Annotated in this window: 33 protein-coding genes (1 of these 33 running past the window's edge); 12 read left to right on the forward strand and 21 right to left on the reverse strand. The window is 35.9% G+C overall.

Annotated features, from left to right (window positions below):
- The first annotated feature begins 620 nt into the window (after window positions 1–620).
- Window positions 621–986: a hypothetical protein gene (locus tag ES724_RS13140; protein ID WP_146933635.1), complete on the forward strand. Its 366-nt coding sequence runs from the start codon at window positions 621–623 to the stop codon at window positions 984–986.
- Between the two features lie 124 nt (window positions 987–1,110).
- Here ES724_RS13140 and ES724_RS13145 read toward each other — a convergent pair whose 3' ends face one another.
- The 10 genes from ES724_RS13145 to tamL form a co-directional block, all read right to left on the reverse strand.
- Window positions 1,111–2,136, reverse strand: coding sequence for a YpdA family putative bacillithiol disulfide reductase (locus ES724_RS13145; RefSeq protein WP_146933637.1), 1,026 nt, complete (start codon window positions 2,134–2,136; stop codon window positions 1,111–1,113).
- Window positions 2,123–2,785 carry a ribulose-phosphate 3-epimerase gene (rpe, locus tag ES724_RS13150; RefSeq protein WP_146933639.1) on the reverse strand — a complete coding sequence of 221 codons (663 nt, stop codon included), beginning with the start codon at window positions 2,783–2,785 and terminating at the stop codon, window positions 2,123–2,125. The genes ES724_RS13145 and rpe overlap by 14 nt, the downstream gene beginning before the upstream one ends.
- A gap of 59 nt (window positions 2,786–2,844) precedes the next feature.
- Entirely contained in the window at window positions 2,845–3,249 is a 405-nt protein-coding gene (locus ES724_RS13155; protein ID WP_146933641.1) for a BLUF domain-containing protein, read from the reverse strand.
- 440 nt (window positions 3,250–3,689) lie between these two features.
- Window positions 3,690–4,100: a BLUF domain-containing protein gene (locus ES724_RS13160; RefSeq protein WP_146933643.1), complete on the reverse strand. Its 411-nt coding sequence runs from the start codon at window positions 4,098–4,100 to the stop codon at window positions 3,690–3,692.
- 219 nt (window positions 4,101–4,319) lie between these two features.
- The gene (locus ES724_RS13165) at window positions 4,320–5,183 is read right to left on the reverse strand and encodes a sigma-70 family RNA polymerase sigma factor (protein WP_010230640.1); all 864 of its coding nucleotides are present in this window, start codon (window positions 5,181–5,183) and stop codon (window positions 4,320–4,322) included.
- Window positions 5,184–5,466: 283 nt separating this feature from the next.
- Window positions 5,467–7,707 (reverse strand): polyribonucleotide nucleotidyltransferase, encoded by a 2,241-nt coding sequence (locus ES724_RS13170; protein WP_146933645.1) that lies wholly within the window; start codon window positions 7,705–7,707, stop codon window positions 5,467–5,469.
- A 223-nt stretch (window positions 7,708–7,930) separates the two neighbouring features.
- Window positions 7,931–8,200: a 30S ribosomal protein S15 gene (gene rpsO / locus ES724_RS13175; protein ID WP_146933647.1), complete on the reverse strand. Its 270-nt coding sequence runs from the start codon at window positions 8,198–8,200 to the stop codon at window positions 7,931–7,933.
- 136 nt (window positions 8,201–8,336) lie between these two features.
- Window positions 8,337–9,194, reverse strand: a complete 858-nt coding sequence (gene accD, locus ES724_RS13180) for an acetyl-CoA carboxylase, carboxyltransferase subunit beta (protein WP_146933649.1) — start codon at window positions 9,192–9,194, stop codon at window positions 8,337–8,339.
- Between the two features lie 58 nt (window positions 9,195–9,252).
- Window positions 9,253–10,320: a class II fructose-bisphosphate aldolase gene (gene fbaA / locus ES724_RS13185; RefSeq protein ID WP_146933651.1), complete on the reverse strand. Its 1,068-nt coding sequence runs from the start codon at window positions 10,318–10,320 to the stop codon at window positions 9,253–9,255.
- A 48-nt stretch (window positions 10,321–10,368) separates the two neighbouring features.
- Complete coding sequence (gene tamL, locus ES724_RS13190) at window positions 10,369–12,933, reverse strand: translocation and assembly module lipoprotein TamL (RefSeq protein ID WP_146933653.1); 2,565 nt, start codon at window positions 12,931–12,933, stop codon at window positions 10,369–10,371.
- A 37-nt stretch (window positions 12,934–12,970) separates the two neighbouring features.
- Between tamL and ES724_RS13195 the strand changes: the two genes are divergently transcribed.
- Window positions 12,971–13,705: a TrmH family RNA methyltransferase gene (locus tag ES724_RS13195; protein WP_146933655.1), complete on the forward strand. Its 735-nt coding sequence runs from the start codon at window positions 12,971–12,973 to the stop codon at window positions 13,703–13,705.
- On the opposite strand, the gene porT is transcribed toward ES724_RS13195, so the two are convergent.
- The gene (porT, locus tag ES724_RS13200) at window positions 13,699–14,406 is read right to left on the reverse strand and encodes a type IX secretion/gliding motility protein PorT/SprT (RefSeq protein ID WP_146933657.1); all 708 of its coding nucleotides are present in this window, start codon (window positions 14,404–14,406) and stop codon (window positions 13,699–13,701) included. The genes ES724_RS13195 and porT overlap by 7 nt on opposite strands.
- Window positions 14,407–14,410: 4 nt before the next feature.
- On the reverse strand, window positions 14,411–15,139 hold the full coding sequence (gene ubiE / locus ES724_RS13205; RefSeq protein ID WP_146933658.1) for a bifunctional demethylmenaquinone methyltransferase/2-methoxy-6-polyprenyl-1,4-benzoquinol methylase UbiE: 729 nt from the start codon (window positions 15,137–15,139) through the stop codon (window positions 14,411–14,413).
- Between the two features lie 134 nt (window positions 15,140–15,273).
- On the opposite strand from ubiE, the gene trkA reads away from it, so the two are divergent.
- Both trkA and ES724_RS13215 read left to right on the forward strand, forming a co-directional pair.
- Window positions 15,274–16,623, forward strand: coding sequence for a Trk system potassium transporter TrkA (gene trkA, locus ES724_RS13210; RefSeq protein ID WP_146933660.1), 1,350 nt, complete (start codon window positions 15,274–15,276; stop codon window positions 16,621–16,623).
- Entirely contained in the window at window positions 16,623–18,119 is a 1,497-nt protein-coding gene (locus ES724_RS13215; RefSeq protein WP_146933662.1) for a TrkH family potassium uptake protein, read from the forward strand. Before trkA ends, ES724_RS13215 begins: the two co-directional genes overlap by 1 nt.
- Window positions 18,120–18,192: 73 nt before the next feature.
- On the opposite strand, the gene ES724_RS13220 is transcribed toward ES724_RS13215, so the two are convergent.
- Both ES724_RS13220 and ES724_RS13225 read right to left on the reverse strand, forming a co-directional pair.
- On the reverse strand, window positions 18,193–19,380 hold the full coding sequence (locus tag ES724_RS13220; RefSeq protein ID WP_146933664.1) for a pyridoxal phosphate-dependent aminotransferase: 1,188 nt from the start codon (window positions 19,378–19,380) through the stop codon (window positions 18,193–18,195).
- A gap of 21 nt (window positions 19,381–19,401) precedes the next feature.
- On the reverse strand, window positions 19,402–20,505 hold the full coding sequence (locus ES724_RS13225; protein ID WP_146933721.1) for a fatty acid desaturase family protein: 1,104 nt from the start codon (window positions 20,503–20,505) through the stop codon (window positions 19,402–19,404).
- Window positions 20,506–20,614: 109 nt separating this feature from the next.
- On the opposite strand from ES724_RS13225, the gene rsmG reads away from it, so the two are divergent.
- On the forward strand, window positions 20,615–21,241 hold the full coding sequence (gene rsmG / locus ES724_RS13230; protein ID WP_146933665.1) for a 16S rRNA (guanine(527)-N(7))-methyltransferase RsmG: 627 nt from the start codon (window positions 20,615–20,617) through the stop codon (window positions 21,239–21,241).
- An 85-nt stretch (window positions 21,242–21,326) separates the two neighbouring features.
- Here rsmG and ES724_RS13235 read toward each other — a convergent pair whose 3' ends face one another.
- The 4 genes from ES724_RS13235 to pruA all read right to left on the reverse strand — a co-directional run bounded on the left by ES724_RS13235 (window position 21,327) and on the right by pruA (window position 48,397).
- On the reverse strand, window positions 21,327–28,286 hold the full coding sequence (locus ES724_RS13235; protein WP_146933667.1) for a LamG-like jellyroll fold domain-containing protein: 6,960 nt from the start codon (window positions 28,284–28,286) through the stop codon (window positions 21,327–21,329).
- 148 nt (window positions 28,287–28,434) lie between these two features.
- Window positions 28,435–35,439 (reverse strand): LamG-like jellyroll fold domain-containing protein, encoded by a 7,005-nt coding sequence (locus tag ES724_RS13240; RefSeq protein ID WP_146933669.1) that lies wholly within the window; start codon window positions 35,437–35,439, stop codon window positions 28,435–28,437.
- 679 nt (window positions 35,440–36,118) lie between these two features.
- Window positions 36,119–46,435 (reverse strand): Ig-like domain-containing protein, encoded by a 10,317-nt coding sequence (locus ES724_RS13245; protein WP_146933671.1) that lies wholly within the window; start codon window positions 46,433–46,435, stop codon window positions 36,119–36,121.
- 333 nt (window positions 46,436–46,768) lie between these two features.
- On the reverse strand, window positions 46,769–48,397 hold the full coding sequence (pruA, locus tag ES724_RS13250) for an L-glutamate gamma-semialdehyde dehydrogenase (RefSeq protein WP_146933673.1): 1,629 nt from the start codon (window positions 48,395–48,397) through the stop codon (window positions 46,769–46,771).
- A 141-nt stretch (window positions 48,398–48,538) separates the two neighbouring features.
- On the opposite strand from pruA, the gene ES724_RS13255 reads away from it, so the two are divergent.
- Window positions 48,539–49,246: an NRDE family protein gene (locus tag ES724_RS13255; RefSeq protein ID WP_146933675.1), complete on the forward strand. Its 708-nt coding sequence runs from the start codon at window positions 48,539–48,541 to the stop codon at window positions 49,244–49,246.
- Window positions 49,247–49,354: 108 nt separating this feature from the next.
- On the opposite strand, the gene apaG is transcribed toward ES724_RS13255, so the two are convergent.
- The 3 genes from apaG to ES724_RS13270 all read right to left on the reverse strand — a co-directional run bounded on the left by apaG (window position 49,355) and on the right by ES724_RS13270 (window position 52,109).
- Window positions 49,355–49,741: a Co2+/Mg2+ efflux protein ApaG gene (gene apaG / locus ES724_RS13260; protein ID WP_146933677.1), complete on the reverse strand. Its 387-nt coding sequence runs from the start codon at window positions 49,739–49,741 to the stop codon at window positions 49,355–49,357.
- A gap of 2 nt (window positions 49,742–49,743) precedes the next feature.
- Window positions 49,744–50,658: a DUF3667 domain-containing protein gene (locus ES724_RS13265; protein WP_246136878.1), complete on the reverse strand. Its 915-nt coding sequence runs from the start codon at window positions 50,656–50,658 to the stop codon at window positions 49,744–49,746.
- Window positions 50,659–50,861: 203 nt separating this feature from the next.
- The gene (locus tag ES724_RS13270) at window positions 50,862–52,109 is read right to left on the reverse strand and encodes a type IX secretion system plug protein (RefSeq protein ID WP_146933681.1); all 1,248 of its coding nucleotides are present in this window, start codon (window positions 52,107–52,109) and stop codon (window positions 50,862–50,864) included.
- Between the two features lie 168 nt (window positions 52,110–52,277).
- On the opposite strand from ES724_RS13270, the gene ES724_RS13275 reads away from it, so the two are divergent.
- The 6 genes in view from ES724_RS13275 to nqrF are tightly spaced (at most 20 nt apart) and all read left to right on the forward strand, a layout consistent with a single transcriptional unit that may run on beyond the window.
- The gene (locus ES724_RS13275; protein WP_146933683.1) at window positions 52,278–53,621 is read left to right on the forward strand and encodes a Na(+)-translocating NADH-quinone reductase subunit A; all 1,344 of its coding nucleotides are present in this window, start codon (window positions 52,278–52,280) and stop codon (window positions 53,619–53,621) included.
- A 10-nt stretch (window positions 53,622–53,631) separates the two neighbouring features.
- Window positions 53,632–54,834, forward strand: a complete 1,203-nt coding sequence (locus ES724_RS13280) for an NADH:ubiquinone reductase (Na(+)-transporting) subunit B (RefSeq protein WP_146933685.1) — start codon at window positions 53,632–53,634, stop codon at window positions 54,832–54,834.
- Between the two features lie 2 nt (window positions 54,835–54,836).
- The gene (locus ES724_RS13285; protein ID WP_146933687.1) at window positions 54,837–55,580 is read left to right on the forward strand and encodes a Na(+)-translocating NADH-quinone reductase subunit C; all 744 of its coding nucleotides are present in this window, start codon (window positions 54,837–54,839) and stop codon (window positions 55,578–55,580) included.
- 2 nt (window positions 55,581–55,582) lie between these two features.
- The gene (locus ES724_RS13290; protein ID WP_146933689.1) at window positions 55,583–56,329 is read left to right on the forward strand and encodes an NADH:ubiquinone reductase (Na(+)-transporting) subunit D; all 747 of its coding nucleotides are present in this window, start codon (window positions 55,583–55,585) and stop codon (window positions 56,327–56,329) included.
- 20 nt (window positions 56,330–56,349) lie between these two features.
- The gene (gene nqrE / locus ES724_RS13295) at window positions 56,350–56,964 is read left to right on the forward strand and encodes an NADH:ubiquinone reductase (Na(+)-transporting) subunit E (RefSeq protein ID WP_146933691.1); all 615 of its coding nucleotides are present in this window, start codon (window positions 56,350–56,352) and stop codon (window positions 56,962–56,964) included.
- Between the two features lie 15 nt (window positions 56,965–56,979).
- A protein-coding gene (gene nqrF / locus ES724_RS13300) for an NADH:ubiquinone reductase (Na(+)-transporting) subunit F (protein WP_146933693.1) crosses the window boundary here: on the forward strand, window positions 56,980–57,671 show its 5' portion. 598 nt of this gene lie beyond the right edge of the window; 692 of the gene's 1,290 nt are visible here — the first part of the coding sequence; it begins with the start codon at window positions 56,980–56,982; its stop codon lies off the right edge, out of view.

Here is a 57,671-nt window from a genome sequence, read left to right on the forward strand (position 1 = left end):
ATCAAAATGATCCACTAAGAATTGTGGCAATACAAGCTTAATTAAATCTAGGTAGTTATCCAAACCTCTTTTTTTGGCAAATATCGAACTACATTTTCAATTCACACACAACTTTTGAGATTGATCCCTTTTTATTAACATTAGTATTGAATTAATTGCCAACCTACTACTGGCATTTTAATGATTACTATCAATTTAAGCTAGCCAAGTTTATGAAGAACTAGTCAAAATGCTAGTAGTTTAATTCACAGCTAAATTAATTGCTCTGCTATTTTTCAATTATCATTTTATTTGCAAATATTATCCATGTGTTGTTAGAACTGCATTTTACATTGTCGGCCATATAGATGAAGGCTTTTGGAAATTATAAAGAAAACCCTGAGAAGAAATTTATTGATAGTTTAATACCTTGAAAACATCAATAGAAAAGGGATCATTTGCTTACTAAGCGAATCATTGTGAAATAACTAAATAACCAACCTGTTTTTCAAATGCTTCAGCCTAAAACTGAGGCATTCGATTTTTGATAATATTAGTAACTTGCGTTAAACCTTCTATAAAATGAATTGATGTTTAAGGGATTAAAGTAAATTTATCTTCTAAATCAAAATTTATAATCTATGACAACCTACTACAACAAGTTCGAAATTGAAGATGCTATGAAAGTAATTGTTGAAGATTATTTGAAAGATTGCATTGAATGTGAAGAATTACCTGAAGACTTTATAGATCTAATTAAGTATAATTTTCTAGCAAAGTATGTGTCTTTTAATAAGGAAGAGAAAGCAATAGAAATTGGGGTGGAAGATACAACTGTAACCGATTCTCATTATCCAGTAATAGAGATTTTCTCTTTTCCAATTGAAAAATCGAATAAATGGTTAGATAATTCTTTTAAATATGAAAATGATGATTTTGCTTTTTATGGAAAATTATTGAATAAAAGAAAATATAACCATAGTGATGTTGAAGTTGTGGTATTGTAAATAACAAAATAAAAACAATTAAAAAAGAGAGAAACTTAAATTTGAGTTTCTCTCTTTTTTAATCCCTTATTGAGGGTTAAATTCCCCGTACTGATAGTTGTCGGGATTCATTGAAATTTTGAAGTTATTTCACTCCCGAACCATCGGAATATACCTCATTGCCCCGAGGTTCTTGATTTGTTTTCGCAATGTCGTCAAGGATCATTTTTGCATGAATTCTGGAATTCTCTATAAACCACTTATGAGTTTCCATTCCTCCACAAATTACTCCCGCCAGATAAATCCCGGGAATATTGGTTTCCATCGTGTTTTCATTATAGGTTGGAATTCTTTTTTCGTCTGGAGAGAGGGATATCCCCATTGATTTTAAAAACTCAAAGTTTGGACGATATCCTGTGAGCAACACGACAAAATCATTTTCTATTCTTATTTGTCCGTCTGGGGTATTAATAAGAACATCTTTTTCGGTAATTTCTTTTATTGCCGAAGAGAAATATGCCTTTACACTACCTTCTTCTACACGATTTATTATATCTGGTCTCACCCAATATTTTACTCGCTCCCCTATAGTTTTTTCTCGTACTACCATAGTAACATCTCCTCCTTTACGGTAGATCTCCAAGGCGGCATCTACTGCAGAATTACTAGCACCCACTACAATGGTTTTTTGAGTTGCATAGTAATGAGGGTCGTTGTAATAATGACTCACTTTTGGGAGATCTTCTCCGAGAATATTTAAATAATTTGGAATGTCATAAAAGCCTGTGGCAACAATTATATTTTTGGATGTATAAGAAGCTTTTGTGGTTGTTACTTTGTGAAGCTTATTTTCCAAGGTTTCTACAGAATTCACTTTTTCAAATAAATGAATATTCAATTCATTGGAAGTCGTGATCCTTCGATAGTATTCTAGAGCTTCAGCTTTATGCGGCTTTGGATTGGTGCTTATAAAAGGTATATTGTCTAATTCTAATTTTTCAGAAGTAGAAAAGAATGTCATATTAGTAGGGTAGTGATAAATGGAATTTACCAAGCATCCTTTTTCTAAAATAACATAGCTTAGTCCATGTTTTTTAGCTTCCAGTGCACAAGCAATTCCAATTGGACCTCCTCCAATGATAATTATGTCTAATGTTTTATGAATTTGCAATTTCCTTAAGTCCTTTAATTGTTTCTATTTGGTTAGAAGCTTTAAACACATAGCTTCCAGCAACCAGAACATCTGCTCCAGCTTTGGTAAGTTTTGCTGCATTTTTATCAGTCACTCCACCATCAACTTCAATAAGTGTTTTGGCACCGGCATTTTCAATGATCGTTTTTAATTGTTTCACTTTATTATAAGTGTTTTCAATAAAACTCTGACCACCAAATCCCGGGTTAACGCTCATTATAAGAACTAGGTCGATATCTTTAATGGTATCTTTCAATAAATCTACATTAGTATGAGGATTTAGAGCAACACCCGCTTTCATTCCTTCAGCTTTAATAGCCTGAATTGTTCTATGAAGATGCGTGCATGCTTCATAATGTACCGTTAGGATATCAGATCCAAGCTCAGCAAATTCTTTGATGTATCTGTCAGGATCTACTATCATTAAGTGAACATCTATAGTTTTCTTTGCGTGTTTTGTGATAGCCTTTAAGATGGGCATCCCGTAAGAAATATTTGGAACAAAAACACCATCCATAATATCAATATGAAACCAGTCAGCTTCACTTTTATTGATCATTTCAAGGTCTCTTTGTAAATTTCCAAAGTCGGCTGCTAATACAGAAGGGGCAATTAATTTTGAGCTCATAAGTATTGGTTGTCGTTATAGTGCGCACAAAAATAGCAAGAAAAATAGGTTCCCTCTTTCTAAATAGGTAAAAAAACCTTCAATATATTTTCTACTGCTATTTGAGCACTCTTCTCCAAAACCTTTGTCTGATTTAAATAATGTTGAAATTTCTCTTGGTCATAATCAGCAGAATCTAAAACAAAATCAGAAGCGTATCCATCATAGGCCTCTTTATGAATATCTTTTCCAAATATCTGTATGATATCATGATGGCGCTTATCTTTTTTTATATCCTCAAATAGTTCAGAAATTTTCTTTTTTTCACCTTCTATAATTTGAAAAAAATTACCCTCAGAAAAAAGCAAAAGACCGGTTACGTCATTTTCGTTATTCCAAGTTTTACTTGAATTCAAAATTCTTTCAATTTCTTTTTTCTCCAAGTCTTTAGAGGCTGTACTTACATAGACTATAGCGTATCTCATCTGTTTATTATTTAGTGAGAGTATAATTTAAGAAAAATAAAAGCGGTAGATTGAGGTTTAGATATTAAAGAATTCTTAAAAAAATAACTCTCATTCAATACTCTGGGTTAATTCATCAATCAAAAACCGTTATTCTGATAGAGATATAGATTATCCTGTTATCATCTCAATGGGAGATTATTCCAGTTAAGTTTTAAAATTTCACTTCTAGAAGTGTGTGCTTGAACCTTCTGTTTTCTGCTAATACTTGATGTCAGAAAAAATGAGAAGAACCAGCTTATCTATGCTATCCATGTGAAACCAAGAAACTTCAGTCTTATTTATCATTTCTCAATCTTGATGGAATTTGGCAAAATCGGCTTCTGGAACTGAAGGAATTAAAAATGTATTTTTCATAAGTATAGTTTGGAATTAATTTCCAAACTAAAACAGTATTATAATTACTTGATACCCTCGGCAAAATTGTTTAAAATATAACGCACAGAACTCTGAATTTTGGGATTCAGTTTTTCAATTTGAGATAAATACATTTCTATATTTTCAGACTGAAAGCGAGTATCTAAGGAAATGAAATCTGATTGATAGTCGTCAAATTTAGTTTCGGATCCTTCTTTTTCGAAAATCACCATAACATTAGTATGTCTTTTATCCTTAATGATCCGTGATAACAGAGATTTTAGAATTTCTTTTTCACCTTCGAGTACCTGGAAAAAATTTCCATCAGAATATAGAAGTATTCCGGTGATACCATGCTCGTTGTTCCAGTTCCTCGTGTATTTAAGTACTTTCAGAATATCATCTTCAGTAAGATTGGAATTTACAGAACTTACATAGCTAATTGCATAACGCATAATTTGAGCATATAGGTTGGGAAAAGAAAATTAATAAAAAAAGCAATCTAATTAATTAAATACAACCTATTTGAAAGCTAAGCTTATAATTTATATAATATTATTAGAAATCATAAAATGAAAAAACCCCGGTCATCACTCCGAGGTTATTCATCAATCAAAAAACGAACAGTTATCCCGATAAGAATCGGGTATACTGTTGTCATCGTTATGGGAAATTTATCCCAAGTATGTTTTTAAGATTTTGCTTCTAGAAGTATGTTTTAATCTTCTAATAGCTTTCTCTTTAATTTGTCTAACTCTCTCACGAGTAAGATCAAATGTTTCTCCTATTTCTTCTAATGTCATTGGGTGTTGATCACCAAGACCAAAATACAATCTAATAACATCGGCCTCACGAGGAGTAAGCGTTTCTAAAGCGCGTTCTATTTCTGTTCTAAGAGATTCATGTAATAATTCTCTATCCGGATTAGGAGACTCCCCAGAACGTAAAACGTCATACAGGTTAGAGTCTTCACCTTCTACCAAAGGAGCGTCCATAGATACGTGACGGCCAGAATTTTTCATAGATTCCTTCACGTCATTAATAGTCATATCCAATTCCTTTGCAATTTCTTCAGCACTTGGTGGGCGCTCATGAGATTGTTCAAGAAAAGCAAATGTTTTATTGATCTTGTTTATAGAACCAATTTTATTCAATGGCAAACGTACAATACGAGATTGCTCTGCCAATGCTTGCAGGATAGATTGTCTAATCCACCATACTGCGTAGGATATAAATTTAAAACCACGAGTTTCATCAAAACGTTTCGCAGCTTTAATTAATCCTAAATTTCCTTCGTTAATAAGATCGGGAAGAGTTAATCCCTGATTTTGATATTGCTTTGCTACCGAAACCACAAAACGCAAGTTAGCTTTTGTTAATTTCTCTAGTGCACGGTCATCACCCGCTTTAATTTTTTGTGCTAATTCTACCTCTTCTTCAGCAGTAATTAAGTCTACTTTACCAATTTCTTGCAAATACTTATCTAGCGAAGCGGTTTCTCTGTTAGTTACCTGCTTCGTAATTTTAAGTTGTCTCATCTATCTTCTCCCTGGATTTTTAATTGTGAATAGCTCTTGTATTAGTTTATACGTAAGAATTCATTAAAATGTTACAAAAGTCCTACTAATTCTTTTTGGGCGCTCCCCCTCAATCCATAAAAAATGGATTTCGCGGTCGGGCTTTTCGCTCCAAGGCCTCACTCCCTTTGGTCGCTGCGGGCTTTTCGCTGCAATCCCTAACGCAAATACATTTATTTAAAAATTTGCACAAAAAAAGAGGCCGATTTTTCAATCGACCTCTTTAAACTAGTATTCAAACAGCTTAATCTCTATTTTCTCTAGGCTTGCGATCTCTATCATCGCGTCCTCTGGAATCTCTAGATCCTCTGTTATCACGACCTCTGTCGTTATTTTCTCTTGGCTTAGGTGCAACATAACCTTCTGGCTTGTCCATCAGGGCCTTACGAGAAACTTTATCTTTACGCGTACGTTTGTCTAGGCCAAAGTATTTTACATCAAACTTATCACCCATGTTTACAACATCACTTACGTTTTCTGTACGTTCCCAAGCTAACTCAGATACGTGTAATAATACCTCGTTTCCTGGTGCATCCAAATATTCAACAACAGCACCAAAATCTAACATCTTGATTACTTTTACTTCATATACAGATCCCACTTCTGGCTTAAAGGTTATAGAATCAATCTTCGCTAAGACTTTATCGATTCCTTCTCGTCCTGTTCCCAAAATTTCAACAATACCTTCTTCGGTTACTGGATCTTCGTTAATAACGATGGTACATCCAGTTTCTTTTTGAAGTTCTTGAATAACTTTTCCTCCTGGCCCAATTAATGCACCAATAAATTCATTTTTAATACGAACGGAAACCATTTTTGGAGCATATTCTTTCACATCTTCTCTAGGCTTAGCGATAGTGTCAGTCAATTTCTCAAGAATGTGTAAACGACCTTCTCTTGCTTGCTTTAATGCACTCACAAGAATCTCGTAACCTAATCCTTTAACTTTAATATCCATCTGGCAAGCGGTAATTCCATCTGCCGTTCCAGTTACTTTAAAGTCCATATCTCCCAAGTGATCTTCATCACCAAGAATATCAGATAATACAGCATATTTTCCAGATTTAGCATCAGAAATTAATCCCATTGCAATCCCAGAAACTGGTTTCTTCATCTGTATCCCTGCATCCATCATTGCCATTGTTCCAGCGCAAACAGTTGCCATAGAAGAAGAACCGTTGGATTCTAGAACTTCAGAAACTATACGTACTGTGTAAGGACAATCATCTGGTACCATTCCTTTTAATCCGCGTTGAGCCAAGTTACCGTGACCAACTTCTCTACGAGATGTTCCACGAATAGGTCGTGCTTCACCTGTACAGAAAGGAGGGAAGTTATAGTGAAGATAGAAACTCTCTTCTCCCTCATAAGATGGCATATCAATTTTATTTGCCTCTCTAGAAGTCCCTAAAGTTACTGTAGCCAACGCCTGAGTTTCTCCACGTGTGAAGATTGCAGATCCGTGAACAGAAGGTAAATAATCAATCTCACACCAGATATCACGTACTTCGTCAGTCTTACGACCGTCTAAACGTAAGCCTTCGTTAAGTGTAAGGTCACGAACTGCAGCTTTTTCAGCTTTGCGATAGTAGTCAGAGACTAAGCCACCATATTCTTCTAATTCCTCTTCAGAGAATGATGCTTTTACTTCGTCTTTAATGTTAGCGAATGCGGTTGTACGTTCTTGCTTAGAAGAACCAGCTTTTGCAACAGCATAGACTTTATCATAAGCCATGTCATGAACTTTCTTCGCTAAACTTTCATTTTCAACAGCGCGGTCATACTCACGTACTTCTTTTCTTCCGAATGCATCAGCTAAACGGTGTTGTGCCTCAATCTGAAGTTTTATAGCTTCATGGGCGAACTTAATGGCTTCTGTCATTTCCTCTTCAGAAATTTCGTCCATTTCACCTTCCACCATCATCACAGAATCAGCCGAAGCTCCAATCATCATATCAATGTCAGATTCTGCTAACTGTGCTCTAGTTGGGTTGATTACAAACTCACCATTTACACGTCCTACTCTTGCTTCAGAGATAGCACATTCAAAAGGGAAATCTGATAATTGGATTGCTGCAGAAGCGGCAAGACCTGCCATAGCATCTGGCATCACGTCTTCATCATGAGACATTAACTGAATCATTACTTGTGTTTCAGCGCTGTAATCTTTCGGGAATAATGGACGTAGTACACGATCCACTAAACGCATTGTTAAAACTTCACCATCACTAGGGCGTGCTTCTCTTTTAAAGAAACCACCTGGGTAACGTCCTGCTGCTGCAAATTTTTCACGGTAATCTACCGTTAATGGTAAGAATGGCAAATCCTTTTGCTCGTAGTTAGAAACTACAGTGCAAAGCATCATACATTTTCCAGACTGAACCACTACGGATCCGTGTGCCTGTTTTGCTAATTTTCCGGTTTCGATAGAAATTTCTCTACCATCCCCAAGATCGATAACCTCTTTAAAAACTTTTGGTATCATATTGTTTTTTTTCAATTCCAATTTGCATGAATGCAAATCGTGTGTTATACAATGGTCTTCGTCTTTCTGGACGAACAAGTTGTGTTGTTGTGTGGTTGTTGTGTGACCAATGAAAAACTACTCTTCGACTTTGCTAAGAGTAAAATTTTAAAATAATTCTAAAGACAGTGAGAAGTTATGTTAATACGAATAAAAAAAAGGGAGCATAAAGCTCCCTTGAAAATTATTTTCTTAATCCTAATTCTTTTACGATAGCACGGTATCTTAAGATATCTTTCTTCATTAAATAATCAAGTAGATTTCTTCTTTTCCCTACCAATCTTACAAGAGATCGCTCAGTATTATAATCTTTACGATTTGTTTTTAAATGTCCAGAAAGGTGTGAAATACGTTGTGTGAATAATGCGATTTGACCTTCTGCGGATCCAGTGTTTTTGGCACTATTTCCATGCTTTTTAAAAAGCTCTTGCTTTTCTTCCTTAGTTAAATACATTCCAATATTAATTTTAATGATTTTTATGTACAGACAGTATTTCTGTCAAGCCGCAAATATACTATATTTTTATTAAAAGTTATAGAAGTGAAATCATTTATTAATCAAGCAATTGGAATTACTAAAACATCCTAATTTAACTTCTAACTGGCTGATTTAAAATTAAGTCCAAATATAAATTCACTCTATCTTTTAATTCAGATCTTGGGGTAATGAAGTCCAAAAACCCATGATCTTTTAGATACTCTGCAGTCTGAAAATCCTTTGGTAGATCTTGCCCTGTGGTATCTTTTACAATTCTTGGTCCTGCAAATCCAATAAGCGCTCCGGGTTCAGAAATATTAATATCTCCTAACATTGCGAAAGAGGCTGTAGTTCCTCCTGTAGTTGGATCTGTACATAAAGAAATATAAGGAATATTAGCATCTGCCAATTGAGCTAATTTCACAGATGTTTTTGCCATTTGCATTAAAGATAAAGCAGCTTCCATCATTCTTGCACCTCCAGATTTCGAGATGATCATGAATGGAATATTATTTATTAAGGCGTGATTTGCTGCTCGGGCAATTTTTTCACCTACTACAGAACCCATAGATCCCCCTATAAAACTAAAGTCCATACAGGCAACTACTAGTTCATTACCTTTAGACTTTCCAACTGCGGTTCTTACAGCATCTGTAAGTCCAGTTTTTTCTTGCGCAGCTTTTAATCTCTCGGTATATTTTTTAGTGTCCGTAAATTTTAATGGATCTTTAGATTCTATATTTTTATCAAGCTCTTTGAATTTGTTGTCGTCAAAAAGAATTTTGAAATATTCTTTGCTTCCAATTCTAACATGATATCCATCTTCTGGGCTTACATAGAAATTTTTCTCTAATTGGTCCGCATCTACTATCTTCCCTGTAGGTGATTTATACCATAAACCTTTTGGTACATCTTTCTTGTCTTCAGTGGCAGTTTGAATTCCTTTTTGTGTTCTTTTAAACCAAGCCATAATTTATGTTCTAATTAAAAAACTGAAATAATTATTAATTATTTCAGTTTTCGTTTTATTAAAGTGTATTTACGTTATTAAGGTCTTCAAATGCTTGTTTAAGTCTATTCTTAAAAGTGACTTCTCCGGAACGTAACCAAACTCTTGGGTCGTAATATTTCTTATTAGGCACTTCTGCTCCGTCAGGATTTCCGATTTGGGCTTTCAAATATTCTTTTTTGTCTCCCATATAATCACGAATTCCTTCAGCATACGCATATTGAAGATCGGTGTCAATATTCATTTTTATAACTCCATAACCAATAGCTTCTCTAATTTCTTCTACGGAAGATCCACTTCCACCGTGAAAAACAAAATCTATATGATTATCTCCTAATCCATGCTTCTTACTTAGATATTCTTGAGAATTCTTAAGAATTTTTGGAGTTAGTTTTACATTCCCTGGTTTGTAAACTCCATGCACATTTCCAAAGGCTGCAGCAATAGTAAATTGATCACTCACTTTGCTCAGCTCTTCAAAAGCATAAGCTACTTCTTCGGGTTGTGTGTATAATTTAGAATCATCTACATCGGTGTTGTCCACTCCATCTTCTTCACCTCCTGTGATCCCTAATTCAATTTCAAGGGTCATTCCCATCTTACTCATTCTCTCTAAGTACGTTTTGCAGATCTCGATGTTCTCTTCTAAAGATTCTTCAGAAAGATCAATCATATGAGAACTGTACAATGGTTTTCCATGCTCCTTGAAAAATTTCTCTCCTGCATCCAAAAGTCCATCTATCCAAGGCAATAATTTTTTAGCGCAATGATCTGTATGTAAGATCACGGTTGCTCCATAGGCCTTTGCAAGCTCGTGGATGTGTAAAGCTCCTGCAACCCCACCAGCAATAGCTGCTTTTTGATTTTCATTAGAAAGTCCTTTCCCTGCATTAAACTGTGAACCTCCATTTGAGAACTGAATAATAACCGGAGAGTTTAGATCTGCTGCAGTTTCCATAACGGCATTTATGGTGCTAGAACCAACCACATTTACTGCGGGAAGAGCAAATCCTTTTTCTTTTGCATACTTAAAAATTTCCTGCACTTCCTTTCCAGTAGCAACCCCTGGTTTTATATTATGACTCATATCAAATAGTTTAAATTAAGATTTACAAAAATAAGAAAATTAGTTTGTTTAGAACGGATAATTGATGCCTACGTTATAAACAGCATGGGATAGATTGTAATCTTTAAACCATCTAGCACCCAGAGCTCTTGACGGATCATAAGTTTTAAGACCAACATCGAATCGCAAAACGAAAAAATTGAAATCGTATCTCAAGCCAGCTCCAGAACCAATCGCAATATCTTTAAGATCTGATAAAGAAGTGAAAGTGGCGGCAGGATCTTCCACGATATCCAGCACATTCCAGATGTTTCCAACATCTATAAAAAATGCACTATTTAAGGCTCCAAAAAGATTATATCTATACTCTGCATTAAACGCCAATTTTAAATTAGCTTCATTAAATTCGTTTTTTCCTCCAGTACTACCTGGGCCCAGGTCATAGGCTTGCCAAGCTCTGTTATCATTAGGTCCTCCTGCGAAAAAACTTCTAATAAATGGTATACTATTCGCGTTTCCATAAGGAATGGCAATACCTGAAAATGCTCTTATTGCAAAAATATTTTTGTTTCCCCAATCCCAATGTTTTATATAGTCTATTTCAGTTTTAACGTATTGTGAATAATTTACTCCCAAGACATCGTATCTACCCTGATCATCTTTTTTTGCCCCTGTTAGACTTGAAAAAGCAGCTAGAAAATTTCCTGCAGTTTCAATCTTAAACCGAAATCGCGAAAAATCATCGTCATACAAATTCTCTTTGTTGTTACTTACATAAGTGAAATTTGATCCAAAAATCAAATTATTTTCTGTTAGTCTATTTTTGCGCTCGCTTATATTATTAACTAATTGTCTTTGATCTGTTGAAACCCCAGAGGTATTAGGATCGTTTTGGATTACATCACTAATAAAATTTTCTGCACCAGTAGGAATAATTAATCTCCCGTTTTCATTAATATAGCTCGGGTTTGTAACTACATCTCCTGATTGAACAATTTCATTTAGGTTATTATAGGAATTCTGATATACATTAAAATAATTGTCTGTATTTAAATTTCGAACATATTGAATGTTCAAAAGATCTAGTTTATGTGAAAGTATCTTCGAAGGATTCCATTTGTAATTTAGAATACCGTTTAAGTTACGTTTGTCTAATCCTATATTATTCTGCGTGCTAATTCCTAAACTTAATGTTGTAAACGGAGACATGTACTTTGGAATAAATTTCTCTGTATTAAAAGGCATGAAAATCCGGGGAAAAATAAGCTTGATATCTGCACCAATTTCAGAAATATTGAAGAACTGATCCTGCGAGCTTCCTCTAGCAGCATCTGAAGAAGATCCAACACTTCCTCTAGCTGAAATTTCAAAATTTTCGGCACCCTTAAAAACATTTCGTATTAAAAGCGAACCTCCAAAGCCGACTCCAAAATCTTGGATATTACTTTGAGAAATATCAAAATCGAATCCTAAGGAATATTTAGGCTGCGGACTCAAAAAGATATTTGCTATCAAATCGGTGTTTGTGGTATCAGTAGGATCTAATGAGTATTCAATATTAGGATATTTAAATACTCGTAATGAACTCATTCTGTTATAAGTTCGGGTTCTGTCTGTATCTTTAAAAATCTCTCCAGGTTTTATAAAAATGGCATCTGTAATAGCACGAGGTTTATATTCAAGCTCATCAAAACTATAAATATTATAGCCTTTATAGTTAGCGCTATCGGTTACAGGTTTATAACGGTTATTAAAAGTGTAATCTGTAAATACATTTACTTTACTTATGGTGTGTATTTTAAAAGGGACCCTTGCTGTGGTATCCCCTTGAGTAACTTGTCTGTTATTAATTATAACTGTGGCATTTACCTTATGTTTAGTTCCTACAGTATCAGCCTCAAAACTTATATATTCTTGATCGAAATAGTAAACACCATTATTTCTGAATAATCTGGACAATCGATCCCTTTCCGCATTAAAATCCAAGGTTTTATATTGTACGCCCGAAGTGATTAAGGAACTGGCTGAATATGCATTGTAAATGGAATCTATTACTACAGAACCGATTCTTTGATTGATGGAATCTACAATATAGGGCTCATAGGAAGTGACAAAATAATCTATTTCTCCTCTTTTGTTTTCTTGAGGTTTTATCTCATAATCTATTTCAGCATCAAACCATCCATTATTAAAATACCAAGCTTGAAGTCTGTTTTTAGATTTTTTGGTTAATTCTTCTTCTATAATTACAGGTGCTTCTCCTGTTTTTTTGATCCAATTATTTAGGCCTACGTATGATTCTTCAATGTTATTCACCTGTTTTTGAGAATAAATATTCTCTAATCGCTTAATTCTATTTGGTTTTTTCTGAAGCCAATTTTGGAAAACTGAATCTGGATTTTTTTTAGCAAGATTATAAAAATGAAGCTTTATTGGTGAGCCTAATAGCTTTGCATTAGGCTCCTGGTATACTTGGTTGTAAATTCTAGATTCCTTGATTTTTTCACCATTAAGAAAAATGGTGTTTTCCGTAAGTAGTAATTCGTCGTTTTTAACTCTTTTTACAGCATCACAAGAAATGAAAAATGCCAAGGTTAAAAATAATAACGATATTTTTGCAGGATAGCGTTTCAATAAAGCTGAATTAAGGATTCAAAAATACATTAATTGCATGGTTAGCAAAAGCCAAATTAAGTTAATAACAAGTCTTGAGCAAAAAAAACATCGAACCAAAATGGGTCTGTTTGTTGTTGAAGGAAAAAAAGGAATTGAGGAGGTTTTAGGATCAAATTTCGAATTGCATTCTCTCTTTACTACACAAGATATTTTTAACGCCCCTCAAGACAAAACGCATCTAATATCTGAAGCTGAATTAAAGAAAATAAGCCGATTAAAAACCGCGCAAATAGGTTTGGCTGTTTTTGAAATTCCAGTTCAAACTGAAATAAAATTAGACGGATTGGTTATTGCTTTAGACGGGGTAAGGGATCCAGGAAATTTGGGAACTATAATTAGACTTTGTGATTGGTTCGGGGTGCAAACCTTGTTGTGTTCTTTAGATACAGTAGATTGTTACAATTCTAAAGTGGTTCAAGCTAGCATGGGAAGTATTACACGAGTAAAGATTGATTATGTAGACTTGCCATTATTTTTGAAGGAAAATAATTCCCATCTTAAAGCAGGAACTTTTCTTGAAGGTGAGAATTTATTTGTTTCAGAAATACCTAAAGACTCTATTCTTATTTTAGGAAATGAGGCCAAGGGGATTTCAGAAGGCATTGAGAAGTTAGTGGAAAAGAAAATTAATATTCCTCAATTCAGCAATGTAAAAAACACAGAGAGTTTAAATGTTGCAACAGCAACTGCTATTTTATTAAGTGAATTTAGACGGAAGGAAAATTATTGAAAAGTAAAATTTAAAAATATACCTCTCGTTCTCATTTGTTCCACATTACCTGTATATATACTATTTGGATCTGCATCTCTAACCAATTCATCATTTATAGCAAACACTCCTCTTAGCGAAGGTGAAAATTTGAAATATGGCAAATATAGATCTAACCCAACACCAAATTCATAATAAAATGTATTGGTTTTCATTCTAAACTGGCCAACACTATTATCATCTGGATTATTTTCGTTACTAGATAAATTTAATGAAGTAGAAGCCCCTGCTAATACAAATGGCCTAAAATTGTTGAGTCTGTCCGCAGAAAATTTAATCAATAAAGGGATATGTACATAGGTTGAATTGATCTCCCGGATAGTATTTTGATCGGCTTTTGTAACTTGAAAATTTCGGGTATTAAAGGTGACACCAGGTTCTAAACGAAGATCGAAATTATGGTTTAGTTTTAAGCTTCCAACTAAACCCACATTAAACCCAATTGTTTGTTCAATATCAAAATCTTTTCCTAAAACAGGACTCGGATTATATTTTTTATAATCAAAATCAAAATCGTAGGTATTAAAGCCCAAGTAGTATCCCCAAGACCATCTCTTGTTGTCTATGTTTTCTTGATTAATAATGCTTTCTCCTGAAAAGAACTGGGCATTCGCTTGAGCACAGAACAAACAAAGCCCTAAAATGGCAACAATTTTTTTCATATAATTATTTAGAAGCAGTGTATATAGTTGCGACACCAAATGTTTGAGGTTTATCATCTATATCTATAAACCCAATTTTACTTAAAATATTGTTGAACTTTGCTCCATATGGAAAAACTGCTGCACTTTCACTTAAATAAGAGTAGGCTGCTTTGTCCTTCGAAAATAATTTTCCAATCACTGGTAACAATTTCGAGGAATAAAATTTATAACCTTGTTTGTAGGGGAATTTGGTAGGTACAGAGGTTTCCAAAACTACAAAAATTCCATTAGGTTTTAAAACCCGATAAATCTCTGAAAGTCCTTTTTCTAAATTTTCAAAATTTCTAACCCCAAATGCTACAGTAATAGCATCAAAAGTTCCGTCTTCGAAAGGAAGGGCTTCAGAATCTGCTTGAACCATTTTTATTTTTTCAGAAAGATGCTTAGCTCCAATCTTTTTTCTTCCTACTTCCAGCATTCCTTCAGAAATATCTAATCCAATTATATCTTTAGCGCCCGTTTCTACTAAGTTAATAGCCAAATCTCCAGTTCCAGTAGCAATGTCAAGAATATTTTCTGGATTTCTTTCCTTTATTAAGTCAACAACTTTTTTGCGCCATTTAATATCTATACCAAAAGAAATAACACGATTAAGTCCGTCGTAATTTTCAGAAATATTATCAAACATTTGAGTTACCTGCTCTTTTTTGTTAAGCGAAGAATCTTTGTAGGGCGTTACTTTTTTATCCATCAGAAAAATTTGATTCAAAGATAGGGGATATCCAATAAAAGAGTTGATAAGATTGTATAATTATTAAGAAACTACCTAAAAACAGTTGTATAAAATAACTTATCTTTGATTTTTCATATAACTGGAATACAAGTATGAAGATTATTATTGCCGGAGCTGGAGAAGTTGGATTTCATCTGGCAAAACTCCTATCCTACGAATCTCAAGATATTACCCTTATAGATAATAATAGGAATAATTTAGTATATGCAGATACTCATCTGGATATACGCACTTTAAAAGGTGATGCTACTTCAATTCATATTTTAAAAGAAGCTCAAGTAAAAAATGTAGATCTTGTGATTGGTGTGACTTCTAGTGAAGCTACAAATATTACGGTTTGTGTTTTGGCAAAGCAACTTGGAGCAAAACGTACAATTGCCCGTATTTCTAATACTGAGTTTTTAGATTATAAAAAGGAGATTGGATTTGATAAATTTGGAATAGATGAGCTAATTTCACCAGAAGCACTTGCCGCTCGTGAGATTGCGTTATTGTTAAATCAATCTGCATTTGATGATAGTTATGAATTTGAAGATGGCGCTTTAACTATGATAGGTCTTAGCCTTTCTAGAACCGCTACTTTTGTAGGTAAAACAGTGAAAGAAGCAGCTAAAATTTTCCCCCAACTTCACTTTGTTCCAATTGCAATTCAGCGGTTTGGAACTCAATATACGCTTATACCAAGAGGAGATACCCAGTTTAAAGAAGGCGATCAAGTTTATTTTATTACTGTTGCTAGTGGTGTAGATGAGCTTTATAAGCTTACAGGGAAGGTAAAGCAAACAATTAAAAATGTAATGATTCTTGGTGGAAGCAAAATCGGAAAGAAAACAGCTTTAGATCTATCCTTAAACAATTTCAACGTTAAATTGATAGAAAATAATCGTGAAAAAGCCTTTGATCTTGCAGATGAGCTACCTAATACTTTGGTTATAAATAGCGATGGTAGAAATGTAGAGCTTTTAGAAGAAGAGAATATTCATGATATGGATGCTTTTATAGCGGTAACAGGTAATTCTGAAACCAACATCATGTCTTGCCTTGTAGCCAAATCGAAAAGTGTTAAAAAGACTATTGCTTTGGTAGAAAATATGGATTATTTTCAATTAAGCCATTCTATTGGGATAGATACACTAATTAATAAAAAACTTTTAGCAGCAAATAATATTTTCAGATTTATAAGAAAAGGAGAAGTGGTAGCTATGACCAAGCTCAATAATATGAATGCTGAATTATTAGAGTTTATAGTGAAGCAAACTTCTGAAGTTTGCGACAAAAAAATAAAAGATTTAGATTTTCCTAGATCTGCAATTATTGGAGGAATTATCCGTGATGGCGAAGGAATAATTGCTTTAGGAGATTTCATGATTCTCGCTGGCGATAGAATTGTAGTATGCTGCTTACCAAGATCTATAAATAAAGTCGAAAAACTTTTTCTATAATGCCTAAAATGAATTATAAAATCATCTCGCACATTATGGGGTTACTCCTTTTGTGCAATGGTGGGTTTATGCTATTGGCTGTAGTTGTAAGTTGGTATTATGAAGATGGAGTTGCCATGCAAATCTCATCGGCTGCATTACTTACTATGTTTGTAGGAACTGTTCTCATGTTTTTTACGAGAGGGCATAGAAAAGAAATCAAAAAAAGAGAAGGATATATTGTTGTTACTTTTGGCTGGATTTTTATGGCTTTAAGTGGATCACTACCATATATTTTTTCTGAAGCAATCCCAGATTTCACCAATGCTTTTTTCGAAACAATGTCTGGGTATACTACTACAGGTGCAACCATTATTAAGGATATTGAATCTATTCCAAAAGGAATTTTATTTTGGAGAAGCCTTACACATTGGATAGGGGGAATGGGGATTATTGTGTTAGCCATTGCGATCCTGCCATTATTAGGTATAGGAGGGATGCAGCTTTTTTCTGCGGAAGCACCAGGTCCAAGTGCCGATAAGTTAAAGCCGCGTATTACCGATACAGCAAAGAGATTATGGCTTATTTATTTCTTATATACAGTAGCCGAAACAATATTACTTAAGGTAGCAGGGATGAGCTTCTTTGATGCAATTAATCATTCTTTGAGCACGCTTTCTACCGGAGGTTTTTCAACTAAAAATGCTAGCCTTGCCTATTGGAATAACCAGCCCATTATTCAGTATATAATTATAGTTTTTATGTTCTTGGCGGGTTCTAATTTCGTTTTGAGTTATTTCAGTTTTAAAGGGAAATTTCAGAAAGTGTTGCATGACGATGAGTTTAAATGGTATTGCATCTTTATCGCTACATGTACTTTTGTTGCTTCATTGATTATTTATTATCAGGCAGATGTTTCTCTATCTTCTATAGCTCACCCAATGGTTTGGGGTGAGGGAGAAAGTGCTTTTAGACATTCCTTGTTTCAGGTACTTACGATCATTACTACTACAGGATTTATTAGTGCAGATTATACATTATGGACTCCATTTTTAACTGTAATGTTCTTTGGGTTAATGTTTTTAGGTGGCTCAGCGGGATCTACTGCGGGTGGGGTAAAGGTAATGCGTCACTTGATTTTAATAAGGAATGGAGTCACAGAATTTAAGCGTAGTCTGCACCCAAATGCTATATTGCCGGTTCGTTATAATAAGAGATCTATAAAACAGGAAATTGTGTTTAATATCCTTGGATTTTTTATTCTATATATGTTATCCTTTATAATTGGAGCTTTGGTATTTGCTTTTATGGGAATAGATTTTATGACGGCAATTGGAGGTGCGGCATCTTCTTTGGGTAATATTGGCCCTGCACTTGGAGGACTTGGACCTGTTAATAATTATGACATTTTACCAGCTGCGGGAAAGTGGTGGTCGGCTTTTTTGATGCTTATTGGTAGACTGGAATTGTTTACAGTCTTAATATTATTAACTCCATTTTTCTGGAGAAATAGATAAAAACAACAAAAATAAAACGTAAAAAAAAGCTCCGTATTTCTATGGAGCTTTTTTGATTAATATACTCTTAGCTTTAAGAAACAGCTTCTTTAATTCTTTTTAAAGCTTCTGTTATCTGATCTTCACTTGCGGCATAGGATATTCGAATACAATTTGGATTTCCAAAAGCATCTCCTGTAACCGTTGCTACTAATGCTTCTTCTAGCAGAAACATAGAAAAATCTGTTGCGTTATTTATCTTATGACCTTTTAATGTTTTTCCGAAGAAATAAGAAATGTTTGGAAACACATAAAAAGCACCTTCAGGTTCTGGTGTTTTAAAACCTTTAATAGTGTCCATTAGTGATATAATTAATTTACGACGTTCCTTGAAGGTGTCTACCATAAATTTAATTTCACTCACAGGAGCAAGTAATGCTGTAATTACAGCTCGTTGAGCAATACAGTTCGCACCACTTGTAATTTGTCCTTGCATTTTATTGCAAGCTCTTGCAATCCATTCTGGTGCTCCAATGTAACCAATTCTCCAGCCTGTCATGGCGAAGGCTTTAGAAACTCCATTGACAGTGACGGTACGATCATACATATCAGGAAAATCTGCCATAGACGCATGCTCACCTACAAAATTTATATGTTCATAAATTTCATCACTTAAAATAATAATATTTGGATAATCTACAAGTACATCTGCCAAGGCTCTTAACTCTTGCTTGCTATATACCATTCCACTTGGATTACAAGGAGAACTGTACCAGATCATTTTAGTTTTAGGAGTGATTGAATCTCTCAGTTGCTGAGGCGTAATTTTAAAATTACTCTCTACAGTAGTTGGAACTTCTACAGGGACACCTTCTGCAAGTTTCACTATTTCAGCATAGCTTACCCAGTAAGGGCATGGTAAAAGGACTTCATCTCCTGGATTCAGCAATACCATAGCAGCATTTGCTAAGGATTGTTTGGCACCGGTAGATACTACAATCTGTGCTCTATTATAAGTAAGATTGTTATCTCTTTTAAATTTAGTGATAATGGCGTCCTTCAACTCTACATAACCATCTACAGGAGTGTAGCTATTATAATTATCATTGATTGCCTGAATTGCGGCATCTTTAATAAAATCGGGTGTATTGAAGTCCGGCTCACCTAGACTTAATCCAATTATATCTTTCCCTTCCTCTCTCAGTTCTCTGGTTTTTGCTGCCATAGCCAAGGTTTGAGATGTTGCCAAATTATTAATACGGTCAGATAAATGTTTTTGCATAAAATAGAAGATTAAATTTTTTTAAGCGGAAAGAGGTTTAGCACCCATTTCTTTTAAGTATTTAAAGTGAGCAGCAATCGCTCCTCGAGTAGTCTTGAATTCATTATAAGGTAAATTACACTCCCTTGCAGTTTGTTTTACGATTTCAGCAATTTTTGTATAATGAATATGACTTATATTAGGGAAGATATGATGCTCTACCTGATGATTAAGTCCGCCTGTAAACCAATTAACCAATCTATTCTTGGTGGCAAAATTTACCGTAGTGAATAATTGATGGATCGCCCATGTATTTTTCATAGAGCCAGTTTCGTCTGGTAAGGGCATTTGGGTTTCCTTTACAACATGTGCAAGTTGAAAAACAATACTTAAGATAAGACCTGCTGTATAATGCATTACAAAAAAGCCAATTAAGATCTTCCACCAAGCAATAGAAACAAAAAGCATAGGAATTACAATCCAAACAGATAGGTATATTATTTTTGTGATAGCAATTATGCTCCACTGTTTTGTTGGTGATGGCATTTTTCCATAGGAAAGTTTTCTAGCCAAATAATTCTTAGTTTGTTTAAAATCTGTAGTAAGAGCCCAATTAAATGTTAGTAAGCCATAAAGGAATACGGAATAATAATGCTGAAACTTATGGATTTTATGCCATTTGGAGTGTTTAGAAAAACGTATAACCCTTCCAGCATCTAGATCTTCATCATGCCCATGAATATTTGTATATGTATGGTGCAAAACATTGTGCTGTACCTGCCAGTTATAAACGTTTCCGGCTAGAACATAGATTGTTCCTCCCATAAAATTATTTATCCATTTTTTAGAAGAATAAGACCCATGATTTCCATCATGCATAACATTCATTCCTACACCTGCCATTCCTGCTCCCATGATAATTGTAAGAACTAGCATCCACCATTGCGAGATGTCTAAACTTAAAATTAAAAAGTAAGGCGCAAGGAATAAGGAAAACATTACAATTGTTTTTAAATGTAGTTTCCAATTTCCAGTTTTGGGAATATTATTATCCTTAAAATAGGCGTTTACACGTTTATTTAGGGTTTTGAAAAATTTTACTGAATCTACTCGAGAAAATTTAATTTGATTTTTATCTACTGCCATTTTATATATCTCTAATTCCAAAGGTAAAACATTCTGCAATGAGCATGCCTTAATTGGGGAAAATTAACGCGATAATTTTAATTACTTTAGCATCTTAAAATATAAAACCTTGGATTTAATAAAAAAATACTTTCCAGATCTAACACCTCATCAATTAGACCAATTCCAGGCGATGCAGGCATTATATAAGGACTGGAACCTTAAAATAAATGTTGTTTCAAGAAAGGATATAGAAGAATTGTATCTTAGACATGTACTACATTCTCTTGGAATTGCCAAAATTCAAAAATTTAATCCGGGCGCTAAAATTTTAGACGTGGGCACCGGTGGAGGGTTTCCAGGTATTCCTTTAGCAATTCTTTTTCCTGAATCTCAATTTCATTTAGTAGACTCTATTGGAAAAAAAATAAAAGTGGTGGATGAAGTAGTGGAAGGCTTGCAGTTAAAGAATGTTAAAACCACTAATTCACGAGTGGAAGAAATTAAAGGAGAGTACGATTTTATAATTAGTAGGGCAGTAGCTGTTATGCCTTCGTTTGTTTCTTGGGTAAAAGGAAAAACCGCTAAGAACAGTAATCATGATTTAAAAAATGGAATTTTATATTTGAAAGGTGGAGATCTATCTGAAGAACTAAAAACCTATAAAACAGCAAGTATTTATGATCTAACAGATTATTTTGAAGAAGAATTCTTTGAAACTAAAAAAGTGGTTCATCTTCCATTAAAATATAAATAATGGAATTAAAAAATGGTGCAATATGAAAAGGGTTGATTTTTAAATAAATCAACCCTTTTTTTTTGTATAAAACCGCCCTTCACTATTACTTCATTAAAATAATATTTTTAGACATTTCCCCTTTTTCTGAATACATTTTTACTAGGTAAACGGCCATAGGAAATTCTTTAACTCCTAATGTCATCATTTTTTTATTTTCTATATTCTCATATTCCTGAATTTTTTGTCCCAAGAGATTATAAATAACAACCTTTTGTATAGCTATATTGTCAGGATTTATAATTGCCAATTCTCGATTTGTAGTCATAAAAACAATATCCAGACTTGTATCGAGGTCTTCCCCATCTTTTGGATCTACAGACCCTTCTTCTTCAACATCAGGATTTGATTCTTCTTCAGTTTCCCCTTCTTCGGCTTCTTCAGATTCATCATCTTTTTTCTCGAATACTATTTGAAAACGTTCATAATATGCTCCAGGCTCTATTTCCATAGTGAATCCCGACTTTCTCAAATCGAAATATTCTTCCGTTTCTAAATCCAATAAATAAATATTGGTTTCTTCAGGTACACTTTCTAGTTTATTAATTTCAATTTTAAACTCTCCTTTTTTGGAAATATAGATTCCAATAGGTAATACCTGGTTGGGATTAAAATTTTCAACCCCTTGGATAACATATTCATAATTATTAATTAACCAAAAGAAATCTTCTTCACTATAATCATTTAAAGCTGCGTCATATCCTAGGTCGAAGCCATTAGTTGCATATTCACTGGTACCAACCAGTATTTGTCTATGATAGCCCATGGGAGACCTAAAGTCCAGTCTAATTTTTGACCGTTTTCCTTTAATATCTTCTTTTCCAATTTGAGTTTCCTGACTTAGAAATTGAGAGTTTGGATCAGTAGATATTGATTCTTCCTGAAAAATCCTTTGACTATTTTTAAACACTATCTTTCCAGTGCTAAAATCCTGCACTACTCCCATTATTGAATCTATAGTGGTGTTTACAAAGAAACCTTGCCCTACAGGAATGTAAGGCCCAGGGATCTTATTGCTAGAATTGCCATTTGAATCTATTCTGTCATCCGTAGAGATAGCTGGAACCCCATCTAAGATATTCCTTACAGCATACCCGCCTACATATTCCCGTAATATGTGAGTGCTTCCACCAAAATGATCCCAAAGATAGATGGCGCCGTTCATAAGGTTATTTTCATTTCGTCCAGCACCAACTTTTATGTTATCTAGAATAAATTCTTCAACGCTTATTGCACTGGGATAAGGATTACCCAATAAATAATTTTGATTTGGCTTTATATCCTTAACGGCTATAATTCCATTATTGGGAAACCCCTTAAATGTATAATTTTGCAAATCAGAAATTGGAATTAAATTTCCAGAATTGTTTCTACCAGAAGTACCTTTCATTGTGTATCCTTCACCAGGAAATAATTCACCATCCTTTCCGAGATAACTCCAAGCACTATATTCATCTGCCTTATCAAGAAAACTATATAACCATCTTCCACTTATTTTTCTAGGAGAAGCATATGCTCCATCTGCAAAAGTTACATCCCCGGGAGGCCCGATATTAAGTTTTTCGCTTTTGTCGAGATCAGTACCATCCATCATAACAGAAGCAATGGTATATGTGTTTTTGCCAAGGGATACAACGGGAGAACTCCAATAATTATAATTAAAACTACTAGCAGTTCCTTGTTGATCTCGTTCTAAGCTACCTGAACCTTCTATTATGCTTCCTTCAGTTTGGACTAACTGGGATTCACCATTAAGATCTATTTGGCCGTCTAGTTTAAGGTAGTGAGTTATGGTGAGACTATTCCCTGAGCTATTATTTTCTCCTTTCATATTTAAGTGGCCGCCATCGTCCAGCAATCCTAATAGGGTAATACTGTTTGAATTATCAGTTGTTGCAGTATTGGTTAACGTCTTTCCGTCTAATTTAGCAATATTCCAATTAATTTTCTCGCCATTTACACCAGTGCTATTTGGAGTATCCCATACCTGGGGCTGTTTCCACGAGTTTATATTCCACCAATCTCCTCCAGTAGCAATATATGGCAGAGGAGCAGTGTTTTGTTGTGTACTTTGAATGTTTTTCAATCGGCCGTCAATACCATTTGGTATTTTGTTTTTGGTAATACCGTTGGTAGCTTCAGAAGTTATAAGTCTATAGTATCCAGTTAAATTTTCCCATTTTAAATTGTTAGGAACATCTAAATCTATAATTTCCCCTCTAACATTAGTATTATTTTTAATTCTCTGGTTCATCATAAATTTAAGTTGGACTAAATCTAACGAAGTATTCCAGACTCTAATTTCTTCAATCCAACCGTGAAAAAAGTGGTTGGGAAGCGGTTCTGAAGTACTATCGTGCATAGCCCCAATTAAAAACCTTTTATCAATATTGTTGGGGGTTCCGGGAGCACTTTCACTCGCTTTAATACCATCTATGTATATTCCGGCATCATTTCCACCCTGAACTACCGCGATGTGGTACCAGCGGTCAGAATCAATTTGATGAGTTGAGGAAATAGTCTCATTATTCCATCTAAATTTAGGCGTATTGTTTTCAATAATTAAATCGTATCCTCCGGTACTAAGATTAGCATTATCTCTTTTAGAGAGAATAGTTTTTATTGAAGTGCTAGCGTTTTGATCTTGTTTTACCCAGGCTTCTAATGTAAACCCGGAAGAAAGATTTAGGTTATTTCCAAAATCTATATAATCATCAACCCCATCAAAATCTATAGTGCTGCAGTTACTGAATATGATTTTAACTCTATCGGTGCTTCCACAAGGGATAGTCCATTCCAGGGTATAAGTACCCGTTGTGGTAATTGTGAAGAGACTTTCCGGATTGTTTGGTTCTGAAATCGCAGCTCCACCCGGCCCATTAATAATTCGCCAGTTTCCAAATTCTTCTTCTCCGGTCCTTGGATTAGTGTAACCATTAAAAACTCCTCCTAATTTTACCTGGTTTACACCACATCCCAATACTTGATCATTACCTGCATTTGCAAACAGTTCTTCTGGTTCTGCTATTTCGAAAAGGTAGTCACTTTTACATCCATAGGCATCTATAACCTCTACAGAATGTACGCCAGAGGGTAAGTTGCTAACCGTGCTTTCCGTTGTAGTTGAAGATTGTCCATTACTCCAAATTATAGTATAGGGAGCTGTGCCTCCGGAAACCCTTACAGAAACTTCAGCATCTTTACCATTATAGCATGCCAATAAACTTCTATTTGTTTCAGTTAAGGTTAGTGGAGTGGAGGGTTGGTTAATTTCTAAAACTTCGGTTTCAAAAGTATTTTGAGGATCACTGGAATCGGAAATAATGACTCTATAACTCCCCGCTTCTAGCTCTTCAAAAATTTCAGAAGATGGATTATCTCGTATTACAGAATCATCTACTGCGGATATTAATTTGTAAGAATATGTAGGGCTGCCTCCAGAAGCTTTTACGGTTATTTTACCATTACTGGCACCATTACAAAGAAGCTCATTAGCGTAAGCGTTGGCATACAGTGGGATGATAATTTCCCCTTGATCATTGGATCCGTAACATTTGGGACTTGAACCTTCACCGCAAGCCCGGTTTTTATTTTGAGAAAAAAGAATAAGCACATTTTCCAGTTGGATGTCGTCCCCGCAATTCCAATTTACTTGAGCTAACTTAACAAGTTCTGGTACCTCTTCATATTCATATAAACAAAGCGTTTCCGGTTCTTCTCTAATTTCGCCTGTATCACCATTGGTTACTGTATAAATATATTCAATATATAATGAATAAACTTTGCGGTTTGACAGATTTCGAAAATAAAGGAATTTAGTTACGTTCTCAGAGCAGTTGTCAGCAGTAATTTTTTTACCGCTCGAATCTCCCAGGTAAATATTTTCTATATCAAACGAACCATCAGATGATCCGCAATTAATTTCGAAACATTCTCCCACATACTGCTGAATTATAGTTTGAAATTCATTACCCAACTGGTCAGTTACTGTTAGTTTTATAGTCTTGCTACCAGTAGTTTTATATTTTACTTGAATTAGGTTAGGTCCATTCTCAGTAGGTGGGTTTACCAAATCAGATGGATCTCCAAAATCCCAGTCATAGGAATAGGAGCCATATCCTCCGACAGCAGTATTATTTTCAACTCTAAAGTAAGAAGTTCTTCGTTCCTCATTTTCACCGTCACAGATAGAAGTTGGGACTATTATAGCAGATATTGGATCTATAATTATTACTTCAGCATCATCATGACATCCATTGGAATCAGTTACAGTTACAGTATACATTCCGGCTGGAAGGTTGCTTGCTGTCTGATCCGTTTTTCCGTTGGACCACTCGAATGAATAACCTGGTGTGCCTCCTTTTACGAGCACGGTAGCTGTTCCTGTTGCAGAACCAAAACTAGTTGTTTCAGTATTTATTACTTCTGTAATTTCTAATTTTTCTGGTGCATTTAAAATAATGTTTTCTTCTATTGAACATCCATTTTCATCGGTAATAGTTAAAGTAAGATTGTTTGAAGGGGATGAGTTATTTACATTATTAATTGTCGCTCCTGTTTGTCCATTACTCCAGATGTAAGTTAATTCGCCCGTTCCTCCTTGAACATCAACAGTAACTGAGGCGTTATCTTCTTCAAAGCATCCTTTATTGACGTCGATACTAGTAATTTCAATAAAACTATCTGGCTCGCTTATGGTAAATTCTTTCATTGTAGAACATCCATTTACATCGGTTGCAGTTACTGAATAGGTGCCGGGGCCTAGTCCATCTTTTGCAGTCCCATTTCCTAATTCTCCCCAGTCATAAGTAATTGCACCAACTCCACCGGTAACTATGGCCTGGGCTTCGCCGGAAGCAAACCCATTACATAAAATATCATCAACCTGAACATTTAATTCTATTTGATTTATAGTAACAGTTTGTTCTATACTATCAGAATTCCCTGAAGCATCAGTAAAAGTCCAGGTAATAGTACCTGTTTCGGTAAACGTAGTAGACCTGTTCGGTTCACCAATAATTTCCCCATCGCAATTATCCAATGCAACCGCCGGTTCTACGGTGTATTCACATCCCCAGGTAATATTGTCTACGGTAGGTAAAATAGGTTTAATATTGTCTTCCACCGTTATAGTTGCTGTTCCTGTATTAGAATTATCATTATTATCTATTACGCTAAGTGTAACGGTATTAGATCCAATATTAGTACAATCAAAATTGGTAATATCTAAAGCAGTCGATTGAATTCCGCAGGCATCGTTCGAGTCATTATCTATTTGACTGGGAGTAATGTTCGCTGTTCCATTAGAATCGAGTTGAATGGTAATATTTTTCGTAATTACATTAGGTGCAATCTTGTCTTCCACCTTAACTATGGCTGTCTTTTTATCTGTATTGCCATTACTATCAGTTACAGTTAATTCCACACTATTGGGTCCAACATTAGTACAGTCAAAACTGGTAATATTCGTATCGTACACAAGTCCACCACAAGCATCAGCAGAGCCATTGTTTACAGCGTTTTCGGCAATAGTTCCATTTCCTGAGGCATCCAATTGAACTGTAATGTCTTTAGTGATTACATTTGGTGCGATTTTATCTTCTACAGTAACTACAGCATTTGCGCTGGAAGAATTCCTGTTTACATCGGTCACAGTTAATTCAACGGTATTGGCTCCAACATCGGTACAGTCAAAACTGGTAATATTAGTAGCAAAACTAAGTCCGGCACAGGCATCATAAGAGCCATTATTCACTGAGTCTTCGGCAATAGTTGCATTTCCTGAGGCATCCAGTTGAATGGTAATATCTTTAGTGATTACATTTGGTGCGATTTTATCTTCTACAGTAACTACAGCATTTGCGCTGGAAGAATTCCCGTTTGCATCAGTCACTGTAAGTTCAACGGTATTGGCTCCAACATCAGTACAGTCAAAACTGGTAATATTCGTATCGTACACAAGTCCACCACAAGCATCAACAGAGCTATTATTCACTGCGACTTCGGCAATAGTAGCATTTCCTGAAGCATCAAGTTGAACCGTAATATCTTTAGTGATTACATTTGGTGCGATTTTATCTTCTACCGTAACTACAGCATTTGCGCTGGAAGAATTCCCGTTTGCATCAGTCACTGTAAGTTCAACGGTATTGGCTCCAACATCAGTACAGTCAAAACTGGTGATATTGGTGTCATAGGTTAGTCCGGCACAGGCATCAGAAGAGCCGCTATTCACTGTGTCTTCAGCAATTGTAGCATTTCCTGAAGCATCCAATTGAATCGTAATGTTTTTGGTGATTACATTTGGAGGATTTACATCTTGCACTGTTACCGTTGCATTTCCAGTAGCTGATTGATTATTGGCATCTGTTACGGTAAGAATTACAGTGTTTACCCCAACATCTGTACAATCAAAAGCGGTAATATTTGTTGCATAAGTTAAGCCACCACAAGTATCCGTTGATCCATTATTCACTGCGTCTTCAGCAATAGAAACATTTCCTGAGGCACCCAATTGAATCGTAATATCTTTGGTAAGTACGGTCGGGTTTTGGGAATCCGTAAAGCTTAAAGTGGTCGTTTTAGATTGAGTGACATTATTGTCATTGACATCTGTTACCTGTACAGTATAACTGCCAGGTTTAAGGTTATTTATTGTAGCGCCTGTTGCTGTAAAATTATCTGGCCCCGTCCATTTATAGGAATAGGAGGATTGACCCCCAGAAACAGTGGCACTTAAAGAACCATCGGCTTTGTCACTGCAGCTAGCGTCTGTGATGGTAATAGAAATAGAGAATTCCGCAGCCTTATCGTTAAAATTATCATTATTTCGATAATCTGGACCAAGCTGACTTAATGTTGGAGCTTCCATAAAAACATAGCATATTCCTTCTCCATAATTTTCATTGAAATTATTAGGAGTAGAACTGAAAGAATATATTTGGGATGTAAAACCAAAAAGAAATAAAAAGATATTGATTTTTACCCACAGAGTAATTTTTCCCATGCAAAATTTGTTACAGATGTTTCCAAATGTACGTAGTTTACATGAAACTAGTTTTGATAAAGAGCAAAAATATTAGTTAAAACGCATAAATACTGTGATTTAGCTAGTTTTTATTGTCGGAAATCTAATATATGTACGAATTTTAATACTAATTTTTCATAATGATCTTTTGAGTGATTATCTCATTGGCAGTTTTTAATTTAACAATGTATACTCCAGATGGATAGTTCTTAATGCTAATCCGAGCTTCTTTAACATTCGGGATAGATGAATGATCTTCTAACAATTTTCCGTTTAGATCATACAAATAAAGATGGGAAATTAAAATTTCGTCCTTATTTAAGATCTGTATTTCATTATCTCTATAATTATGTTTCAAACTTAAAAGGAAATCTTTAGGTTCTTCCTTAACTATTTGAACTGTATCTGTTGGAGTCTCTTGCTCTTTAAAGAAGATCAATGCAAATCTATCTACTATATAACCTGGCTTCGTAGTAGTTTCATATGCAACTTCTTTTATATCATGTATACTATCATTCAATTTATCATGAATATAAACTTCTTTATCTTCAGGTAGATTCTCCCAGGATTTTAAACTAATAGTTATAGGTCCTTCTTTATCTATCATCATTCCAATTGGAAGAACTTGTTCTTTATCAAAATTAGATACTCCTTGAATTACAAATTCATGTTCTTTTATTAGCCAGAACATATCCTCCACATTATATTCATTTAGAGGTGCATCATACCCAAGATCAAAACCATTAGTTGCATATGGGCTTATTCCAACCAGCAGCTCTCTTCGATAACCTTTAGGAGAATGGAAATTTATTCTGATTTTTCCGAGTGGCGCAGCCTCCTTAGAAGTTTCTTCGGTTTTCTCTTGCGCTAAAAATTGAGAACTTCCCACCGCTTCCCTTGCAAAAACTCTCTGGCTATTTTTAAATACCACATCTCCGCCTACAATCGTTTCAACTCCAGAAAGAGATGGATCGGGCATAGAATTCACAAAGAAGCCTTGTCCCACAGGAATATATTGCCCTGGTGTTTTGCTGGCAACAGCATCTGTGTTACTGTTAATTCTATCGTCCATTGCGATGGCTTTAACACCATCAATAAGATTATAGGTTGCATAACCTCCAACATATTCTCTTAGAATATGAGTCTTTCCTGCAAAATGATCCCAGAAATATACGGCTCCGGTAAATACATTTTTACTGTTTAAACCTCCGCTATCCTTAATGTTATCTAAAATGAATTTTTTAGCATCAATAGCAGAAGGGTAGGGGTTTCCTAAAAGATAATTCTGGTCCTGTCCTATATTCAAGGTAATGGTTCCGTTATTAGGTCTTCCTTTATAAACATAATTCTGTCTGTCTGCAATGGATGCATCTCCAGAAGTTCCTTTCATAGTATAACCTTCTCCCTGTTTTAAAACTCCATTGCTTCCAATATGTTTCCATTCTGAGTATTCATCTGCGGTTCCTCTAAATTTCCAGATCCAATAATTGCTTATTTTTCTTGGATTAGAATAGTTTCCGTCGGCAAAGGTTACGCCATTTCCAAATAATATATTTTTAGTGTTATCAGTATCGGTTCCATCCAACATAACCTTGGAGATCATATAGTTGGTATCTAAGGTGCCTTGATCTACCACGGGTGATGACCAATAATTATAGTTGTAGCTACTCGCTGTTCCTTGTTGATCACGTTCTATAAATCCAGCACTGCTTGGTGCTAAAATACTTCCTTCAGTTTGAACTAATTGAGATTCCCCAACCAAGTCTATACTTCCGTTTAGATCTAAATAGTGGGTAATAGTAATTCCTTGTCCCGAATTATTTTCGTCTAAGCTTTGATTTGGATTTGCCATATTCAGCTCACCAATTTGAGAAAGTAGGCCAAGCATGTAGATATCTTTTCCTCCTGAAGTGATATCATGTGCTATTTGCGCAATATTCCAATTAATAGGCTCTCCATTAATTCCTAAACTATTAGGAGCATCCCATACATCTGGGCGTTTCCAAGTGTTTTTATTTCTCCATTGACCAGTAGCTTTAGAAATGTAAGGTAGGGGAGCCGAATTTTCTTGAGTAGTTTCAATATTCTTTAATTGTCCATCTGCTTTTGTAGTAGCTTTATCTAGAGTAAATCCATTCACTAGTTCATTTCCTATAAGTTGATAATAACCTGATAGATTTGCAAATGGAAGATCTCCAGGAACAACCAATGGAAGTACAGTTCCTTTAACTGGGCTTACATTCACTTCTAAACGTTGATTCATCATGAATCTTAATTGTTCTTCTTGTAATGCATTTTGCCATATTCTAACTTCTTCTATCCAACCGTGAAAATAATTCACCGGATTTTCCGGTTTATTTCCTCTAAAAATTGCTCCAATAAGAAAGGGACTAGAGGTTGCTGTAGGATTGCTGGCACTTCCATTTCCTACTTTAATTCCGTCTACATATAATTTAGCTTGGCCATCAGTAAATATGACCGCAACATGATACCATCTTGAAGTGGTTAATTTATAGGAAGATGTTACTGTTGAATTTCCCCATTTAAATGTTGGAGATCCACTATTTATTGAAAGATCATAGCCTCCAGCAGAAATATTTTGAGAATCCCTTTTTGAAACTATTGTACGTTGTCCATTCACTGAATTTAATTTAACCCAAGCTTCAACAGTAAAATTGCCTGAGTCCAAGTTATAATTATCTCCCATGCTAATATGATCATCTATTCCATCAAAATCTAACGTACTACAATCAGCAGTAAAGGAAATTATCATCTCATCACTAGTTGTACAGGTATTGGATTCATTCGCAATAGTCCATTTTAGAGTATAGCTTCCAGTTGTTCCTGTAAAATAAGATTGAGCATTATTCGGTTCAATAATTTGTCCTCCCGCTCCAGAGACAATGGTCCATGTTCCAGTTCCTTCCAAAGGAACATTTCCTAAAAGATTGGTTCCATTGAATCCGCAACTAAAATTTTGATCTTCTCCCGCCGTTGCTAATGTTATTTGAGCTGGTTCTACTATGGTTACTGTTTCAATTGCTTGACAACCATTTTTATCTATTACTGTAATTGTATATTCACCACCTGTTAAATTTGTAGCAGTACCGGTTGTTTGCTCACTTGCATCATTCCATAAGTAAGTATAATAACTACCTCCTGTTTCAGAAACAAAAGGAGTTCCACCATTTGGTGTAACAGTAGCTTCTCCAGTTTGACCAAAACAAATAGGATTAGTAGAATTAACTGAAAGAGTAATTGGTGAAAGTGGCTGATCAATAGTTACAGGTGCTGCTTGAAACACAGTTCCCTCATTATCCTTAACCCAAACTGTATGGCTTCCTGCGGTTAAATTGTGAAATTCATTGCTACTTTGATATCCAGAGGTAGCATTAGTTATACTGTATTGATATGGGCCGTAACCACCATTTGCTTTTACGGTAACAATTCCAGTGTTAGATCCATTACATAATAATTCATTTGGAGTTGCTCTGGCATAAAGTGGTGTAATTACAACCTCATTATTATTTGTGGAATAACATTTAGGGTTAGGCCCTTGTCCACATTTCCATTTAATATTGTTAGAGAAGGTCATATATACATTCTCAATTGTCAATAGATCTCCACACTCCCAATCCAATTGAATTGTTTGCACTTTTTGGGGAATTGCTTGATTTTCATAGAAACATAAACCTTTGTTTATATGAGTAGAAGTACCGTCGGCATGTTCTACAGAAAATATATACTCGATGTACATGGAGTATCTATCAGATTGAGTAGGTAAATCAAAGTATAGGAATTTTGGTTGCCCATCTCCACAGGTTTCCGCAGTCACTTTATTTCCATTGGCATCTGCCATGTAAAACGTGTTGATTCCAAAATCGTTCGATCCACAATCATCTTTGAAACACTCCCCAACATATTGAACTATAGATTCTGTTTTGCTTATACCAGTAGCATCTGTTACCGTTACCGTTATAGTTCTGTTTCCTGTAGAAGAATAATTTACAGTATGAGAACCTGGACCAGTTGCGGTAAGAGGAGTAGCACCATCACCAAAGTTCCATGAATAAGTGTAGGGGCCAACTCCACCAATAGCAGTGCGATCTTCAACTTCAAAATACGAAGTCCTAATCACGTCTATGTCCTCTGGGCAAATAGATGTTGGGATGATTGGCGCTTTTATAGCTTCTATTATAGTTAGTTCTGCGGTTTGAGAACATCCTTTCTGATCTGTTACAGTAACCACATAATTACCGGAAGCTAATCCGTTAGCAGTCTTTGTAGTTTGCAGAACATTTGTTTCATTTTGTTTTCTCCAAGCATATGTAAAACCTGGAGTCCCTCCGGAAGCGTTTGCAGTTGCCGTTCCTGTTGAGGTGCCATAAGAAGTAGTTCTAGTTGTTGCAACCTGAACGCTTATTGGAGCAGTTGGTTGAGAAATAATTGTATTGGTGCTTAGAGTCTTCTCACAAGTTGGATAATCAAGATCTCTAATTCTAATAGTATATGTTCCGGCAATTAGGGAGGTAAATATCGAATCAGTTTGCCAGGTGGATCCATCTATACTATATTCAAAAGCTCCGTGTCCTCCAGTTGCATTATTTATGGACAAAGTCCCGTCAGATCCATTAAAACAATTTACATTGGTGATAACTATAGTAGCATCTAATGCTTCAGGAGCAGCTACTATAACATCAGACTGGGTTGCACAGCCTTTGCTGTCTTTTATGAAAATGGTATAAGAGCCTTCAGCAACATCCGTAAATATCCCTGTATTATTAAAATCAGTATTGTCTATTGAGTATAAAAATCCACCATTTCCACCAGATACTGTACCTGCAGTGATGGTTCCATCATTATTTCCAACACAAGAAGCTTCAGTAGAGGTAGCGGGGGTGTAAGCTAGTGGGTCTGGCTCGTGTATTTCTACAACTCTTTCTATTTTACAGCCGTTTAGATCTCGTACAGTTAGTGTGTATGTTCCTGCATATAGTACATGAAAAGTAGTTTCTGAACCAAAATTTACACCATCTATAGAATATTGATAACCTGTTGTACCTCCTCTAACCGCTCCTGCGGTTACGGTAGCATCAGACGCACCATTACAGCTAATGTCCGTTTTCGTTGCTGGATCCATTTCTAATATCTGAGGCCCGGTAAGAGTAACAGTTTCTGATGCAGTACAACCTTTAGCATCTCTAACTGTAATAGTATGATCACCTACATTAAGTTCATTAAATGTATTGCTAGGATTGAAATTTATCCCATCTAGAGAATATTCATATTCACCATTTCCACCAGTAACAAGTCCTGCAATAATTTCGCCGTCTCCAGAATCGTAACATTTGACATGGAAAAGTTCTGCAGGTTCCATTTTTAGGGTTGAAGGTTCAGCTATTTCAATATCTTCAGAAATTAAACATCCTTTAGCATCTCTAACGATAAGTGTATAATTTCCTCCGCTTAACCCTGTAAAAGTTCCATTGCTTTGAAATGTGGTTCCATTAATAGAATACTCATAATTAGCATTTCCCCCGGAAACTATTCCTGCGGTAATGTTACCATCAGCTGCTCCAGCACAACCTACAACCTCAAATGTAGCTGCCTGCATTGTAAGTGCAATAGGTTCCATTACTTCAACAATTTCAGTAATAGTACAAGCTTTAGCATCTTTTGCCGTTATGGTATAAATCCCGGCAGAAAGATTAGAGAAGTTTTTGTTGGATTGGTAGTCGGTTCCATTAATAGAATATTCATATCCATTATTCCCTCCGGAAACAGCTCCAGCTACTATTGCTCCATCTGCTTCACCAAAACAAGTTACAGCTGTTAGGGTGGCAGCTTGCATACTCAATACTGAAGGTTGGGTAATTGTAACACTTTCTGTTATTAAACAAGCTTTTGAATCTTTAGCAGTTATTATGTAATTACCAGCAGCCAAACCAGTGAAGTTTTTTCTGGTTTGGAAGTTACTCCCATCTATAGAATATTCATATCCAGAATTACCTCCAGAAACAGTTCCCGCTGTAATTGTTCCATCCGATGTTCCATTACAACTTGTTGGAGTAAGGGAAGCAGATGTCATAGTTAAAGCAGAAGGTTCGGTGACTGTAATAGTTTCTGTGGCCGTGCACCCTTTGGAGTCTCTAACACTAATAGTATACGTGCCAGCACTTTGGCCTGAGAAAGAAGTATTGGTTTGAAAGTTACTCCCATCTATAGAATATTCATATCCAGAATTACCTCCAGAAACAGTTCCTGCCGTAATAGTTCCATTTGCTCCACCATTACAAGAAACTGTAGTTGTGGAGGAAGCATTTATAGTTAATGCTGAAGGTTCAGAAATTGTGATATTGCCTGATATTTTACAGTCATTTGCATCTTTTACAGTTATAGGATAACTACCTGCAGCTAGATTATTAAATGTTCTGGTAGACTTAAAATTAATTCCATCTATAGAATATACGTGAGTGCCACTTCCACCAGCTGCAATTCCAACAGTTATAGATCCATCACTCTCTCCATTGCAACTAACAGCTGTAAAGCTAGAATTCTGCATTGTTAATTGGGTAGGTTGTGTTAAGGAAATGCTATTAGAAGTCCTACAGTTATTAGCATCTTTAACAGTAATGGTGTAATTCCCTGCTGCTAGATTTGAAAATATATTACTACTCTGAAAATTTGTCCCATCAATAGAATATTCATAAACATTATTTCCACCCGAAACCGAACCTGCTGTAATTACGCCGTCATTTCCGCTAAAGCAAGAGACATTAGTTTTAGAAGAAGGATTCATGGTAATTGGAGTAGGATTATTTATTACAAATGTTTTAGACGCAGTTACGGAAAGAGCATCAGTAACATCAATAGTATAGGTTCCAGCATATAGATTAGTTCTGTTTTTAGAGGTATTAGAATCACTCCACAAATAAGAATAGGGAGCAGTTCCACCATCTACAGATATTGTTATGGCTGCATTGTTAACACTATTACAATTTAATTCTGAAATAGTTCCAGTAATAGTAATAGCCTCACTAGTAGTGAATGCGTTCGAATTTATAAAAAGGGAAGAACCAAGAAAGAGTAAAATAAATAATGGAGTTCTTCCCATTAAAGTAATTTTTCCCATAAGTCAATTGTTTTAACAGAAGTTTTGTAAAACTACATTAAAATAATTGAAAAAGCGCGTTGAAATACCTTATTAATCGATGTAATACATTAAACTTTAACTTTGTACGAATAATTTTATCTAATGTGTAGGAAAAAACCTAAGAATTTTCAGTCAATTATATATATGCCTAACCAACTAATACTTTAATAATGTATAGTGCTGAATTATAATTATTTAGAAACATTTTTATTCATTTTGAGTTTTTTACTTTGAGTGCCTGATTTAACTTTCTCTAAATAAACAGAACTGGTGTTTTCTTTAAAACTTTTCCAAGACTGAAAAGTTTTAAACCCATTGCAAGTTTTATTTCCATTAAATTCTAATAAATAGAGTACGTTAAAGCATGCTTCAGGATTTTTCAAACCCTAAACAAAATTTCGATTGGCAATTTTAAGTTTGATTTTAGCAGAAGGTAATCCAAGAAGCTATATGTTTTCTGTAAACCAGCAACTTCTATTTCTTAAATTTAAATAGGGAAGTAGTCTTATATTTATAAGTAGGCCTTTAATAAAATTATTAGTTTTATTAAAGGCCTACTTATTTAAGGAGTTCTCATATTTTATTTTAAACAGCTTTCAGTTAAATTGTCAAATGATCTATAACCAATGAGATATATTTAAATATGATGATGTGATTTTTATTTTTTTATAATTATTTTTCTAGTTATGATCTCTTCATCAGTATGCATTTTTAAAATATAAATCCCTTCACTATAATTAGAAACCTTAAGTCTAATCTCTGTTTCTGAAGGTACTTCATCAAATATTTCTATCAATTTCCCATTCAGGTCGAACAAATGAATCACAGAAATCTCAAGTTCTTTAGGATTTAATACCATCATCTCATTAGCTGAATAAGAGTGAAGAAGACTTATCTCTGAAAAATCGTCTATGATAGGTTCTTCCACCACAATAGGATCTGGAGTGGCCTGCTCTTTATAGAATATCAACTGGAATCTATCGGTAATTTCACCTGGTTCTGAAGTGGAGGTATAAGGACCAGCTCGAAGATCATGAATAGTATCTAAAACAATATCTTTTAAATAGATAGTATGATCATCGCTCATATTTTCTAGCTCATCAATTTTAATTTTAAATTCTCCTTCTTGATCTATTCTAATTCCTATTGGTAATACTTGTTCTTTACCAAAATCGGGTACTCCTTGAATTACAAGGAAGTTTCCTTCTTGAAGCCAATACATGTCCTCCAGATTATATTCTATCATAGGGGCATCATATCCAAGATCAAATCCATTTGTTGTATTTGGATCTGCACCTACTAAAAGTTGTCTATTATATCCTTTTGGAGATTTAAACGCAATTCGAATTTTTGGAGTAACATTTTTAGTTTCTTCTTTTCCTGTTTTTGAAATATTCTCGGGTCTTAAAAAGATTGAATTTTCGGCACCTTCACTTTCAAATATGCGTTGACTATTTTTGAAGGTAATTTGTCCGCCATCTGGTGTAAAAATTACTTCATTATTGATATTTACCACTTCGCCGGAATTGATGAAAAAACCTTGGGAAACAGGTATAAATTGTTTAGGAGTTTTCCCGTAAGTTCCAGTAGAATTAATTCTATCATCTGTGGCTATTGAACGAACTCCTCCAGTTATATTTAATACCGCATAGCCTCCAATATATTCTCTTAAAACATGTGTAGCTCCGGAGAAATGATCCCAGAAATAGATAGCTCCATCGAATACATTAATAATATTACGCCCTCCTGGAGTATCTTTTAAATTATCCTTAATAAACTCCTTAGAATCTATGGAAGAAGTATATGGATTACCAACTAAGTAATTTCGTTTCTTATCCAAAGTTAAAGTGATATCTCCATTGTTAGGTTTGCCTCTATAGACATAGTTTTGTGATTGTGCAATTGCATTAACGCCACCTAAACCAGAAACCCCTTTCATCGTGTGGCCTTCTCCTGCTTTTAAAACACCAGTACTTCCAATATGTTGCCAGGAATCATAATCATCTGCTGTGCGATTATCAAATTTAAAAATCCAATAATCACTCTTAGTAATTGGATTTGTTTTTTGTCCATCAGCCGCGGGATATCCCGGTTGATAATTTATTGATATAGGACTGTTAGAATCGGTTCCATCCCACATTACACTACGCATTGTAAATCCAGAGTTGTTTGCTGCTCCTTGAACACTTACAGGGGAAGTCCAGTAATTATAATTGAAACTACTTAAAGTCCCTTGTTGGTCCCTCTCTAAATAGCCTGTGCTGCTTTCAGCAACAATGCTACGGACAGGTTGGACAAGTTGTGATTCACCATTTAGATCGATGATACCATTTAAAAGTAAATAGTGAGAAATGAATAATTCATTTCCGCTTCCACTCGTTCCATTTTCCCAATCTGTAGGATTTGCACCTTCCATATCAAGTGTTTCTTTTTCAGAAATTAAACCTAAAACTTTTATGTCTCTTTCTCCAGAAGTTATATTGTGCGAAGTTTTAACGATATTCCATTCTATTGGAGCGGTATGTGGTGGATCCCAAACAGCTGGTCTTGCCCAGGTTCCGTCTGTTCCCCATGGACCATTATTTCCGGAAAAGTAGGGAAGGGGAGCAGTGTTTTCTTGATTGGTTGTCATGTTCAATAATCTACCGGGAATTGCTGCATTTACCAAATTTGGTGTAACACCATTTACTGGCATAAGATTTACATCAAATTCCACAAGGTTTAGAGGATCAGGCACTGCTGAAATTAACCTATAATAGCCTACGAGAGCAGAAAATTGTAGGTTACCCGGTGCTGGCATTGGAATTTGTTCTCCAATATTTGCTCCCGCCTGAAGACGTTGGTTCATCATAAAACGAATTTGCTCTACGGTAAGTTCTTCCTTCCACAATCTTACCTCTTCTATCCAGCCGGAGAAGTGGTTAGTAGTTGCGCCATCAATCCAATCAGCACCTATTAGGGTTTTTGTTCCACCAGTTCCAAGAGAAAGGGCTCTTTTATCTATTCCATCTATATAAAGTCTTCCACCGCTAACAGCAATATGATACCATCTTGAATTTGGTGTGATCTCGGTTGGCGTGGAAATTCGGAAATTAGGCCCGGAGATAATAGTTCCACCAGCTACTTCAGGCCTAATCCAGGCTTCAATGCTTACAACATCGGAGTAGGGATTGGCAACAACTATAACATCATCTTCACCGTCAAAATCTAAGGTAGTACAATCAGTAAAGACAGGAGTGACAGGTATAGAAACCGGAGGACATGCAGGGTTTTCTACAGGCAGACCTTGTAGTTCTACAATTGAATAATCATCTGGATATACCGCAGTTGGTTTCAACTCCCAGGTAATAGTGAAGTCTGAATTGCTGCCAGATTCAAAAATTACATGTGGATCATATTTAGGTTCTAATCCGCTGCTTACATCTTGATTTATTAGAGTGTAGTTATCTCCTTCTGGAATTATTTTCCATTCTCCTCGATATCCATCAAAAGTAACTTCTGTTTCATCTAATTCTTCTCCCTGAAGAGCTGCACTAATTGATGCATCTAATGTGGCAGAATAGCTACCACAACCTGCAGGTATGACTGCTACACTAGTCTCATAAGTGTCAAAAACAAATACTCTTATCCTCTCAATATTATCTAAACTCTCACAGGCATTGCCATTGCTATCCAGTAGTAAAGCTGTTTTTACCTCAAAGTCATTCCAGCCAATTTTTCTGGGCGTAAAGGATACTTTCTCTTCATTATCAACGCCTATTTGTTCCAGGCTATTATTTGTATCACTTGGATCGTCATCATAGAACCATTGCAATAAAACTCCCTGAGGCCCTTCAGGGACTTTAATGTTATCCACCGCCCACACATCACCGCGCCTTACGCCGGTATATTCGAAACGGACTTTTAAATTAGCTTCTCCTAAATAGCTGCCCAGGTCATAGGACATATCATTAACATTGGGTGTTCCACTTCCAAAACCTTCATAGTTCCCGCTACTTGCCGGTCCAGTTATTTTATCAAGCTCTTTATATTCTACGCCGTTTTTTAATAAAACCACTCGAATTGTGGCACCCGTTGTGAGGTTATATGCCTGGTCGAATGTCACCTTGGCCTCATCCATTCCCGTTAAGGTGAAAGGGGGAGTGTCCATATTCGATGAAAAAGCCCCTTGTGTAATGGCAAAATGCTCATTTGTTTTCCCATCGGAGAGCGGATTCCACCACCTATCTGTTAAAGTATATGGAGAATTTATAGCTGCAGTTTCAAATTTCCATTTTGGCTGTGTCTTGTGCCAATGTATAGGTGTTCCCGAGTTTGCAGAGGCGTCAAAAGGAATTTCATTTCCGTTGGGATCAGTAAAATTCCATCCATTATTTTTTATCCCGGCATTGGTAAAGTCTCCGCCTTCAAAATATCCAAAGCCTTCGCCATATCCGGTTTTGGAACTTAAGGAAATATCTGTACCAAAACAAACTATAGTGGGCTCGGCTTCCACGGGTGAAGGTTTTATGTCAGAAGGAATTACACTTACAATAGCCGTGGCAGAAAAGGTATTAGTATTACAGGTCCCATTTGAAATTTTTGCTCTAATAACAGTGGAGGTATTGTTAACCAGATCTTCAACCTCATCACTACTTAACTGAGCATCCTGGCTGTTATAAATTGACCAGATTGAAGAGGTAGCAGTTTTATACTGCCACTCTACTACTTGTCCGGTTTCACCTGTTAAAACCAGTGGAGCTGCATAGCCGTCAACAGCATTTTCACAAGTTGTAAATACCCGGCCGACTCCCGTAAAATTTACGACGCCTCCAACTGGAAGAGCATCTATACTAATAGTTTCGGAATAGGAAACTTCCTCGCAAACTGTTCCTGCAGGTACTTTGTATGTTACAACATAACTTCCGGCTACGCCATCTGCCGCAGTCCAAGTAAGTTGACCGTTTGAGGAATTTACTGTAACTAACGCACTCGGGCCACTAATTGAGTATGTTCCTCCTGTATCAGGAGTTGTGTCAATAGTTGCTCCCAAATTTGAAATACAAAAGCTTTTTTCAGCACTTATTCCTGCATAACTAAAAGAAGCCACAGGTAACTTATCAATGGTTATAGTAAATTCCGCAGAAACTGCATCACAACCATCTTCTTCAGTGTCTAGGGTGTTTTTAATTGTATAAGTTCCTTCATCACTTGTAGTGATGTTTATTTTTCCATCGGAATCCATAACCAGATTAGCTCCTGTTGGAGTAGAGGTATAGCTAAAAATACCTTGAACAGCATTGGTTTCCCAAACAGGATCTATAGAAACGGTAGCAGCAGGATCTGAACAATATTCTGTAACTGAATAAGTGAAATCGGGAATTGGTCTGTCATTTATAGTTAAGTTAAATTCAGCAGTAACCGGCTGACAGCCATCTTCATCAGTTCCGGTATAATCAACCGTTCTTGTAATCTTATAGATTCCCGCAGTACTGGCAGAGAGGTCTATACTTCCCGTTGCTTCGTCTAAAACCAATCCAGCATCATCAGCAACAAAACTATCAGCGTTTTCGTGTCCGTCTTCAGTAAAAGAAATTATCGGAGCTGTATTGAAAGTATTATCCCGGGTATCTCTGCAATAAATTGTATTGTCGTACTCAAAAGTAGCTACCGGATTTGCGCCTATGGTTACTGTAAAGTCTCTGGACACCTCAGTACAAACCGCTGTAGTGGAAGTGGCATTAAAAGTATAGGTTATAATATAAACTCCGGGATCAGTATCATTTGGAGTAAATTCACCTGTCTGGGAATCGAGTGTTAATTCCGTCTTATCTACTGTAAAGACTCCGGTTCCATTTCCAAGATTGTTTCCTTCTATCGTAGGAGATTTTACAGCGGTATCTGTTTCACAGAATTCGGTAGCAGTATCTGCTAATGTGGAAGTATAGGTAAATGCGGTAAGTTCCGGCTGTGAAATTATAGTAATTTCCTTTGTATCTGCAGCATCTTCACAAATTTGAACTCCTTCTACTTCAAGAATTCCGCTAAGAGTAAAGATCAAGGTCACTCCAAGATCTGCCGCTACCGGAGCATAGGTTGCCTCGGTTAAATTGGTTGCATTCGAAATTGTTCCAGCTCCGGTTGTAGTCCAAATAAGGGAGGTTTGATTGGAAGCTGTAGCTCCTTCTCCTATGGCAATGGAATTTTCAGTGCTGCAAATTTCAAAATTTTCACCTGCATTTGCGGTTGGAGCTTCGTAGGTAGTGACCTTTACAATCTGTGAAAATCCGGTGTCACAGGAAAAGCCGTCAGGGCCATCAATTCGGACCCGGTATTCTCCAGCCTGTCCGGTAGAAATTTCTGAAAAAGTATCACCTGTCTGGCTAGCTCCAGAGTCGCTCCAGGCATCTTGTGAAGTTGCTCTAAACTGCCATTGATATTGTATTGTAGTGTTGTCTCCCGAGGCCGTAGCTGAAACTCTCAAAGTTGCTTCATTACCCGAACATATATTCTGGCTTTGGGGCTGATCTTCTGCTGCGATGACAATATTTTCATCTACGGTTACAGTCACAAATTCAGATGTAGCAGAGCCGCAGGCATTGTCTCCACTAATAACTACATAATAATCACCCGCATTTACAGCTGTGATATTGTTGAGCTCTAATATTGGAGAATTGTTACCAACCTCAGCATCAGTGGCACCTACTTTAAACCATTGATATCTAAGATCATCTCCCGTTGCAGCCACCTCAAGTTGGGTGCTGTTCGCAGTACAAGCCGCTACAGGAAAGGGTTCAGAGGTTATTTTTACATTTTCGTATATAATAATGTCCAAAGTCGCACCGAGATCAGAACAACCTCCTGCACCTGTTAAAAAATATTTTAAAACATAGTTACCCGCGGCTGTGTTGGCCGGAGAAAATGAACCATCATTAGGATCGACAGTAAGGCCTTCTGCAGAGAATATTCCATTGGTAAACGCTCCTGAACCTTGTAAATTTGGTGTAAAGGAACCCTGGGTGGTATCATTGCAAAACGTGATCTGGTCGTTTTCAAAAGAGACATTTGCTTCAGGGGTAGGATTTACTGTAACTACAGCTGAACCGGATACATTGTTCGTGCAATCTGGTGCGTCCGGATACATTACACTTACCAGTCCATAGGTGAAAGTGGTAATTTCATTGTTGGTAACATTCAAACTACCTGTTGATAAGACAGCTTCCCCGGAAGCATTCAGCGTTATGGTTTGTGAGCTTCCGTTATTAATTGTATAAGTAACTATAGCATTGGGTGTCCCAGTGGTAAAAAATATTTCTGTATCTCCTGCATCGCATATCTCAGTAGTTCCTGAAATTTCTACTATCGGGGTATCCCTAACTGAAAGAACAGCAGTTTGTGAAGTTACAGGATCACAAATAAAATCCTCAGGGCCACTAATCACTACATAGTAATTTGCACTATCATTAAGAGTTGCTCCAGATATCACGAGAGAGGCAGAATTTGTGCCTAAAGCTGTCCCAGATCCTGGCGCTCCTTTATACCATTGGTAATTCAAAGCTTTACTCCCCGCAGAAGCGGCTACATTTAAAGTTGCTGTGCCACCAACACAAATTGCTGTGTTAGCTGGTTGAGTATTAATTTCAATGTCCTCATCTATCACCAACTCCACAACCTGAGATGGAACTTTGGCACAAGGGGATGTTCCGCTGACTTCCACATAATAACTTCCAGCATTTGAAATGGTGACATTGTTTAAAGTCAGAACAGAAGTTGTTCCTCCTGTTACAGCAGTACCGGATCCGACAGTTCCTTTGAACCATATATAAGTCAGCCCTTCCCCGGTGGCTGAAACCGAAAATTGAACATTTTCTCCTTCACAAACCCTATCCCCTGCTGGTTGCGAGGTTATAGCTACTTTTTCGGATATTTTAACCTGAGTTGTTGCAATTACTGCTTCACATCCTCCGGATGCAGGAATGGTATATGTTACCGTATATGTACCTGGTGTGCCGGGAGTAATTGCTCCTGTAGTTGGGTTTATTGTTAATCCAGAGGAAGCAGAAAATTGTGCCCCTGTTACTGTTCCGGTGGTGTTTAAAGTTACTGATTGAGCAGTTTCTGTAGAACTACAAAATGGTGTAGCATAGGAGATATTAGCAGTTGGTTTGGGGGTTACTGTTACCGTAGTAGAGCCCGAAATAGTTTTAGAACAAGAAGGAGTGTTTTGATATTGAACGCTTCTTAAATTATAAGTTGTATTACCGGTTAATATCCCGGTATTTATGACCGCAGTACCACCTGCACCTATGTTTAAAGTTTGATCTCCACCGGTACCTATCCTATAAGTGACTACAGTATTGGGTGTCGCTGTGATATTGAGTGTGGTAGAACCTCCCGAACATATGGCCGCAGGAGTAACAATACTGGCGGTGGGATCGGGCCTGAAAAAGATCGTCATTTCATCTTTTCCTGCCTGGCAAGCACCGCCGGGGCTTTGAGTGGTTAAAATAATTGTCACCTGTCCATTGGAAAGGTCGGTGGATGACGGAGTGTAGTTAAAAGTATAAGAATTTGAATTACTGTTCGGAACGGAGAGGTTTTGGCCTGAAGACGATCTAATGGTCTCTAATTTTAAATTTTTTCCTCCAAAATCGTAATTAGCAGTTATTGAAATAGGAGAAGTGGAAGAACATACCGTTTTATCTTCTCCCAAATTCACGAAAACAAAATCACTTACTGCAATAGCATTTGCATCGTTAATGTTGGAAGATGTATTGCGTCTGGTACTATTACCACAATTATTTTTAGCTTCAACTCCTATCACAGTGGGATTCGAATAGTTGGAAGATGCATTTATTTTTACTGTTATAGTGCGTGTTCCTGCGCCATTGGTTACTTCCCAACCTGTTGGTAAAAACCATTGATAACTGTCTGCATCGGTAGCTTGCGGTACACTTAATTTGAAACCAGTTTCTGGAGGACATACGGTATATTTGCTAGCTGTAATTGTTCCAGGTTGAGCGGGTAAACCACTAGCAACATTTATACTAAATGATTTAGCAGTACTTGTTCCACAGGAATTAACGGCTGAAACCGACATGTTTAGTGATCCAGAAGTGGTAGCGGTATAAGATAAACTTGGAGTAGTTGTAGATTGGGTGGTTCCGTTTGGTAATGTCCACAAATAACCAGTAGCATTAGAAACAGCCGGTATTGAATATGTTTCTGGTATATTAACACAAGCTTTATCTGTGCCATCAGAAAAAGTTATAGCACCGGGAATTACCGGCGGCGGCGGATTTAATCCTACAGTTATACTTTTTGAAGCACTATCTCCACAACCATTAATAGCCTTCACAGAAATTGTACCTCCTGCGGTTCCTGCTGTAACTGTAATTTCTTTTGTTCCTGAACCAGATGTAATAGTCCATCCGGAAGGGATTGACCATTCATAACTTGATGCATTTGTAATAGTCGGAATAGAATATTTTAATCCCGGAGTACTTGCGCAAACCCCTGTTGATCCGGTGATATCGTCAGTTAAAACAGGTTTTGGTGGATTTATGTCAATTGCTTTTGATTGCGCTGGTCCTGTATCGCAATCGTTACTAGCTGATACTGTTATGCTCCCCGAACCATTACTTCCTGCGGTAACAACAAGTGTAGGGTTGGAGGTGGTCAAATTTGACGCTGAAAAACCCGTAGGTAAGGTCCATATATAACTTGTCGCACCTGTTACAGGTGGAACTGAATAAGTTTCCTGTGTCCCAGGGCAAAGGTTAGCGGGACCTGTAAATGATCCTGGCTGAACAGGAGTTCCTGGTTTAACACTAATAGCTAAGATTTTTGCTTGGCTGGTTCCACAATCGTTGCCTGCTGTTACAGAAAGGTTTCCGTTTACAGCAGTTCCTGCAGTGGGAGTTAAAGTAATAGAATTCGAAGTGCTGGTTCCTGTCCATCCCGTAGGTTTATCCCAGGTATAGTTCACCCCCGAGACATTAGGTACAGAAAAAGTCTGTGCAATGCCAGGACATGCCTGGGCTGTACCCGAAATTATTCCCGGAGTAGCCGGAGTCCCTGCTTTTACTGAAACAGCTAAGGAACGGGCTGCACTGGTTCCGCAACTATTTTTTGCTATAACAGTTATATCTCCACTTCCAGAGTTCCCTGTGGTAACTGTGATAGAATTTGTAGTACTAGATCCGCTCCATCCCGAAGGTAATGTCCAGATATATTCTGAAGCCATATTGTCATTGGGAACTGTATATGTTTTGGAAAGTCCGGGACATACTTCTGTCTCGACGCTAGTAAAAGCAGCAGGGGTATCTGGAGTACCTGCTTTTTCTGTAAAAGTAATTATATTGCTTTCCACAGGATCTACGCAGGGCACAGTAGAATTAACCAAAAGGCGAATTTGATCTCCCGCTTGCAACATATTATTGGAGAACGAGGCTGCAGTACTAATCGTGCTTATACTGCCATTTCTCGTTAACTCCCATTTGTATGATGGGCTGGCACCCAAATTTCCTGGATTGGAAGTCATAAAACTAACATTCTCTCCCGGGCAAATATTTGTATTGCTGGCATTTATTGTTATTTTTCCTTCTTTCTTTTCATAAACGGTAATGATTCCAGATTCAGGACTATTTACTGTTGCTACCTCTGGAGCCCCACTACAGTAGGTCACATTCAGTCTAAATCTATTGGTACCAATTGCAGGCGAATAATTATTCAGACTGGAACTGGTTTGACCGCTTATATTGGTATAATTACCGGCGCCTAATTTCACTTGCCATTGATAGGCGTAATTGACGGAAGGATTATTTGGAGAAACATTAGAGCTAAAAGTTATTGTTCCATCGTTACATAAGGTTGAACCTGTACTTGTAGAAATAGTAACGGTAGGCGCAGTATCACTGCACTGCCCAAACCCACTCCAAGAGCTTAATAAAAATAAGGAAAACAGTAAGAATACAGAAAGTAATTTTTTTCCCATAGCAGTAAATATTTAGAGCTAACTAAATTACGTAGGGGGTAATCGAGTAATTATTTATATAGTGAACAAAACTTTGGGGAAGTTTTGTGGGTATTAGTTTGGTCTTTAGTGAGTTAACAATCTAAATTACGTTATTACATCTAACTTTTGATAACTATTCGGTGAAAGGACGTTTAAATCGTTAAAATGTCAATTTATCGTTTACAATAAGTTTTAAAAGAAGCTTTTAACCTACAAAGATTAAAAGATTATGATCTAAGTGCTTAATTTTCAGGAAAAAAAAAGCCGCAAACTTTAAAATTTGCGGCTTATATAAATTTATTTGAGTATTAATTATTCTCCCATAAACGGATATCTGTAATCTGTTGCAGGAACAAAAGTTTCCTTGATCAACCTTGGAGAGATCCATCTTAATAAATTCAATTTAGAACCTGCTTTATCGTTAGTTCCACTGGCTCTTGCTCCTCCAAATGGTTGTTGCCCAACTACGGCTCCAGTACATTTGTCGTTAATATAGAAGTTACCAGCTGCATTTTGCAAGGCTTGTGTTGCTTGTGTTGCGGCATATCTATCTCCAGAAAGAACAGCACCAGTTAATGCATAAATACTGGTTTCATCAACTAGCTTTAAGGTTTCTTCCCATTTATTATCATCATATACATAAATAGTAATTACCGGTCCGAACAATTCTGTTTCCATAGTTGTGTATTTAGGGTCTGTTGTAAGGATAACAGTTGGTTCAATAAACCATCCTTCAGATTTATCATAATTTCCTCCAACAACTATTTCAGCATTTTTATCCTTTTTAGCTTGGTCTATATACTTCGCTAACTTGTCAAAAGAACCTTCGTGGATCACTGCAGTAATAAAATTGCTCATGTCTTCCGGAGAGCCCATTTTAAATGAATTCACATCTTCAACTAAAAATTCTTTTACCTCTGCCCAAAGGCTTTTTGGAATATAGGCTCTGGATGCAGCACTACATTTCTGACCTTGGAATTCGAAAGCTCCTCTTGCAATAGCGGTTGCAACTTGCTTTGCATTTGCTGTTTTGTGCGCCAAGATAAAATCTTTACCACCAGTTTCTCCAACAATACGTGGGTAGGTCTTATACTTATCTATATTTGCACCAATTTTTCCCCAAATTCCTTTAAAAACACTTGTGCTTCCAGTAAAGTGAATTCCGGCGAAATCTGGACTAGCCAATACAGTGTCTGTAATCATAACAGGGTCTCCCATTACCATATTTATAACACCATCTGGCACCCCAGCTTCTTTAAAAACTTCCATGATTACCTGTGCAGAAAAAACCTGACTATCACTTGGTTTCCATACTACTGTATTCCCCATTAAAGCGGCACTTGCAGGAAGATTTCCGGCAATAGCTGTAAAGTTAAAAGGTGTAATTGCGTACACAAAGCCTTCTAATGGACGGTATTCCAATCTATTCCAAACTCCCGGAGAAGATTCTGGTTGATCTTCATAAATCTGAGCCATATATTCTACATTGAATGTCAAGAAATCTATCAATTCGCATGCAGAATCAATTTCAGCTTGAAAGATCGTTTTAGATTGTCCGATCATTGTTGCTGCATTTATTCTTGATCTGTATGGTCCAGCAATTAAGTCGGCAGCTTTTAAAAATACTGCAGCTCTTTGTTCCCAAGGCAAATCTGCCCAAGCAGTTCTTGCTTCAAGACAAGATTCAATTGCTTGTTCTATATGTTTTTTCTTAGCTAAATGAAATTTACCAAGATCATGTTTGTGATTATGTGGAGGATGCATACTCATAGTATCTCCAGTGCGTATCTCTTCAGAACCTATGTACAATGGAACGTCCATTTTTTTGTTGTACATGTCTTTATAAGTAAGTAACACTTCCTCTCTTTCAGGCGTTCCCGGAGCATAAGTCTTAATAGGCTCATTTATAGCTGTTGGAACTTGAAAAAATCCTTTTCCCATAATTATTTTTTTGATGTTTTTATTCGGTTTTATGGTCGTAAATATAAAAAAAATTAACCGAGATACCTTGAGTTTCAACTAGAGAAGTTCAACTGAAGATTTGGAGGAGATGTTGTAAATTAGCATTTATATCATTAATCTATGTGTACGGTTACATTACTTCCTATTTCAGCTAAAAAAAACGGTTTTATACTTACATCCAACAGGGATGAATCTGCAGAAAGGGAAGCGCTTCCTCCAGATTTCTATTCTGAAAATGGTATAAAAATGCTTTATCCAAAAGATAAACTGGCTGGTGGAACCTGGATTGGTTTAAGTGAGCAAAAAAGATTGATCTGTTTACTTAATGGAGAGTTTAAGCCACATGTTAGAGAAACTAGTTATAGATTAAGTAGAGGGGTGGTGGTGAAAGATCTTTTAGCGGCAATCTCTATTGATGAAGCTGTAGAGAACTACAATTTTAAAAATATTGAACCTTTTACTATTGTTGCAGTAGATTGGAATTCCGGTTTGCGTTTTTTGGAACTTGTTTGGGATGGTAAAATAAAGCACTTTAAAGATCTGGATTTGAAATCTCATATCTGGTCTTCTTCTCCTTTGTATTCTTCTGAAATGAAAACAATTAGAGAGCAATGGTTTCTAGAATTTCAAAATGATAAATCCTTAAGTGCCGAAGCTTTATGGGAGTTTCATACTTCAGCCGGAATTGGAGATGCTAATATTGATGTAATTATGGATAGAGGATTTGTGAAAACTCAAAATATCTCTCAAATTGAGAAGACTTCAGAAGAAATAAAAATGAAATTTATGGATTTAAAGGATCGAGATATCATCGAAATAGAATTCTAAATCAAGAATTCCTCGACAAACCCGAGAGCTAAGTAACGTTGGTTCTGGAGGTAAATATTTTAAAAATAAGAGGTGTCCCGATGGCAATCTGGACCGCTAATTAAATCTTTAATTTAATGCAAAGGGAGCGCTTAGTTTAAAAGCGGGGATCGCAACTTTGAATTTTTTTGAGGTCGTAAAATTGACCATATTGTAATAGCCACTCATAGATCCAAATGGAGCAGAAAGTAGACATCCACTGCTATAAGTATGAGTTTCACCAGGCATTAAAACAGGTTTTTTACCTATAACCCCTTCTCCCTGTACAATTTCGGTATCCTTGAGAGCATCTTTGATGTTCCAGAATCTGGATGTTAATTGTACAGAATCTTTACTCTGGTTCTCAATAGTTACTCTGTAACCAAAAGCAAAGTGGATCTTATAATTTTTATAAAATGTGCCTTCGAAATTGGTCTCTACGGAAATTTTAATTCCACATGTAACTTTTTGAACCATATTTATCTAATTGCAAAAAATGTAAGAGCTGAAATAAATGCCGCTATTATAGCTAATGTAAGAAATATAAAATTTAGAGCCAGAAATTTAACAATTGTTACAAATCTTCTTTCATTATAAAAATTCCGAAGGGCTTTATAAAGGTAGAACAGAAAAATTATAAGCGCAATTGTGCTGAACACTTCCGATTTAAAAATAAGGTCTATGATTAAACCAATTAATACAAACACAAAAAACGTGCTTTGTACATGAAAAGTAAAAACTAAATGCTCCATATAATTAATTGGCTTATAGAAATAAAAAAGCCAAATGATTAGCGCAAAAACCGGTAAAAAGAAGAATATAATAAAGGGTGATTTACTAATTAGATAGTCAAAAAACACTTTCGGGTTGTTCCTTATGATCTCAGTATCTACTGCTTTTCTATATAAATATCTATTCCAGAATTTATTGGAATGATCTAAACTATCTATTGCTTCTTCTGGATTTAGAATACTTGTTTGATTGTAAAATTCTGAATAAAGGCTTATTTGCTTAAAAGATGATTCTACTAAATTTAAAGTGTCCAGTTGCCTTTGTGTAAGATGACGATCCTTATAATTTTTAGTTATTTCTGCGGGTTTAATGCCCAAGATAGTGTCTAGGTCTATCTCCTTTCCAAAAGGAACTTTCTGAAGCTCTTCTTTTAATTCTTCTTTTTCCTTTTCTGAAAATTGATCTAGTTCTGCAACTGTTTGGTTATCTGAAACCCCGCCGAAGTTATTAGACTGAAAAGTAAAGCTCCAAATAATAAAAAATATAATTGAAATACTTAAGAAGAATCGAAACGGATTGGCATATTTTGTTCTTATTCCATTTATATAATCTCTCGAGATCTTACCGGGATAAAAAATCAGAGTAGCTAAAGTTCTGTTCATTCTGGAATCATAAGAAAAGATCCCGCCGAAGAATTCTAAAAAAAAATCATTGAAAGATAATTTTTTGGTGTTGTTTGTTTGCCCACAGTTTGAGCAAAATTTATCGCTTATGTCTAGTGGATGGCCGCAATTTAAGCAACATAAACCACGGTATTTAGTTAAGGAGATTTCGCTCTTCATCAGCTAAGTATATTGAGAGTTGATTAGTTCGAAATATTCAGGGAACTCGCATTTCCGTAACCAATAATTTGATCGAATCTCGCTCCCAGATCTCTAAAGTACACTAAAACTTGATATTCATTCTCGGTCACTTCAAAATCTCCGCTAATAAATCCCTCATCTAAAAATCCGTCCTTATTTAAAAGCACATATTTGTAATTATAAAACCCTTGTTTTATAAGTAAAGTGTTTTCATATAAACCAGATTCCTTGTTGTATTTCATCAAAGTAGAATCATCTAGTACAAAATTATTGAATGCTCCATATAAATGTAGTTCTCCTCCTTCTAACGGGTCGTAATTCTGAAGTTTAAAATGTGTCCAAACATACTCAGCTTCAATAGAGGAATTTTCACCCTGTAAGGTGCGAATCACAAATTGACCGTTGATGTCCGGGTTGTATGTATATGGTTCAGTAGCTCTAGATCTGTCGGTAAAAAGAAAGTGACTGTAGAGTTCATTCAATTCGATTCTTCCAATATCTAAAGTGGTTGAGCGAATATCTTTACTGTCAAATTGTAGATATTCGTTGCTTGCTTGAAAAGAAGTTTCCTGATCGTATTTATAGATCAACTCATTTCCAATGGTGTATTGTGGTTTTAAAACTTCTATACTAGACTTTAAATTATGGTTTTTAGTGATGAGTACTTTTACAGTGGACTCTGGATTCCTAATTAAAAAGTCTGGAGAATTAATACTGAAATTAACTACCTGCCTTGAATTAATATACTTGAGATCACGTGATCTTTTTATAGCAACTTTTACTTGAGCAATTGGCCTATATACCATAAATTTTCTAGAAAAAACTAACTCGTCATTCACATTAAGAATTTTAAGCATATAATTCCCGCTAACCTTCAAAGATTTGGTATCTTTATTTGGAATTTTGAGATTGTAATGGGTAAATCCTTGAAGCGTATTGTAGGAATTCATATAGTTGATAATCCTAAGGTTGTCAAAGCCAGTTAAATATTCAGTTTTTATTAAGTCTGATGGCGTCCAATCGTAATTAAAATGTTCCAAAGTGTAATAATAATCGGCTTCGTCACCAATAATATCATCGAATTCTAAAGTTAAGGATTGTCCTAATTGAATTACGGGATTGCCAGATATGTCTGAATTTCCTTTTAGAATAATGCTTTTTATATAATTGGGAGGTAAAACTTCTACTTGCACTTGGGCAATGGAAAGTGTTACGCACAGAAAACAAAATAAGCTAAGAATATTATTCATTTGATTAGTTATTAGAATAAAGGCGAATACAAATTTTATTCCCATTATTTTGCAGTATTACTTTAACAAGTGTTACATTGAAAATTATCCAATTTCTTTGGGAATTATAGGGTTAAAATTAGTAAATTTGCACACTTTAAAAAACAAATTTAATATACACTTCATCCTATGTCAAAAGACATTCGAATAAAAAGAGGGCTTACCCTACGTTTAAAAGGGGAAGCGGAAAAACAAGTTCTTGAGGCTCCTAGGTCTAAGACTTACGCTATTAAGCCCCCAGATTTCCACTCTGTAGTACCAAAAGTAACTCTTAAAGAAGGAGCAACAGTTTTAGCCGGTGATGTGCTTTTCTTTTCTAAGTACGACGAGAAATTAACATTTACATCTCCAGTTAGTGGAACTCTAAAAGAAATTAAACGTGCAGAAAAGCGCCGAATAATTGAAGTTATCGTGGATGCAGATCCTACCGATAGTTTTAAGGATTTCGGAAAAATGGATGCTACAAGTTCTACTGCGGAAGCTGTGAAAAGCCGGGTATTTGAGAGCGGTTGTGGTGCATTTTTAAACCAACGTCCTTACGATATTGTTGCTTCTCCGGAGGACACTCCAAAAGCGGTCTTTATTTCAGCGGTAAGTACAGCTCCTTTGTCAGCAGATATTGGTTTTTTGCTGAAAGATAAAATTGCAGCTTTTCAAGAAGGAGTCAATGCACTTCAGAAATTAACTTCAGGAAAAGTACATCTTTCAGTAGATGCTTCTTCCGAAGCAATTTTAAAAGGAATTACAGGAGTAGAGCTTCATAAAGTTACCGGGCCGCATCCTGCAGGGAATGTTGGTGTTCAGATCCATAAAATTGATCCTATTAATATTGGTGAAAGAGTTTGGGCTGTTGGGGCAGAGGATGTTTCTATTATTGGAAATGTTTTCTTAACAGGGCAATACCATCCAGATAGAACTATTGCTTTATCTGGTAGTGAAGCTAAAGAGAATAAATATTATAAGATCAAGATTGGAGCTAATGTTTCAGATCTAATTGGTCAGGTATCAGATGATGTTAGAATTATTTCTGGAGATGTTTTAACCGGGACTAAGCTTTCTAACAATCAATATATTGGATTTTATAATACTAGCCTTACATTAATTCCAGAAGGAAATAAATTTAGAATGTTAGGATGGTTGCCATTCACGTACAATAATATTCATTCCACTTCTAGAACTTCTCTTTCTTGGTTATTTCCAAAAAAGAAGTACGATCTAAATACCAATTTAAATGGGGAAGAACGTGCATTGGTTGTTACTGGAGAAATGGAAGATGTGTTGCCTATGGATGTTTATCCTATGCAATTGCTAAAAGCTTGTATCGCGGGAGATATTGAGAAGATGGAAAATCTTGGGATATATGAAGTAGTTCCAGAAGATTTCGCATTGATAGATTATGTAAACACCTCAAAACTAGAGGCTCAAGATATTATTCGTCTTGGCTTGGATTTAATGATTACAGAAGTAGGCTAAAAGTTGAACTATGGAATGGATTAGACAAAAATTAGATAAATTTAGAGAGCCTTTTAATAAAGGTAATAAATTCGAAAAGTATGCTCCTGCAATTAATGCCTTGGATACTTTTTTATACACTCCAAATCATACTACTCAAAAAGGAGCCCATGTTAGGGATGCTGTAGATTTGAAGAGAACCATGATAACTGTGGTGCTCGCTTTAGTTCCTGCGCTTATTTTTGGGATGTGGAATGGAGGATATCAATATCTACATCAACTACCTGAATATGCTGACGGTGTGCCTTTCTTGGAAGCTTTTATGCATGGAGCATGGAAAATTCTTCCAATGATCGCTGTTTCTTACGGAGTTGGTTTAGGAATAGAATTCGCTTTCGCGATCTTTAGAGGACACGAGGTAAACGAAGGCTATTTGGTTACAGGACTTTTGATCCCTATGATTATGCCGATAGATATTCCATTATGGATGGTTGCTCTTTCTGTAATATTTGCAGTAGTAATAGGAAAGGAAGCTTTTGGAGGGACAGGAATGAATATTCTGAATCCTGCGCTAACGGCTCGTGCTTTTGCTTTCTTTGCTTATCCAACGTATATGTCTGGAAACCAGGTATGGGTAAGTGAGGCCACAACTGTAGACGGTGTTTCTGGAGAAACTATTTTAGGGACACTAGCCTCAGCAGGAAAAGGAGTGGCAGAGGTGCCTTATAGTGTAATGGATATGTTCTCGGGTGTTATTCCCGGGTCTATCGCAGAGACTTCTACAATATGTGTGCTTGCTGGTGCTTTAGTTTTAGTACTTACCAAGGTAGGAAGTTGGAGAATTATTTTAAGTGGATTTGTAGGTGCAGCTGTAATGGCCTTAATCTTTAATGCACTTCCAAATATGGGGATAGAAGGAAATGCTTTAACAAACTTTCCTTGGTATCAACATTTAATAATTGGTGGATTATCTTTTGGAATTGTGTTTATGGCAACAGATCCTGTTTCTGCAGCACAAACCTTAAGAGGAAAATGGATTTACGGGTTTTTAATTGGATTATTCGGGGTAATGATTCGTGTGTTCAATCCAGCGTATCCAGAAGGAATAATGTTGGCCATATTATTGATGAATGTTTTTGCTCCGGTAATAGATCATTATGTAATTGAAGCGAATATTAATAGACGAAAGAAAAGAGCGGTAAGCGTTTCAGGACAAATTAAAACAGCAGCTTAGTTATGGAAGAAAAACCAGTAAATAAAACGAACACCAACGGCTACACATTCATGTTTTCCATTATAATGGTGGTAGTGGTAGCAAGTGTGTTAGCTTTTACAGCTACAACACTTCAGCCAATTCAAAATGAAAATGTACGTCAGGAAAAAATGCAAAATATCCTGGCAACGGTTGGAATTGAGACCGAAAGAAGCGAAGCAGAAGAATTATATAATGAATATATAACTGAAACTATTGCTTTAAACGAAGACGGTAGCGTTGCAGAAGGAACAGATGCTTTTACCGTGGATCTTGCAAAAGAATTGAAAAAGCCAGGTGCAGAGCAATTATATCCTTTATATATAGCAAATGTTGAAGGAGCCAAATATTATATAATTCCGTTAAGAGGAAAAGGACTTTGGGATGCTATCTTCGGATATATATCTTTAAAAGATGATGTGAATACTATTAAAGGTGCTGTTTTCGATCATAAAGGAGAAACACCTGGATTGGGAGGAGAAATTACTCAAATGTGGTTTAAACAGAGTTTTGCGGATGAAAAGATCTTTGATAGTAGTGGAAATTTAATTGGAGTTTCTGTAGTTAAAGGAAACGTTGATCCAACTAATAAAGATGATAATAAAGTAGATGCTATTTCTGGAGCTACAATTACCGGGGATGGAGTTTCAGATATGATTTCTGAAAGATTACTGCGTTATCTCCCATATTTTAAAAAGCAAACGGATATTAAAGTAGCAATTCAGTAATTATGTCTATAGATACTAAAATAGCTTCTGAAGCAAAGGAAGCAAAGAAACAAGAAATGATCTTATTTCTTTCTAATACTGAAGAAAGAGAACATTTCTTATCGAAGAACAATCGTAAGTTATTAAGCGACCCCTTAGATGATAACAACCCGATTACTGTACAAGTTTTAGGTATTTGTTCGGCATTGGCAATTACGGTTCAATTAGAACCTGCAATTGTGATGGCATTAGCAGTTACTGCAGTAATGGCATTCTCTAACATGATCGTTTCTTTAATTAGAAACCTGATCCCAAATAGAATTAGAATTATCGTTCAATTGGTAATCGTTGCTTCTTTGGTGGTCTTGGTAGACCAAATACTAAAAGCTTATGCCTACGATGTAAGTAAGCAACTTTCTGTATTCGTTGGGCTTATTATTACCAACTGTATTGTAATGGGACGTTTGGAAGCATTTGCTTTAGGGAATGGAGTTTACAAATCTTTTCTTGATGGAATAGGTAACGCAGCAGGATACGGAATTATCTTGATTATTGTTGCTTTTTTCAGAGAGCTTCTAGGAAGTGGAAAATTATTCGGATTCGAAGTCCTTGGAAACAATGCAGCTGTAGCATCGGAAGCTACAGGATTGTACGCTTATGGATATGAGGATAACGGACTAATGTTATTGTCTCCAATGGCACTTATCGTGGTGGGAATCATTATCTGGGTACAACGTGCAAGAAACCGTAAATTAATAGAACAAAACTAACAGCGTTAAAGCACTATAAAATGGATTATATAAATTTATTTGTTAGAAGTATTTTCATAGAAAATATGATTTTTGCCTACTTTTTAGGAATGTGTTCCTATTTAGCAGTATCAAAAACAGTAAAAACAGCAGTTGGTCTAGGTACAGCGGTTATTTTTGTACTTGCCATCACGGTACCAATTAACTTTTTGCTGGATCAATACTTGCTGGCGCCAGGAGCTCTACAATGGATAAATCCAGAATATGCAAATGTAGATCTTAGTTTCTTAAGTTTCATAATGTTCATTGCAGTAATAGCTTCAATGGTACAATTGGTGGAAATGATAGTAGAAAAATTTGCTCCAGCTTTATATGGTGCCTTAGGGATCTTTTTACCACTTATCGCAGTAAACTGTGCTATTTTGGGTGGATCTTTATTTATGCAGCAAAAAAGCTTTACTGCGGTATCTGAGGCTATAACCTATGGTTTAGGAAGTGGAATTGGATGGTTCTTAGCAATTATTGCTATTGCAGCTATTAGAGAAAAAATTGCTTATTCAAATGTTCCTGCTCCTTTAAAAGGACTAGGGATTACCTTTATTATTACAGGGTTAATGGCAATTGGGTTTATGAGTTTTATGGGAATTGAATTATAATAAAAAGACAAAACAATGACAGTTATTATAGCAAGTGTAATTGTATTTTTAGTACTTATACTCTTATTAGTTTCCATATTACTGGGCGCTAAAGCAAAATTAGTACCTTCTGGTCCCGTTACTATTAAAGTAAATGGTGAGAAAGACATAGAAGTAGGATCTGGTGGAACTCTTTTATCCACTCTTGGTGAGCAAAAATTATTTTTACCGTCCGCCTGTGGTGGAGGTGGAACATGTATTCAGTGTAAATGTATAGTTACTGAAGGTGGTGGATCTATTCTACCAACAGAAGAACCTCATTTTACAAGAAAAGAGATCGCTCTAGGATGGAGACTTGGTTGCCAGGTTAAAGTTAAAGAAGACATGAAGATCCAGATACCGGAAGAAATTTTTGGTATTAAGAAATGGGAAGCAACGGTAATGCGTAACTATAACGTAGCATCCTTTATCAAGGAATTCGTAGTAGAGATCCCTGAGGATATGGGTTATAAAGCAGGTGGATATATTCAAATCGAGATTCCTAAATGTGAGGTGAAATTTGAAGATATGGATATTACTGCGCATCCAGATGAACATCCTGGAGAACCAGATAAATTTAAAGATGAATGGGATAAGTTTAAGCTTTGGCCTTTAGTGATGAAAAATCCTGAAACGGTAGAGCGTGCATATTCTATGGCTTCTTATCCTGCAGAAGGTCGTGAGATCAT

Origin of the sequence: Gillisia hiemivivida, assembly GCF_007997295.1 — a bacterium.
GTDB classification, from domain to species: Bacteria; Bacteroidota; Bacteroidia; order Flavobacteriales; family Flavobacteriaceae; genus Gillisia; species Gillisia hiemivivida.

What these genes read in the sequence shown, in the direction of transcription:
- ES724_RS13280 (WP_146933685.1), top strand. Translation starts at nt 53,632, where the DNA reads ATGGAATGGATTAGACAAAAATTAGATAAATTTAGAGAGCCTTTTAAT.
- pruA (WP_146933673.1), bottom strand. Translation starts at nt 48,397, where the DNA reads ATGGGAAAAGGATTTTTTCAAGTTCCAACAGCTATAAATGAGCCTATT.
- porT (WP_146933657.1), bottom strand. Translation starts at nt 14,406, where the DNA reads ATGAAAAAAATTGTTGCCATTTTAGGGCTTTGTTTGTTCTGTGCTCAA.
- ES724_RS13195 (WP_146933655.1), top strand. Translation starts at nt 12,971, where the DNA reads ATGGTTAGCAAAAGCCAAATTAAGTTAATAACAAGTCTTGAGCAAAAA.
- accD (WP_146933649.1), bottom strand. Translation starts at nt 9,194, where the DNA reads ATGGCTTGGTTTAAAAGAACACAAAAAGGAATTCAAACTGCCACTGAA.
- rpe (WP_146933639.1), bottom strand. Translation starts at nt 2,785, where the DNA reads ATGAGCTCAAAATTAATTGCCCCTTCTGTATTAGCAGCCGACTTTGGA.
- ES724_RS13270 (WP_146933681.1), bottom strand. Translation starts at nt 52,109, where the DNA reads ATGAATAATATTCTTAGCTTATTTTGTTTTCTGTGCGTAACACTTTCC.
- ES724_RS13140 (WP_146933635.1), top strand. Translation starts at nt 621, where the DNA reads ATGACAACCTACTACAACAAGTTCGAAATTGAAGATGCTATGAAAGTA.
- apaG (WP_146933677.1), bottom strand. Translation starts at nt 49,741, where the DNA reads ATGGTTCAAAAAGTTACATGTGGAATTAAAATTTCCGTAGAGACCAAT.
- ES724_RS13235 (WP_146933667.1), bottom strand. Translation starts at nt 28,286, where the DNA reads ATGGGAAAAATTACTCTGTGGGTAAAAATCAATATCTTTTTATTTCTT.
- ES724_RS13215 (WP_146933662.1), top strand. Translation starts at nt 16,623, where the DNA reads ATGCCTAAAATGAATTATAAAATCATCTCGCACATTATGGGGTTACTC.
- ES724_RS13160 (WP_146933643.1), bottom strand. Translation starts at nt 4,100, where the DNA reads ATGCGTTATGCAATTAGCTATGTAAGTTCTGTAAATTCCAATCTTACT.
- ES724_RS13225 (WP_146933721.1), bottom strand. Translation starts at nt 20,505, where the DNA reads ATGGCAGTAGATAAAAATCAAATTAAATTTTCTCGAGTAGATTCAGTA.
- ES724_RS13255 (WP_146933675.1), top strand. Translation starts at nt 48,539, where the DNA reads ATGTGTACGGTTACATTACTTCCTATTTCAGCTAAAAAAAACGGTTTT.
- ES724_RS13290 (WP_146933689.1), top strand. Translation starts at nt 55,583, where the DNA reads ATGTCTATAGATACTAAAATAGCTTCTGAAGCAAAGGAAGCAAAGAAA.
- ES724_RS13170 (WP_146933645.1), bottom strand. Translation starts at nt 7,707, where the DNA reads ATGATACCAAAAGTTTTTAAAGAGGTTATCGATCTTGGGGATGGTAGA.
- ES724_RS13165 (WP_010230640.1), bottom strand. Translation starts at nt 5,183, where the DNA reads ATGAGACAACTTAAAATTACGAAGCAGGTAACTAACAGAGAAACCGCT.
- ES724_RS13155 (WP_146933641.1), bottom strand. Translation starts at nt 3,249, where the DNA reads ATGAGATACGCTATAGTCTATGTAAGTACAGCCTCTAAAGACTTGGAG.
- trkA (WP_146933660.1), top strand. Translation starts at nt 15,274, where the DNA reads ATGAAGATTATTATTGCCGGAGCTGGAGAAGTTGGATTTCATCTGGCA.
- ubiE (WP_146933658.1), bottom strand. Translation starts at nt 15,139, where the DNA reads ATGGATAAAAAAGTAACGCCCTACAAAGATTCTTCGCTTAACAAAAAA.
- ES724_RS13240 (WP_146933669.1), bottom strand. Translation starts at nt 35,439, where the DNA reads ATGGGAAAAATTACTTTAATGGGAAGAACTCCATTATTTATTTTACTC.
- nqrE (WP_146933691.1), top strand. Translation starts at nt 56,350, where the DNA reads ATGGATTATATAAATTTATTTGTTAGAAGTATTTTCATAGAAAATATG.
- ES724_RS13275 (WP_146933683.1), top strand. Translation starts at nt 52,278, where the DNA reads ATGTCAAAAGACATTCGAATAAAAAGAGGGCTTACCCTACGTTTAAAA.
- ES724_RS13285 (WP_146933687.1), top strand. Translation starts at nt 54,837, where the DNA reads ATGGAAGAAAAACCAGTAAATAAAACGAACACCAACGGCTACACATTC.
- ES724_RS13265 (WP_246136878.1), bottom strand. Translation starts at nt 50,658, where the DNA reads ATGAACAGAACTTTAGCTACTCTGATTTTTTATCCCGGTAAGATCTCG.
- fbaA (WP_146933651.1), bottom strand. Translation starts at nt 10,320, where the DNA reads ATGAGTCATAATATAAAACCAGGGGTTGCTACTGGAAAGGAAGTGCAG.
- ES724_RS13245 (WP_146933671.1), bottom strand. Translation starts at nt 46,435, where the DNA reads ATGGGAAAAAAATTACTTTCTGTATTCTTACTGTTTTCCTTATTTTTA.
- ES724_RS13220 (WP_146933664.1), bottom strand. Translation starts at nt 19,380, where the DNA reads ATGCAAAAACATTTATCTGACCGTATTAATAATTTGGCAACATCTCAA.
- rpsO (WP_146933647.1), bottom strand. Translation starts at nt 8,200, where the DNA reads ATGTATTTAACTAAGGAAGAAAAGCAAGAGCTTTTTAAAAAGCATGGA.